Annotated in this window: 57 protein-coding genes and 2 pseudogenes (2 of these 59 cut by a window edge); 29 read left to right on the top strand and 30 right to left on the bottom strand. The window is 64.0% G+C overall.

What is annotated here, in order from left to right; genetic code table 11:
• Both PYR64_RS18740 and PYR64_RS18745 read left to right on the top strand, forming a co-directional pair.
• Positions 1-1968, top strand: the 3' portion of a protein-coding gene (locus PYR64_RS18740; protein WP_275776961.1) for a glycoside hydrolase family 3 C-terminal domain-containing protein. It extends 534 nt beyond the left edge of the window; only the last 1968 of its 2502 coding nucleotides appear in the window; the start codon falls outside the window, past its left edge; it ends in the stop codon at positions 1966-1968.
• 40 nt (positions 1969-2008) lie between these two features.
• Positions 2009-2788, top strand: a complete 780-nt coding sequence (locus PYR64_RS18745; protein ID WP_055974013.1) for an isocitrate lyase/phosphoenolpyruvate mutase family protein — start codon at positions 2009-2011, stop codon at positions 2786-2788.
• A gap of 401 nt (positions 2789-3189) precedes the next feature.
• On the opposite strand, the gene PYR64_RS18750 is transcribed toward PYR64_RS18745, so the two are convergent.
• A complete protein-coding gene (locus PYR64_RS18750; RefSeq protein WP_026267390.1) occupies positions 3190-4113 on the bottom strand; it encodes a LysR family transcriptional regulator in 924 nt (307 codons plus the stop codon).
• Positions 4114-4295: 182 nt separating this feature from the next.
• Here PYR64_RS18750 and PYR64_RS18755 point away from each other — a divergent pair, with 182 nt between their 5' ends.
• Both PYR64_RS18755 and PYR64_RS18760 read left to right on the top strand, forming a co-directional pair.
• The gene (locus PYR64_RS18755) at positions 4296-4700 is read left to right on the top strand and encodes a hypothetical protein (protein ID WP_018779366.1); all 405 of its coding nucleotides are present in this window, start codon (positions 4296-4298) and stop codon (positions 4698-4700) included.
• 106 nt (positions 4701-4806) lie between these two features.
• Positions 4807-5841: an LLM class flavin-dependent oxidoreductase gene (locus PYR64_RS18760; RefSeq protein WP_275776965.1), complete on the top strand. Its 1035-nt coding sequence runs from the start codon at positions 4807-4809 to the stop codon at positions 5839-5841.
• Between the two features lie 2 nt (positions 5842-5843).
• Here the strand turns inward: PYR64_RS18760 and PYR64_RS18765 are convergent, their stop codons facing one another.
• Entirely contained in the window at positions 5844-6044 is a 201-nt protein-coding gene (locus tag PYR64_RS18765) for a hypothetical protein (protein WP_018779368.1), read from the bottom strand.
• A 123-nt stretch (positions 6045-6167) separates the two neighbouring features.
• Here PYR64_RS18765 and PYR64_RS18770 point away from each other — a divergent pair, with 123 nt between their 5' ends.
• Genes PYR64_RS18770 through PYR64_RS18780 form a run of 3 tightly spaced genes read left to right on the top strand, consistent with a single transcriptional unit; the run spans position 6168 to position 9482 of the window.
• On the top strand, positions 6168-8615 hold the full coding sequence (locus PYR64_RS18770) for a CHAT domain-containing protein (protein ID WP_275776967.1): 2448 nt from the start codon (positions 6168-6170) through the stop codon (positions 8613-8615).
• Positions 8612-8971 carry a CU044_2847 family protein gene (locus tag PYR64_RS18775; protein WP_018779370.1) on the top strand — a complete coding sequence of 120 codons (360 nt, stop codon included), beginning with the start codon at positions 8612-8614 and terminating at the stop codon, positions 8969-8971. The genes PYR64_RS18770 and PYR64_RS18775 overlap by 4 nt, the downstream gene beginning before the upstream one ends.
• Positions 8972-8975: 4 nt before the next feature.
• Positions 8976-9482 (top strand): universal stress protein, encoded by a 507-nt coding sequence (locus PYR64_RS18780; RefSeq protein WP_064722409.1) that lies wholly within the window; start codon positions 8976-8978, stop codon positions 9480-9482.
• 286 nt (positions 9483-9768) lie between these two features.
• On the opposite strand, the gene PYR64_RS18785 is transcribed toward PYR64_RS18780, so the two are convergent.
• The 4 genes from PYR64_RS18785 to PYR64_RS18800 are packed head-to-tail and all read right to left on the bottom strand — an operon-like array spanning position 9769 to position 14793.
• The gene (locus PYR64_RS18785; protein WP_018779372.1) at positions 9769-11160 is read right to left on the bottom strand and encodes a gluconate:H+ symporter; all 1392 of its coding nucleotides are present in this window, start codon (positions 11158-11160) and stop codon (positions 9769-9771) included.
• Positions 11161-11183: 23 nt separating this feature from the next.
• Positions 11184-11819 (bottom strand): bifunctional 4-hydroxy-2-oxoglutarate aldolase/2-dehydro-3-deoxy-phosphogluconate aldolase, encoded by a 636-nt coding sequence (locus tag PYR64_RS18790; protein WP_275776970.1) that lies wholly within the window; start codon positions 11817-11819, stop codon positions 11184-11186.
• Positions 11816-13465, bottom strand: a complete 1650-nt coding sequence (locus PYR64_RS18795) for a D-aminoacylase (protein ID WP_275776972.1) — start codon at positions 13463-13465, stop codon at positions 11816-11818. The genes PYR64_RS18790 and PYR64_RS18795 overlap by 4 nt, the downstream gene beginning before the upstream one ends.
• A gap of 8 nt (positions 13466-13473) precedes the next feature.
• A complete protein-coding gene (locus PYR64_RS18800; RefSeq protein WP_275776974.1) occupies positions 13474-14793 on the bottom strand; it encodes an alanine racemase in 1320 nt (439 codons plus the stop codon).
• Positions 14794-14961: 168 nt separating this feature from the next.
• Between PYR64_RS18800 and PYR64_RS18805 the strand changes: the two genes are divergently transcribed.
• The 3 genes from PYR64_RS18805 to PYR64_RS18815 are packed head-to-tail and all read left to right on the top strand — an operon-like array spanning position 14962 to position 17136.
• Positions 14962-15969 (top strand): sugar kinase, encoded by a 1008-nt coding sequence (locus tag PYR64_RS18805; protein ID WP_275776976.1) that lies wholly within the window; start codon positions 14962-14964, stop codon positions 15967-15969.
• A gap of 4 nt (positions 15970-15973) precedes the next feature.
• Entirely contained in the window at positions 15974-16735 is a 762-nt protein-coding gene (locus tag PYR64_RS18810) for an IclR family transcriptional regulator (protein WP_026267391.1), read from the top strand.
• A complete protein-coding gene (locus PYR64_RS18815) occupies positions 16732-17136 on the top strand; it encodes a Rid family hydrolase (protein WP_017197328.1) in 405 nt (134 codons plus the stop codon). The genes PYR64_RS18810 and PYR64_RS18815 overlap by 4 nt, the downstream gene beginning before the upstream one ends.
• 139 nt (positions 17137-17275) lie before the next feature.
• Here the strand turns inward: PYR64_RS18815 and PYR64_RS18820 are convergent, their stop codons facing one another.
• From PYR64_RS18820 to PYR64_RS18835, 4 genes and pseudogenes are all read right to left on the bottom strand, one after another.
• Positions 17276-18103: a polyprenol monophosphomannose synthase gene (locus tag PYR64_RS18820; protein ID WP_275776980.1), complete on the bottom strand. Its 828-nt coding sequence runs from the start codon at positions 18101-18103 to the stop codon at positions 17276-17278.
• A gap of 127 nt (positions 18104-18230) precedes the next feature.
• Positions 18231-19544 (bottom strand): LssY C-terminal domain-containing protein, encoded by a 1314-nt coding sequence (locus PYR64_RS18825; protein ID WP_018779379.1) that lies wholly within the window; start codon positions 19542-19544, stop codon positions 18231-18233.
• 67 nt (positions 19545-19611) lie between these two features.
• The gene (locus PYR64_RS18830; protein ID WP_275776982.1) at positions 19612-20583 is read right to left on the bottom strand and encodes an NAD(P)-dependent oxidoreductase; all 972 of its coding nucleotides are present in this window, start codon (positions 20581-20583) and stop codon (positions 19612-19614) included.
• A gap of 59 nt (positions 20584-20642) precedes the next feature.
• Positions 20643-20981: pseudogene (locus PYR64_RS18835) on the bottom strand (cyclase family protein); the annotation flags it as partial.
• 2 nt (positions 20982-20983) lie between these two features.
• Between PYR64_RS18835 and PYR64_RS18840 the strand changes: the two are divergent.
• Both PYR64_RS18840 and treS read left to right on the top strand, forming a co-directional pair.
• Positions 20984-21085 (top strand): annotated as a pseudogene (locus PYR64_RS18840) (IclR family transcriptional regulator); the annotation flags it as partial.
• Between the two features lie 180 nt (positions 21086-21265).
• Positions 21266-23551 carry a maltose alpha-D-glucosyltransferase gene (treS, locus tag PYR64_RS18845; protein ID WP_275776984.1) on the top strand — a complete coding sequence of 762 codons (2286 nt, stop codon included), beginning with the start codon at positions 21266-21268 and terminating at the stop codon, positions 23549-23551.
• Between the two features lie 52 nt (positions 23552-23603).
• Here the strand turns inward: treS and PYR64_RS18850 are convergent, their stop codons facing one another.
• The 6 genes from PYR64_RS18850 to PYR64_RS18875 form a co-directional block, all read right to left on the bottom strand.
• Positions 23604-25022, bottom strand: a complete 1419-nt coding sequence (locus tag PYR64_RS18850) for an IS30 family transposase (RefSeq protein ID WP_345799338.1) — start codon at positions 25020-25022, stop codon at positions 23604-23606.
• Positions 24919-25620 (bottom strand): hypothetical protein, encoded by a 702-nt coding sequence (locus PYR64_RS18855; RefSeq protein ID WP_275776986.1) that lies wholly within the window; start codon positions 25618-25620, stop codon positions 24919-24921. Before PYR64_RS18855 ends, PYR64_RS18850 begins: the two co-directional genes overlap by 104 nt.
• A complete protein-coding gene (locus PYR64_RS18860) occupies positions 25617-26114 on the bottom strand; it encodes an RNA polymerase sigma factor (protein ID WP_275776988.1) in 498 nt (165 codons plus the stop codon). The genes PYR64_RS18855 and PYR64_RS18860 overlap by 4 nt, the downstream gene beginning before the upstream one ends.
• Before the next feature lie 146 nt (positions 26115-26260).
• Entirely contained in the window at positions 26261-27196 is a 936-nt protein-coding gene (gene ppk2 / locus PYR64_RS18865) for a polyphosphate kinase 2 (protein ID WP_275776990.1), read from the bottom strand.
• A gap of 36 nt (positions 27197-27232) precedes the next feature.
• Positions 27233-27787: a GNAT family N-acetyltransferase gene (locus tag PYR64_RS18870; RefSeq protein ID WP_275776992.1), complete on the bottom strand. Its 555-nt coding sequence runs from the start codon at positions 27785-27787 to the stop codon at positions 27233-27235.
• The gene (locus PYR64_RS18875; RefSeq protein WP_275776994.1) at positions 27787-28713 is read right to left on the bottom strand and encodes a MurR/RpiR family transcriptional regulator; all 927 of its coding nucleotides are present in this window, start codon (positions 28711-28713) and stop codon (positions 27787-27789) included. The genes PYR64_RS18870 and PYR64_RS18875 overlap by 1 nt, the downstream gene beginning before the upstream one ends.
• A gap of 184 nt (positions 28714-28897) precedes the next feature.
• Here PYR64_RS18875 and PYR64_RS18880 point away from each other — a divergent pair, with 184 nt between their 5' ends.
• The gene (locus PYR64_RS18880; RefSeq protein ID WP_275776995.1) at positions 28898-30190 is read left to right on the top strand and encodes a DUF1343 domain-containing protein; all 1293 of its coding nucleotides are present in this window, start codon (positions 28898-28900) and stop codon (positions 30188-30190) included.
• An 81-nt stretch (positions 30191-30271) separates the two neighbouring features.
• Positions 30272-32275, top strand: a complete 2004-nt coding sequence (locus PYR64_RS18885; protein WP_275776997.1) for a glycoside hydrolase family 3 protein — start codon at positions 30272-30274, stop codon at positions 32273-32275.
• Positions 32276-32281: 6 nt separating this feature from the next.
• On the opposite strand, the gene PYR64_RS18890 is transcribed toward PYR64_RS18885, so the two are convergent.
• The 3 genes from PYR64_RS18890 to PYR64_RS18900 all read right to left on the bottom strand — a co-directional run bounded on the left by PYR64_RS18890 (position 32282) and on the right by PYR64_RS18900 (position 34433).
• On the bottom strand, positions 32282-33292 hold the full coding sequence (locus PYR64_RS18890) for a YdcF family protein (protein ID WP_275776999.1): 1011 nt from the start codon (positions 33290-33292) through the stop codon (positions 32282-32284).
• Between the two features lie 75 nt (positions 33293-33367).
• Complete coding sequence (locus PYR64_RS18895) at positions 33368-34015, bottom strand: alpha/beta hydrolase (RefSeq protein WP_220034257.1); 648 nt, start codon at positions 34013-34015, stop codon at positions 33368-33370.
• 13 nt (positions 34016-34028) lie between these two features.
• Entirely contained in the window at positions 34029-34433 is a 405-nt protein-coding gene (locus PYR64_RS18900; RefSeq protein WP_064722438.1) for a rhodanese-like domain-containing protein, read from the bottom strand.
• Between the two features lie 127 nt (positions 34434-34560).
• Here PYR64_RS18900 and PYR64_RS18905 point away from each other — a divergent pair, with 127 nt between their 5' ends.
• From PYR64_RS18905 to PYR64_RS18915, 3 genes are read left to right on the top strand one after another with little or no spacing between them, the layout of a single operon-like run.
• Complete coding sequence (locus PYR64_RS18905) at positions 34561-34926, top strand: metal-sensitive transcriptional regulator (protein ID WP_018779393.1); 366 nt, start codon at positions 34561-34563, stop codon at positions 34924-34926.
• Between the two features lie 49 nt (positions 34927-34975).
• Positions 34976-35209 (top strand): heavy-metal-associated domain-containing protein, encoded by a 234-nt coding sequence (locus PYR64_RS18910; protein WP_026267396.1) that lies wholly within the window; start codon positions 34976-34978, stop codon positions 35207-35209.
• 9 nt (positions 35210-35218) lie between these two features.
• The gene (locus PYR64_RS18915) at positions 35219-37570 is read left to right on the top strand and encodes a heavy metal translocating P-type ATPase (protein ID WP_275777007.1); all 2352 of its coding nucleotides are present in this window, start codon (positions 35219-35221) and stop codon (positions 37568-37570) included.
• Positions 37571-37588: 18 nt separating this feature from the next.
• Here PYR64_RS18915 and PYR64_RS18920 read toward each other — a convergent pair whose 3' ends face one another.
• On the bottom strand, positions 37589-37861 hold the full coding sequence (locus tag PYR64_RS18920; protein ID WP_018779396.1) for a DUF2277 domain-containing protein: 273 nt from the start codon (positions 37859-37861) through the stop codon (positions 37589-37591).
• Positions 37862-38019: 158 nt separating this feature from the next.
• Between PYR64_RS18920 and PYR64_RS18925 the strand changes: the two genes are divergently transcribed.
• The gene (locus PYR64_RS18925) at positions 38020-38283 is read left to right on the top strand and encodes a WXG100 family type VII secretion target (RefSeq protein ID WP_018779397.1); all 264 of its coding nucleotides are present in this window, start codon (positions 38020-38022) and stop codon (positions 38281-38283) included.
• 127 nt (positions 38284-38410) lie between these two features.
• Here the strand turns inward: PYR64_RS18925 and PYR64_RS18930 are convergent, their stop codons facing one another.
• Positions 38411-39436, bottom strand: a complete 1026-nt coding sequence (locus PYR64_RS18930; RefSeq protein WP_079582273.1) for a DMT family transporter — start codon at positions 39434-39436, stop codon at positions 38411-38413.
• Positions 39437-39507: 71 nt separating this feature from the next.
• Between PYR64_RS18930 and PYR64_RS18935 the strand changes: the two genes are divergently transcribed.
• Both PYR64_RS18935 and PYR64_RS18940 read left to right on the top strand, forming a co-directional pair.
• Entirely contained in the window at positions 39508-40056 is a 549-nt protein-coding gene (locus PYR64_RS18935) for a CGNR zinc finger domain-containing protein (RefSeq protein ID WP_055974065.1), read from the top strand.
• A 421-nt stretch (positions 40057-40477) separates the two neighbouring features.
• Entirely contained in the window at positions 40478-40963 is a 486-nt protein-coding gene (locus PYR64_RS18940) for a hypothetical protein (protein WP_275777011.1), read from the top strand.
• Here PYR64_RS18940 and PYR64_RS18945 read toward each other — a convergent pair.
• The 3 genes from PYR64_RS18945 to PYR64_RS18955 form a co-directional block, all read right to left on the bottom strand.
• Positions 40960-41307, bottom strand: coding sequence for a hypothetical protein (locus tag PYR64_RS18945; RefSeq protein ID WP_275777013.1), 348 nt, complete (start codon positions 41305-41307; stop codon positions 40960-40962). The genes PYR64_RS18940 and PYR64_RS18945 overlap by 4 nt on opposite strands.
• 68 nt (positions 41308-41375) lie before the next feature.
• The gene (locus PYR64_RS18950; protein WP_189076598.1) at positions 41376-41954 is read right to left on the bottom strand and encodes a DUF308 domain-containing protein; all 579 of its coding nucleotides are present in this window, start codon (positions 41952-41954) and stop codon (positions 41376-41378) included.
• Positions 41955-41963: 9 nt separating this feature from the next.
• The gene (locus tag PYR64_RS18955) at positions 41964-43304 is read right to left on the bottom strand and encodes an MATE family efflux transporter (RefSeq protein ID WP_275777017.1); all 1341 of its coding nucleotides are present in this window, start codon (positions 43302-43304) and stop codon (positions 41964-41966) included.
• 41 nt (positions 43305-43345) lie between these two features.
• Between PYR64_RS18955 and PYR64_RS18960 the strand changes: the two genes are divergently transcribed.
• Positions 43346-43912, top strand: a complete 567-nt coding sequence (locus PYR64_RS18960; RefSeq protein WP_275777019.1) for an antibiotic biosynthesis monooxygenase — start codon at positions 43346-43348, stop codon at positions 43910-43912.
• A gap of 68 nt (positions 43913-43980) precedes the next feature.
• Positions 43981-44415 carry a DoxX family protein gene (locus PYR64_RS18965; protein ID WP_018779406.1) on the top strand — a complete coding sequence of 145 codons (435 nt, stop codon included), beginning with the start codon at positions 43981-43983 and terminating at the stop codon, positions 44413-44415.
• 215 nt (positions 44416-44630) lie between these two features.
• Here the strand turns inward: PYR64_RS18965 and aztD are convergent, their stop codons facing one another.
• Positions 44631-45944: a zinc metallochaperone AztD gene (gene aztD / locus PYR64_RS18970; protein WP_275777021.1), complete on the bottom strand. Its 1314-nt coding sequence runs from the start codon at positions 45942-45944 to the stop codon at positions 44631-44633.
• Between the two features lie 96 nt (positions 45945-46040).
• Between aztD and PYR64_RS18975 the strand changes: the two genes are divergently transcribed.
• The 4 genes from PYR64_RS18975 to PYR64_RS18990 are packed head-to-tail and all read left to right on the top strand — an operon-like array spanning position 46041 to position 48358.
• The gene (locus tag PYR64_RS18975; RefSeq protein WP_275777023.1) at positions 46041-46445 is read left to right on the top strand and encodes a hypothetical protein; all 405 of its coding nucleotides are present in this window, start codon (positions 46041-46043) and stop codon (positions 46443-46445) included.
• The gene (locus PYR64_RS18980; RefSeq protein WP_039243477.1) at positions 46442-46780 is read left to right on the top strand and encodes a PEP-utilizing enzyme; all 339 of its coding nucleotides are present in this window, start codon (positions 46442-46444) and stop codon (positions 46778-46780) included. Before PYR64_RS18975 ends, PYR64_RS18980 begins: the two co-directional genes overlap by 4 nt.
• Entirely contained in the window at positions 46777-47346 is a 570-nt protein-coding gene (locus PYR64_RS18985; protein ID WP_210078317.1) for a hypothetical protein, read from the top strand. Before PYR64_RS18980 ends, PYR64_RS18985 begins: the two co-directional genes overlap by 4 nt.
• A gap of 37 nt (positions 47347-47383) precedes the next feature.
• Entirely contained in the window at positions 47384-48358 is a 975-nt protein-coding gene (locus tag PYR64_RS18990) for an acyl-CoA thioesterase (RefSeq protein WP_275777027.1), read from the top strand.
• Between the two features lie 16 nt (positions 48359-48374).
• On the opposite strand, the gene PYR64_RS18995 is transcribed toward PYR64_RS18990, so the two are convergent.
• The 5 genes from PYR64_RS18995 to PYR64_RS19015 all read right to left on the bottom strand — a co-directional run bounded on the left by PYR64_RS18995 (position 48375) and on the right by PYR64_RS19015 (position 53253).
• Entirely contained in the window at positions 48375-49112 is a 738-nt protein-coding gene (locus PYR64_RS18995) for a VOC family protein (protein ID WP_275777029.1), read from the bottom strand.
• 70 nt (positions 49113-49182) lie between these two features.
• Positions 49183-49839, bottom strand: coding sequence for a GntR family transcriptional regulator (locus PYR64_RS19000; RefSeq protein WP_018779413.1), 657 nt, complete (start codon positions 49837-49839; stop codon positions 49183-49185).
• Between the two features lie 110 nt (positions 49840-49949).
• Positions 49950-50948: a transketolase C-terminal domain-containing protein gene (locus tag PYR64_RS19005; RefSeq protein ID WP_275777030.1), complete on the bottom strand. Its 999-nt coding sequence runs from the start codon at positions 50946-50948 to the stop codon at positions 49950-49952.
• Positions 50945-51853: a transketolase gene (locus PYR64_RS19010; RefSeq protein ID WP_039243483.1), complete on the bottom strand. Its 909-nt coding sequence runs from the start codon at positions 51851-51853 to the stop codon at positions 50945-50947. Before PYR64_RS19010 ends, PYR64_RS19005 begins: the two co-directional genes overlap by 4 nt.
• A 62-nt stretch (positions 51854-51915) precedes the next feature.
• Positions 51916-53253, bottom strand: a complete 1338-nt coding sequence (locus tag PYR64_RS19015; protein ID WP_018779416.1) for an MFS transporter — start codon at positions 53251-53253, stop codon at positions 51916-51918.
• A gap of 205 nt (positions 53254-53458) precedes the next feature.
• Here PYR64_RS19015 and PYR64_RS19020 point away from each other — a divergent pair, with 205 nt between their 5' ends.
• The 3 genes in view from PYR64_RS19020 to PYR64_RS19030 are tightly spaced (at most 33 nt apart) and all read left to right on the top strand, a layout consistent with a single transcriptional unit that may run on beyond the window.
• On the top strand, positions 53459-54301 hold the full coding sequence (locus PYR64_RS19020; RefSeq protein ID WP_275777032.1) for a sugar phosphate isomerase/epimerase: 843 nt from the start codon (positions 53459-53461) through the stop codon (positions 54299-54301).
• A gap of 29 nt (positions 54302-54330) precedes the next feature.
• Entirely contained in the window at positions 54331-55104 is a 774-nt protein-coding gene (locus PYR64_RS19025; RefSeq protein WP_275777034.1) for an SDR family NAD(P)-dependent oxidoreductase, read from the top strand.
• 33 nt (positions 55105-55137) lie between these two features.
• Positions 55138-55312 carry the 5' portion of a dihydroxyacetone kinase family protein gene (locus PYR64_RS19030; protein WP_018779419.1) on the top strand. 1562 nt of this gene lie beyond the right edge of the window, so the window shows 175 of its 1737 coding nt (coding positions 1-175); the start codon lies at positions 55138-55140; its stop codon lies off the right edge, out of view.

A 55312-nucleotide genomic window follows, 5' to 3' on the forward strand; every position in this document is an offset into this window, starting at 1 on the left:
TTGCGGGAGGCCTACTTGGCCCCGTTCGAAGCGATCGTCAAAGCCGGTGGCCTCGGCATCATGTCCTCCTACAATCGGGTCAACGGCACCCCGGCCGTTGAGTCGAACCTCGTGACGGAGATTTTGGAGCGCGAATGGGGATTCGACGGTTTGGTGGTTTCCGACTGGGGAGCCATCCGGACTGTGGAGTCGACAGCGCTGGGTGGTACCGACCTGGCGATGCCCGGCCCCAGGACCATGTGGGCCGCGGGCCTCGTGGATGCAGTCCGCCAAGGACGGGTCCCGGAGGCGGCCGTCGACAACAAGGTGCTCCGGCTGCTGCGGCTGGCGGCCCGGCTCGGAGCCCTCGACGGCATTGAGCCACTGGTGGACCGGGACGCCCTCCCCACGCCACCGTCCGCGGAATCGTCCGGGATACGCCGGCTTCTGCGGGACACCGGGGCCAAGGGCATGGTGCTGTTGCGCAATGAGGACCGGGCCTTGCCGTTGACGACGGCGGCACGGAAGATCGCCGTCGTCGGTCCTGCCGCTGTGGTGCCGAGAACCAACGGCGGCGGCAGCGCGGCGGTCATCGCTCCCCCGGCCGTGCCGCCCCTGGAGGCGCTGCGCGCGGCCATGCCGGACACCCTGTTCCATTACAGCGAGGGGGTCCGCCCCACCACGCTGGTGAAGACCCTTTCCGCAGCAAACGGCTCCGCGCCGGGAGGCCAGGGCGTGGTCCTCATTGAATTCCTGGACCAGGAAGGCCGCACGCTGGGCAGCGAAACACGCGACCGCTGCGACACCCTGACGTATGGGATGGGCTACCCCGACGGCGTTCCGGAGGACGAGGTCAAAGCCATCCGGGCAAGCACCCTCCTCACTGCCGACACCCCGGGCGAGTACGTGTTCTCCGCGGCGGGCGTGGGCCACGCGCAGGTGACCGTGGACGGCGTCGCCCGGTTCGATGGGGATCTCATCCCCATTAATGGCGACGCCGTGGTGGGCATGTCCCTGCCGCCGCAAGCGCTGATTGACCTCGCCATGGCGCCGGGACAGGCGGTGGGGGTGGTCTTCACCTACACGCCGGCGCAGCGGACCGTGGCCTCCCTCCGTTTGGGCTTTGATTCAGCAGCACCCGACGCCGACCTGCTGATCGCGGAGGCGGTGGAGTCGGCCCGCGATGCGGACTGCGTCATCGTCTTTGCCGGCACCGGTTCGGAAGACGAAGCTGAAGGTTTCGACCGGACCACGCTCGCTCTGCCGGGGCGCCAGGACGAACTGGTGGCAGCGGTGGCGGCCGTGAGCGCGAAGACCATCGTGGTGGTCAATTCCGGGGCGCCCGTTCTCCTGCCCTGGCGTGACCAGGTGGATGCCATCCTCCTGACGTGGTTCGGCGGCCAGGAAATGGGCTGGGCTGTGGCGGACGTTCTGACCGGAGAGGCAGAGCCCGGTGGCAGGCTGCCCGTCACCTTCCCGTCCATCGAGGAAGGTCTGCCTTCGCCGCAGCCGCAGAATGGCGACGTGGTCTATCGCGAAGGGCTCGCCATCGGCTACCGCGCCGGGGCGGAAACCGCACCTGCTTACGCCTTCGGGCACGGACTGGGCTACGGACGCTGGAGCCTGTCACAGCTGGACGCCCGGGCACAGGAGGAGGGTGTGGCTGTGACCGTCCGGCTCAGGAACCATTCCGCCCGGGCGTCCCGCGAAGTGGTTCAGCTCTACCTCTCCCGGGGGCAGAGCCGGGTGGAAAGGCCCGCCCTGTGGTTCGCGGGGGCGGCCGTTTCCGAGCTGCCTGCAGGAGCGGAAGACACGGTTTCCGTGACGATTCCCCGGCGTTTGTTCGAGCACTGGGACACCGCCGCCGGCTCCTGGTCCCTGGAGCCCGGGATCTTCCACCTCCGCGCGGGGACATCCAGTGCGGATTTACCTTTGATGACGGACATCCGGGTGGACTTGGCCGGGGCGGATGCGTTGCGTTTAGGCTGAACGTGGCACCAACTCCCTACCGAGGATGACGGAGAAAACCATGACTGAAGCAAACACGACTGCACGCGCAGAACAACTGAAGGCCCTGCATGAAGCGCCGGAAATCCTGAGTGTCGTCAATGTTTGGGATGCGGTCAGTGCCACCACGGTGGCCGCCCTCCCCCAGACAAAAGCCATCGCCACCGCCGGGCACTCCATCGCCGCGGCTTTTGGCTACAAGGACGGAACCATGCCCTTGGACGTGGCGCTCAGCGGAGTGGAGAGGATCGTCAAGGCTGTGGACGTCCCCGTCACTGCAGATCTCGACGACGGATATGAGGATCCTGCCGAAACCATCCGGCGCGCTATTGGCATCGGAGTCGTGGGCGCCAACGTTGAGGACCGCCTGCGGCCGTTCGACGAAGCGGTTGCCCGCGTCAAGGCGATCATCGATGCCGCCAACGCCGAGGGTATTCCGTTCCAGCTGAACGCCCGCACGGACGCGATCGTCCGTGGTGGTGACCGTCCGATCAAGGACAGCATCGAGGACGCGATCGCCAGGGGCCGCGCCTTCCTCGACGCCGGTGCAGCGCTGGTTTTCGTGCCGGGCGCGCTGAACCGTGACCTCATCGAACCTCTTGTTGAGGGCCTCGGCCACGGCAAGCTCTCCGTGATCGGCGCCCCCGGAGCGTTGCCTGCTGCCGAGCTCCAGGAACTCGGCGTAGCCCGGGTGTCCTACGGTCCGTTCACCCAGCGGGTGGCCCTCCGCGCTCTTCAGGATCTGGCCTCTGACCTGTACGGCTCCGGCGTCATCCCAACGGACACCCCGGCGCTGAACTAGGCCTAAGCCGTCCCGGCCCGCTCTGAGCGAGCGGGCCGGGACCGGCCTTGGCCAGCGTTCCCGGCACCTCTTTCAGTGCCTGCTGCGTGGTCCTAAAATTACTGTGCAATGCGGGCAACAGAGACCGAGCAGAAGGGGCGCGGTTGCCATGGCCAAAAGTCCATTCCACCACGGTAAACCGGATCAAAACAGTGACGGCAAGGTGCACAGGACCCGCTTCGGCGAGTGGCTGCAGCGCGAGGACTCAGGCGTGGAGGGAACCGGCAGCAGTATTTTCATACGTCGCCACGATGACCACCAGCCACCTGGACGCACGTGCATCCAAGGCCACGAGATAGCGCCGGGGGAAACGCACTGCTCCCAAGGACACCCAGTAGGTTGACGCTCCAGGCCGTAACCGGTTATGAAGTCGACCGAGTATCAAAAGCCGCCGCCGATTCCCGCAGGAGACGGGCCACCGTGTCCAAGGGAAGGCTTGTCGGCCTTCGCCTGTCGAACCGACGCAGCGCGATGTGCCTCGTCCCCAAACCCGGCACATCAAGGATGTCCACCTGGTCCTGGACCACTCCTGTCAACGCCAGGGTGGGCACGATCGCAACACCTTCCCCGGCCGCCACCAGCGCCAAGGCAGTCAGTGTGTCCTGGTATTGGTGAATCGTCTCGATGTGGGCACCCGTCGAATGGCGCAGGCGGCCAAGCACGGCAATGTTGGCTGCCGACGGCTCTACGCCCAGCCACGGCAGGGGCAGGCGGCTCAGGTCAAGATTGTCCGTGCTGAGCAGTGATCCCGCCGGCACCACCAGCTTCCACGGCTCATCCAGCAGTGGTTCTTCCACCATCCCGGCTGCCAGGGGACGTTGATCCGAGGTCGTCGAATCCTGCTCAACCACCACGGCATCCAGCTGGCGTTGTCGGAAGAGACGCATAAGCGCCGGGAAGCCGTCCTCCACCAGCTGGATCTGTAGTTGCGGGTACTGGACGCGCCACTCCGGAAGGCGCGGAATGACCACCGTGCGCATGAAGCTGGTGAACCCACCTACCCGCACAACTCCCGCGACCTCCGCTTCTCCCTGCATCCGCGAGCGCGCCACGTTCAACGCCCGCTCTATTTCCTCCCCGGCCTCCGCCATGGCCAGTCCGGCCGGTGTCAGCACTGAACCTTTGGGGGTTCGGAGGAGCAGGGCCTGGCCTGCTTCGTTCTCCAATTTGGTGAGTTGCTGGGACACCGCGGACGGTGTGATCCGCAGTTCGTCGGCAGCGGCGAGGACCCCTCCGGTACGGGCGACGGCGAGGAGGACGAGCAGGCGTCGGGGGTCCATTTCCATGTTCAGAGATTCTAAATACGGGCTTCAGAATAATGCAATTGAACTAAAGGCAGCTATCCCTCAAAATTTAGTTCAAGGCCGTTCTTCGCTCTGAAGGGCCGGTCTCTGCATTCGGCAGAAAAACCCCTGAAACCATTCGTCGCCCGGCCATTTCCGGCTGCCTGGACATGAGAGGACCCCCAATGGAACTGCTGTGGGAAATTACCGGTTGGGCCGGTGCGGCGGCGATGCTCTGTGCCTACATGACAGTGTCCATGGGATGGATCAAGCCGGGCAGTACCTTCCAGGCCGTGAACCTGTTTGGCTCCTGCGCGTTCATCATCAACGGCACCCTCCACCAAGCGTGGCCCTCGGTGGTGACCAACGTGGCATGGTTCCTCATCTCAGCGGTGGCGCTGCTGCGGATGCGCTCCCGGACGGAGGCTGCAGTTGCCGAGCCCGAACCGATGACCGCCCCGGCCCTCGCCACCATGGACCCAGCCGGCTGGGACACAGGCGGCTGGGACACAGGCGCCCGGGACAGCATCACGGACACAGCCGCGCAGATGGTCATCCCGCGGCCCAGCCAGGCAGTCAACTGCGCGTAATCCGCGTATCCCTGGGCTGCACATCACACAAGGTAACCTCCCGTCGTCGTCGTAAGCGGCAACGCTTAGGGTGGGCAATAAGCGCCGACCGACAGAGAAGGAAGCCATGCCCACCCCAGACCGTCCGCTGCGCAAGCTTGGATTCCTCACCATCGGCCTGTTCGATCCCGCGGATCCGGCTGCGGGGCACCGCTCCACCCTGGAGATCATCGAACTCGGCGAGCGTTTGGGATTCGACAGTGCCTGGTTACGCCACCGGCATCTGCAGTACGGAATTTCGTCGCCGGTTGCGGTGATGGCAGCGGCCAGCCAACGGACCTCGAAGATCGACCTGGGCACCGCGGTGACACCGCTGGGTTGGGAGAATCCGCTTCGCCTGGCCGAGGACCTGGCCACAGTGGACCTACTCAGCGGAGGCCGCATCAATCCGGGGGTCAGCGTCGGCGTACCGATGCACTACGACACCGTCAAGCACGAGCTCTACCCGGATTCCGCGGACACCGAAGATTTCAGCTACGCCCGCGTGGACCGGTTTGCCCGGCTGGTCGCCGGCGGGAAGGTGCGGGAGTTTTCCGGCAAGCAGGGCGTGGTGGAGGAGTTCTCAAACCGCGTGGAACCCCATTCCGCCGGGCTGCGTGAACGGATTTGGTATGGAGCAGCGAGCCTGAAGTCGGCAACGTGGGCCGGGGAGAACGGCTTCAACCTGCTTACCAGCAGCGTGGTGTTCCCGGGCCAGGATGAAGAGCCGGATTTTGCTGCAGTACAGCAACGGCAGATCCGCGCTTTCCGTGGCGCGGCTGAAGCAGGCGGCAGCAGCACCGCCCGCGTCTCGCAAGGACTGGTGGTGATCCCCACGGATTCCGCTTCCAGTGCCCAGCGGGAGAAGTACCAGCGCTATGTCGATGAGCGGACTCCGCGCACCAGCGCGCCCCAAGGCCCGCAGCGCATGATGTTCGCGCGGGACCTCATCGGCAGCAGCGATCAGATTGCCGAACAGTTGTACGCGCACCAGGGCTTCCAGGAAGTGGACGAGGTGGCGTTCGCGTTGCCGTTCAGCTTCGAGCACGAGGACTACGTGCAGATCCTCACCGACATCGCGGGCACGTTGGGGCCGGCGCTGGGGTGGGCGCCGACGGAATAGCCTCAGTCCACGAATTCGGACTGGGTCTCGATGAAGTCCCAGTCGGCCGTGGTCAGCACACCGCTGACTTTGTCCGGATGGGGACCGCCGGCCTCGGCGATATGTTGCAGGACCTGCAGGGGGAGTTCTTCCACGCGCAGGTTCTCGCGCAGCCATTCCTTGCTGTCCATGTGCAGATCAAGCCACCACATGTAGATTTCCACCGCGGGACCACCTTCCGTCGGTTTAACGGTAGGCCTGGTCGGTTGCCGCTTCAAGGCCTGAAACCCCTTGCGGGGTGGCCGTCGTAGGGCCAATCTGTACGTAAGAACCACAAGGGACCCGCGATGGACTGTGACATCGAGCTGGAAATCGACGCTGGCTCTGCACGCGGTGAATATACGGTGCACGTGGTCCGTGCGCCGGCGGGAGGGCATGCGTCCGGAGCCTTCACCTTGGACGTAGATGGCATCCAGGACCGGCTTCCGCAGCTAGAAGCCACCGTCCTGGCTTCCGCGGTCGCCGCCCGGCGGACGTTGCCTATCGCGGAGGTGGCGGTTCGGGAAGTGGGGCAGGAACTCTTTCAAGCACTCTTTACCCGTGAGGTGTACGGCACTTACCGGGCAAGCCTTGGGGCAACACAGCATTCGGGCCAGCAACTTCGCGTAGTGCTTCGGCTCGCGGCTCCGGAGTTGGCCATGATGCCGTGGGAGACCCTCTTCGACCCCGGGACAGAGACCTACCTTTGCCAGACAGAGCCGCTCATCCGGCACATCCCGGCCCCCGATTACAACCAGAACCCGCTGGACGTCGCACCTCCGCTGAGGATTCTGGGCATCGTCGCATCGCCGCGCGACCTGCCTGCCCTTGACGTCGAGACCGAGAAGGACCACTTGGGCCGGGCTTTGGCCGGCCCCATGAGCGAGGGCCGCGTGGAACTGGTGTGGTCCAAAACCGGGACCTGGGATGACGTCCAGTCGATGCTCCTCGCCGGCCCATGGCATGTGGTTCATTTTGTCGGGCATGGCGACTACGACCCCCGCACGGACGAGGGCCGGATCGCCTTGGTGGGCCAGGACGGACGTGCAGCCATGGTCCGCGCCGTCCGCTTGATGGCCCTGCTCAGCGTGGCCTCCCCCAGGCCACGGCTGGTGGTGCTCAATTCGTGTTCTTCCGGTGAGATGGGCCAGACCGACCTCTTCTCCGGGACGGCTGCCGCGCTGGTCAGGAGCGGAATAGGCGCTGTGGCGGCCATGCAGTTCGCCATCAGCGACGCCGCCGCAATCGCCTTCGCCCACGGCTTCTACGCCGCAATCGCCAACGGCCGCACGGTGGACGAAGCCGCCCGCGTTGGCCGCATCTCGGTCATGGCCAGCCCCGACGGCACGTTGGAATGGGTGACGCCGGCCCTCTACGTCCGGGGCGGCTCCACGCAGCTCTTCACGCTGACGGGGCCGCCGCGCGCACCGGCTTACAGTGAAAGCACGACGGCGGCCGCCGCGTCGGGTGGTAAGGCTGCGGTGCCGCCCCCTGCTGTTGCGAACACCGAACAAGCCCACACCGACCAGGCGATGAAGCGGGCCCAGCTGAGGGCGTTGTACGTTCAGGCAACCGCGGAATTGCGTGCCCGGCGATTCGAGCAGGCCGTCGAGTTGTTTGAGGACCTGCTCACTCTGGAACCCGGTTACAGGGACGCGGCAACGCAAAGGGATGCCGCCCGCAGACGGCTGGAGCTGGCACGTATCTACCGCGAGGCGCTCCAGGCGGAGGAATCCGGCGATTGGTTGGCCGCTGCGGACGGCTTCGCCTTGGTCCTGGACGACCCCGAGTATCCCGGGGCCGCAGCGCGCAAACAGGACTGCGAGCGAAAGCAACGCGTCTCCGACCTAGAGGGGGAACTGCGGTACCACTCCTCCCAGGGCTCGTGGCAGGCAGTGCTCGACGTTTCCAGTGAATTGGCTTCAGTGGACCCCTCGGCGGCGGATCCCGGCGGGCTCGCCACGGCAGCGCGTGCCGAAATCGAGAAGGCCAAGCCAAAGCAAACCCCTTCCGCGGAGGAGTCCCAAACTGATATGGCCGGCACCCGGGGTTCATACACCACCGTGTATCAGCCCCCGCCCCAACCGCGCGCTGCGCCGCTGACCGGTGTGCCGGCGTCGAATATTGCAGCTGCCCAAGCCGGGCAAAGCCCGGTGACGTCACAGCCGGGCGCGTCCGCGCCATTGAATGCGGTTCCCCTTGCCTGGGGCGGTGCCGTCCTGGCGGTGGCCGGCGGGCTTGGGGTGTGCTTTGCCGTCTACTTCCTGTGGTTCGATGACAACTATTGGTACGAGAGCGGCGGCGACGCATCCCTGAGGATCCTCTACGGTTTGGTGGCTCCCCTGGGATACCTGCTGCTGGCCGTCGCCGGCCTTCCGGATCGGACCATCATCGGACGCCTGGTGATGGCCGGAGTTGTTGTCTCAGGTGCGGTCTTTGGACTTTCGGGACTGAATTACAGCGTGGAACTGACAGCTGTGGTGTTCAGCTTCGTGCATGCAGGTTTTGGGTTGTGCGCGGGCATCCTGGCCTTGCGTTCCAGGCAATCCAGGCTTATGGGCTGGCTGCTGCTCTGGCCCACACAGTCCGTGCCGCTGGTCTGGGTCCAGGACAAGGGAGTGTTCCTTGAATCCTGGTACCGGACACACGCCTACTTTGCCTTGATACAGCTTTTTGTGGTTTGCGCGGCCGGCATGGCTTTACTGGTGGCCTCCCGCCGCCTGCGTGCGCGGTCAACGGAAAGGACTGAAAAATGACGCACCTGGTGGAGTTCGCAACGGATGACGGCGGCACCGTGATCGTGGAGGTGGCGAGCACTGCCGGCAGCCTGGTGACACGGGGTGGTGAGCACACGGCTGATCACTCGGGGGTCTTCGCGCGTGCCCAGCAGACGTTCCAACGGGCCCTCGAGCATGTCCGTCCCGCGGTCCAAGGCGTCATTGACGAGTTGCTCAGCCTCGAAAACCGCCCCGACGAGCTGAGTGTGGAGTTCGGGATAGACCTTCATGCGGAGGCGGGCGCCTTTATCGCATCGGCCAGCACGGCATCCAACTTCAAGGTGCGTCTGACGTGGAACAAGCCTGTTCAACAGCACGGCGCGGCGCAACAATAAGGGTATGGCTGAGGAAAATTTCAGCGGGCCCATTCCCCTCGTGGTGGGCGTCCTTCCCGACCAGCACGTGGAGGTGCTGCAAACGGCCCGGACCCTGGCCGAGCAGCTCGGCGTGCCGCTGGTGTGCGCCTACGTGGACGAGGCCAGCTACCTCGTTGAGTGGGATCCCTCCCGCGAAACCCACAGGATGTCGCTGCACCCGGAAAAGGACGACGCCGAGGTGGACGCGGTCCGGGGGGATCTCGGCAAGATGATCGGGGAAGCCATGGACGGCGGCAGCGCCGACTGGACCCTGCGGCTGCTGGCCGGCGATCCCGCCCGGGCCCTGGGGCGGCTGGCGGCGGACATCAACGCGTCCATGATCATTGTGGGCTCGCCGGAACCTGGTTTGGGGCACCGGATTTCCGAGGCCCTCAACGGTTCCGTGGCTGCCTGGCTCAGCCATCACCAGCGCCGGCCGGTGCTGATTGTGCCCCAGAAAAAGCGCCATGACGGGGACCGGAGAAACTAAAGCGAAAGTACTTATTCGAGGTGGTGGCATTGGGGTCCCATGGCACGTAGAGTGATGAGTGCAGGGAGCGAAAGCGCCTGCTCAAAGACCGCTCCGGAGTGCGTATCCCCCAATAACGCACTCCGGAGCTCTTTGCTTTAACGGCAGCGCGATGCGGCCACTACCTCCTTAAAGCACATCGGCCCCGGCATGCCTTTTGACAGGCATGCCGGGGCCGATCCGGTTTCACATTGGCTCGTGACGGTAGAAGCTCACGACGCCGGAACCCACCGTGGGTGCCGGCGGTTCACCTCACGAAGGTGTACAGCAGGGCCGCCATTCCGAAGCCCACAATGGACAGCACGGTTTCCAGCACGGTCCAGGTCTTCAGGGTGTCCTTGACGGACATGTTGAAGTACTTGGAGATGATCCAGAATCCGCCGTCGTTGACGTGGCTGGCGATGATGGAGCCGGAGGAAATGGCCACCACGATCAGGGCGAGCTGCGGCTGGGAGTACCCGGTGGCCAGGCTCGGTGCCAGGATGCCGCCGGTGGTCACGATTGCCACGGTGGCCGAGCCTTGGGCGATGCGCATGCCCGCACTGATGACGAACGCGGACAGGATGATCGGCAGGCCGGCCTGGGACAGCGAGTCCGCAACGGCCTTACCAACACCCGTGGCGGACAGGACCGCTCCGAAGAAGGCACCGGCACCGACCACGAGGAGAATCATGCCAACGGGCCGCAGCGAAGATCCCGTGATTTCACTGAGCTCGGCGGAGGTCATGCCGCGGCGGATGCCCAGCAGCCACATGGCCAGCAGCACGGCCACGGTCAATGCGATGGCCGGGTTGCCGAAGAACTGGAGGACGTCCCGGAAAGCCCCGGGAGGAGCGAAGATGTTGCCGAACGTGCCGCCAAGGATGAGGATCATGGGCAGGCCGATGGCCAGCAGCACCAGGCCGATGGACGGTTCGTGGCCCCGGGCTCCCTCAGCCTCGGGAACGATCCGGTCTTCCGGAACGGACACCATCACGCGCTTGCCGATGTACGTACCCCACAGGATGCCGGAAGCGAACCAGGCGGGGATGCCGCAGATGAGGCCCATGAGGATGATCCAGCCAAGGTCAACGTGGAACAGGCCTGCAGCGGCAACAGGGCCGGGGTGCGGAGGCAGGAAGGCGTGGGTTACGGAAAGGCCTGCCAGCAGCGGCAGTGCGTACAGTGCCAGGGACTTGCCGCCGCGGATGGCGGCAACATAGACCAGCGGCGCAAGGACGAAGATGCCGATATCGAAGAACACCGGAATACCCAGTACGAAGCCGGTGATGCCCATGGCAAGCGGGGTGCCCTTTTCACCGAAGATCTTCACGAGCCTGCCGAGCAGCACTTCCGCGCCGCCGGACCGTTCCAGGATGGCGCCCAGCACGGTACCGAGGCCGATGATCACGGTGATGTGGCCCAGGATGCCGGCGAAGCCCTTTTCGATGAGGGCGTCGCTGCTCTTGGTGGCCGAACCCACAAGGGCTTCCACGGAAATCCCGCCGACCAGGGCCACGATCACACCCGTCCCCACCAGGGCGATGAACGGTTCTAGCTTGACCTTGATGATCAGGAACAGCAGCAACGCGATGCCCGCGCCTGCCAGGAGGAGCAGGCCGGCGGTGTCGTGCCGCAGCCATTCAAGAAATTCATTCATGGGCGTTTCTTTCTGGGTGAGTCCTACTTGAGGGTGCTGGTGAAGGCTGCGGCACGTGCCGCGATGTCTGCCCAATCGCCGGCAGCGACTGCTGCGGGCGGGACCACGCTGGTGCCACAGCAGACTGCGGCAGCACCGGCGTCGAGATAGCTCTTGGCGTTGGAGGCGTCGATGCCTCCCGAAGGCAGCAAGCGGATGCCCGGGTATGGGCCCTGCAGGTCCTTCAGATACGCCGGACCGAGCTGGCGGGCGGGGAAAATCTTGACGGCGGCCGAACCCAGGTCCCGGGCCTGCGCCACCTCTGTGGGGGTCATGGCGCCGAGGCTGAAGGGGATTCCCGCAGCCGCAGCAACTGCGGCGACCTCGGGCCGGAGCCCGGGCGTCACCAGGAACTTCGCCCCGGCGTCGATCGCTGCGCGGGCTTGGTCACCGGTCATGACGGTGCCGATTCCGACGGCGGCACCGTGGTCCGCTGCCGTCTCGGCCGCGCGCTTGACGTGCTTGAGCGCATCGGGCGTGGTGAACGTCAGCTCGACGCTGCGGATGCCGCCGCTGGCCAAGGCACGGCAGAGGTCGGCCGCGTCCGTAATGGAGGGCGCCCGAACCACAGCGAGCGTGCGGTCCGTTTCGAGCTGCTGGAGGAATTCTTCGGGGGTCATGAGCTGCTGCTTCCTACTCGGGTGAGGCCGTCGCTGTGTCTGCGGAGGGCGCGGCCGGCGCGTGCGCCGGTGGGTTTGCCGCCGTCGATCGCTGCCATGCCGTTGACGAACACGTAGTGGATGCCGTCGGCGGCCTGGCGTGGATTCTCGAACGTGGCGGTATCGCGGATGGTTGCGGGGTCGAAGAGCACGACGTCGGCTGCGTAACCTTCGCGGACCAGTCCCCTGCCGCTGAGCTTGAGGCGGGCGGCGGGCCGGCCCGTGAGGTGGTGGACTGTTTCTTCGAGGCTGAGCAGGCCGAGGTCGCGGGAGTAATGGCCGAGGTAGCGCGGGAACGTGCCCCAGGCCCGGGGGTGTGGTTTGGCGCCGACCAGGAGTCCGTCACTGCCGCCGGTGTGCGTGCGGTGCTTCATGATGGCCTGGACGTTTTCCTCGTGACCGACGTAATGCAGGATGCCGGTGCCGAGGCGGTCTTCGGTGAGGATGCGCACGAACACGTCGAAGGGATCCTGCCGGGCTTCGGCCGCGATGTCCTTGATGGTCTTTCCCACGAGTTCTGCGAGCGCCGGGTTCTGCACTCCGCTGATTTCCAGGGTGTCCCACTCGGCAACGACGCCGTGGCACCCGTCGGAGCCGTAGATCTCCACGGCTTCGCGGATGCGCGCGCGGGTGTCCGGGTCCGCCAGCCGGGCCAGGGTGGCCTCGGTGCCGCCGGATGAGGCCCAACTCGGCAGGATCGCGGAGAGCGTGGTGGCGCCGGGGAGGTAGGGGTAGGTGTCCAGGGTGATGTCCACGCCTTGGTCCAGGGCTTGGTCGATCAAGTCCAGGAGTTCCCCGGCGCGGCCCTTGTTTTCGGCGAAGTTCATGGTGGCGTGGGAAAGGTGGAGGGCGCAGCCGGTATCGCGGCTGAGGGAGATCATCTCGGCGTAGGCTCCCAGGGCGCCCTTGCCGTAGGAGCGGTGGTGCGGTGCGTAGAAGCCGCCCAGCTCACCCACCGTGCGGAGGAGCCCGGCAAGTTCCTCGGTCTGCGCGTACATACCGGGCGTGTAGGTCAGACCGGAGCTCATGCCGACGGCGCCTTCTTCCATCGCCGCGCGGATGACGTCCTGCATGTGCTGTTGTTGCTCCGGCGTGGGGTCTCCTTCAGCGAAGCCCATCACCATGGCCCGGACGGTCCCTTGGGGTACGAGGTAGGCGGCGTTGGTGGCGATGCGGCCGCCCTCTTCTACGCTGTCGAGGCGGTCGAGGTACTCGCCCACGGTCCGCCAGTTCCAGTCGAAGCCGGCCGGGTTGTCGTTCCAGCCCGCGATTTTCTCCCGGACACCGGCCAGTGTGGCGTCGTCCACGGGCGCATAGGACAGTCCGTCCTGGCCCAACAGTTCCGTGGTGACGCCTTGGCTGAGCTTGGCGTAGTGGTCCCGGTTGACCAACAACTGGAGGTCGGAATGCGCGTGCATGTCGATGAAACCGGGACTCAGGACCAACCCGGAAGCGTCGATGAGACGCTCGGCGCCCGTGTCCGCTGTGGTGAGGCTACCGGCGTCGACGACGGCGGCAATCACCGCGCCGTCCAGCAGGACGTCCGCTTGGCGGCGGTCCGCTCCGGTTCCGTCCACCAGGGTGGCATTGCTGATGAGGGTCTTCATGGTGGGTCCTAGAAGAAGGTGTGGATGAGGTCGACGACGGTCTGGTCGCCGCCCGGCGTGGAATCCGCGAGCACCGGGATGACGGTCCATTTGTCGAAGGCGGTGCACGGATGGGACAGGCCCAGCCGGACGACGTCGCCGGGGCGGACGGTGGTGGTGTCGGGGTTGAAGGTCAGGAAGCTGTGCTGGTCGTTGACCGAGGTGATTTCGGCTCCGACCAGGGGCTCCATGGCTCCGCCGAGGGTTGAGCCGATGAACTGCGGCTCGGGCAGGCCTTCGTCGAACGGAAGGTCCCGCTTGCCGGCGTCGAGGAGTGCAAGGCCCGGTTCCGGTTGCGACACAACCCGTGCCCAGCCGTACATTCCGGGGCTGAAGGGCTGGTTGCCCGCCCGGGAGAACGGCGAGATTCCGCGGTAGAAACCGTCGTCGTGGATGATGTAGGCGCCGCTGCGGATCATGAGATCCACTTTCAAGGAATGAGACACAGTCGGGGCCGCCTCTGCTGTGGTGCTGATGCAGGGGGACAGCACAGTGACGACGTCGTCGAAGTACGCGCTGCCACCGGCCGTGATGATGACGGAGCCGGAACCGTACAACCCGGCGGCGAGCAGCTCCTCGTGAAGCAGCCGCATCTTGGCGAGGTACCCGCGGACGGCGGCCAGCCCGGCGTCGTCCGCTGTGTGCGCGAGCGAGCCTTCGTACCCGGCGACGCCCACAAGGCGAAGGTGCTCCGCGGCATCAACGGCCCGGGCAACCTCAAGCGCGGCATCCACACCGCGGGCTCCGGTCCGCCCACCGTGTGCGCCCAGCTCAACCAGGACATCCAGAACAGAGTCGGTGCCGGCCAAGGTGCGTTCGATCAGCGCGACCGTGTCCACTGAATCAACCCAGGACAGGATGGTGGAGTCCTGCTCCGCCACCCACTGGATGGCGTGGGGATCCGTGAGGCTGTTGGCGAGCTGCAGGTTGCGGACGCCGAACCCGCGGGCCACCCGCAGCTGCGCGAAGTTGGCCAGCGTGATGCCCCAGGCTCCCCGGTTGAGCTGCTCGGTCCAGAGCTGCGGGGACATGGTGGTTTTGCCGTGGGGAGCGAGCAACACGCCCTTGTCTGCACACCACTTCGCCAGGTGGTCGGCGTTGCCCTGGAGTGCCTGGGCGTCGAGGGTGAGCAGCGGGGTCTGCAGCGCGGCCAGAGTTGGCTTGGCCGCAAGGAACTCAGCGTGCGTGATCCCGTTGGCGGCGGCGGGGATGGCCTTGTGGCGCCAGTCGAGCCGGCGCTCGGCCAAGGATGCCACGGCGGTTGCCGAGATGGCTTCGGAAGTGTCCACGCGTTGATTCCCTTCGCGGTGCTGCGGCGTTGAAGCTGCGTTTTGGGTTGATTCTCTTGCGTTGCGTATTTTGCAACGCTGGTTGCAAACCCGCTGGTGATATGTCTAACATGGTGGCGGATAGAGAGTCAAGGCCGCTGCGAAGCGCGCGAACCTATGGGAGAACGAGTGCTTTCAGCTGTATGTGTCGGCGAAACCATGGCCATGCTTACCCCTGTCCAAGCCGTCCCCCTGCACCTGGCAACGGAGCTGCACTGCGGGATCGGCGGCGCCGAATCCAACGTCGCCATGGGCCTGGCAGCCATGGGACTGGACACCCACTGGGTCAGCCGGGTGGGCCACGACGGCTTCGGCACGCGTATCCTCCACGATCTCCGGAACCACGGAGTGGGCGTCTCAGGCGTCGAAGTCGACCCCCAGCGTCCCACCGGCCTTTACGTGAAGGTCCCGGCCCAAGATTCAGACCCCGACGGCGGCAGCTCAGTCCTCTACTACCGGCAAGGATCCGCGGCATCGGCCATGGGACGGGACACACTCGCCAATCCCGCGGTGTCCTCCCTGCTGGAAAACGCTGCCCTGATCCACTTGAGCGGAATCACCGCCGCCCTCTCCCCCGAGTGCTTGTCCCTCCTCGAAGCAATCCTCACCGCGCCCCGCAACGGCCGGACCATCAGCTTCGACGTCAACTGGCGCGAAGCCTTGTGGGCAGGCCAAGACCGTTCCGTCCTGCAGCGCCTGGCGAACCTGGCCGACGTCGTGCTTGTCGGAAAAGACGAAGCCGAGCACGCCTTCGGAACCACTGATGAAGCCGAACTCCGCCGCCTGATGCCCGACCCCAAGGTCCTGGTCATCAAGAACGAGGCCATCAGCGCCATCTCTTTGGACCGGAGCGGCACCCGGGAAGAGGTGCCCGCACTGTCGGTCGCCGTCGTCGAACCTGTTGGCGCCGGTGACTCGTTCGCCGCCGGGTACCTCAGCGGCATGCTGTTCGGACTCGGCCAGAAAGAGAGCCTCCGCCGCGGCCATGTCGCCGCTGCCTGCACGCTGACGGTCCACGGCGACCGGGGTCCGCTGCCGTCCGCGGAGGACCTCGCGGCCATCCTCGATTCTTCGGATGGGGCCTGGGCTGCTATCCATGTTGAAGACGGACAATTCAACACCGGAACCGGAGCGTGACACCTTGAGCCAAAGCCTCATGCGGGCCATCGACCTGCTCGGCGAACTCGCCGCGAAGCCAGCCACCCTGGATGAACTCTCATCCAAGGCATCCGTACACAAGACCACCGTGATGCGGCTCCTCCACGCCCTCGAAGAAAAACGGCTGGTAGTGCGGGACGAGGACCAACGGTTCATGCTCGGCTCCAAGCTGTTCGAACTGTCCTCGCTGGCGCTGGAACAGCGGGACATCCGCAAAGTGGCCCACCCCCATCTGGCCGAACTCAACGGCAAGACCGGGCACACCGTGCACCTTGCCGCCTTCGAAGGAAGCGAGGTGGTGTACATCGACAAGTTCGAGTCCCACCACCCCGTCCGCATGTACTCGCGCATCGGCCTGACTGCATCGCTGCACTCGGCCGCTGTGTCCAAAGTCCTCCTCGCCGACATGCCGCGCAGCCGGCAGGAAAAGATCGCGGCGGGGCTGGACTACGTGAAAGTTACCGAGAACACCCTGACCTCGCCGGAGGCCTTGTTGGCCGAACTCGAGCAGGTCAAGGAACAGGGCTGGGCACACGACAACGCCGAGCACGAAGCGTTCGTGCACTGCATCGCGGCTCCCATCCGCGACGCCAGCGGCGCCGTTGTTGCCGCAGCCTCTTGTTCGGTACCGGTAGTGATGCTCAGCTATGAAGGCTTGCTTGAGCTGCTGCCCGACCTCAAAGCCAGCACCGAGGCCATCTCCAACGACCTCGGCTGGATCAGCCACGAAAGGAACCCAGCATGAGTGAAAAGACCGTAGTACTGACCGAAAACGCCCCCGCCCCGGCGCACGTATTCTCCCAGGGCATCAAGAAGGGCGGCATGTTCCAGGTTTCGGGCCAGGGCCCCATGGACCCCGCCACCAACCAGTACATCGGCGAGGGCGACGTCCGCGTCCAGACCCGCCGCACCCTGGAGAACGTCAAGGCCATCCTGGAAGCCGGCGGATCCTCCGTCGAAGACGTCCTCATGTTCCGCGTCTACCTCACCACCCGCGACGACTTCGCCGCCATGAACGAGGTCTACGGCGAGTTCATCCGCGAGAACGTCCCCAGCGGCCAGCTGCCCAGCCGCACCACCGTGTTCGTGGACCTGCCGCACGAGGTCATGCTGGTGGAGATCGACGCCTTGGCAGTCACCGCGTAACGCTCGCGCACATCCCTCAAGCTTGAGGCCAACGCTCGCGCACATCCCTCAAGCTTGAGGCCAACGCTCCCGCACAGGGATAAAGCCCGACGGCGGCACTCACTTGGGTGCCGCCGTCGGGCTTCAAGAGGTTGGCGCCTTAGAGGGCGGTCACCCGTGCGGGTGCCTCCACCTTCTGGAAGCGGAGCTTCCACGGGGTGAGCGCGGATTCGAGTTGTTCGCGAAGGTCCATCTTGGATGCGCCTTCCACCCGCTCTTCAAAATGGATGGGAACCTCCATGATCTTCAGGCCGTGCCGGGCTGCCCGGTAGTTCATCTCCACCTGGAATGAATATCCGTCGCTTTGGATGGACGCCACATCGATCTGTTGCAGCGCAGAAGCTGTCCACGCCTTGTATCCCGCCGTCGCATCCTTGACCTTCAACCCCAGGATTGCGCCGACATAGAAGTTGGCCCACGCCGAAAGGGCCTTGCGGTGCCAGGGCCATTCGGCCGCAGTGGAGCCGCCAGTGACGTAGCGCGAACCAATCACGAGCGCCGCCCCGGAATCCTGGATCCGTTCAAGCATGGTGTGGATTGCAGCTACAGGGTGGGACAGATCTGCGTCCATTTGGATGATGATCTCCGAGTTCCCGGCCAGCGCCTCGGTCATTCCCGCCACATAGGCCCGGCCCAGTCCATCCTTTTCCTTCCGGTGCAGGACGGACACTGTTCCCCGGGATCCCGCCGACAATTGATCAGCCACCATCCCGGTCCCGTCAGGTGAGCTGTCATCAACAACCAGCACGTGCAGATTCGGAATACTGAGTGCCTGGAGCTGGGCGACAAGAACCGGCAGGTTCTCGCGCTCATTGTAGGTAGGCACAACGACGGTAATTTTCGGAAAAACAGCAGTCAAAACGAGGGTCCCCAATTCGGTGTTCGATAATTGCCGGGGCTCAATGCTGCTATGCGCGGCCCCGGGCACCGCCAGTCTATTGAGCCAAGCTGAAGAATCGTGGAAAGCTGTAGCTCCACGACCCGCTTTGAATCTGAAACGCCCCCGACACGCCGGAAACGACGGCGTGTCCCGGCACTCCCGGCTTGAAAGAGGGTCAGGAAGAGACGCGGCGCCCGACGACCGAGGCAGGCACGGCCGGAATTCGCTGCCGTTTGGCGTAGACCCTCGCCCGCTGGCTGGAAAGTGCCAGGAGAACCAGGATGTCGGTGGCCAGGCCTGAGAGTCCGGCTTCGAGGGTGATGTTGGTGCTTCCGGTGAAGTAGTCAATGGCCTGGACAACCACCGAAATGGAACTGAGGCCCATTGCGATCACCCGGGCTCCGTTGCTGCCCAGGAAAATCCGCCAGGCAAGGAAAATCTCACCCAGGCCGAACAACAGCACCGCGATGGCAACGAAGGTGACCACCGCCGTCGTGGTTTGCGGGTCAAGGGGGTCGCCGTCGGCGGTGAGGTCCGTGAAGACCTCGGACGAAGTCAGCAGCGTCAGGGCGAGGACGAAGGCCGCGATGGACCTGGCCACCACCAACGCGGCACCCATCATGGTGGGAGCCGGCCGCCTGTCACGGCTGTCAGTGGGACGGGAAGGCTGGCCGGCCGGGACAGTCACGGACCGCGCGTCGATAATGGGCAGGTCGCCGTCAGTGGAGATTGAATCACCGCCGCCGTTCCGCGAGTGGTAGCCGGTAGAGAAGTCCTTGATCACGTGAACGGACACCGCGGGCCCGGCGTCGGAAACTGTCCGCACGATGTGGTCACGCTCAACGTCCGTGTTCTGCTCGATCTTATGCGTGATCTGGAGGGTGAACAGCGAGAAACCGACGCTGCGGTCGTAGGTTCCGGCTGCAAGCCAGTCCACCTTGTGACCGCCCGGCAGGAGCCAGCCATCGGGGCAGCGCCAGAACCGGACGTGGTGGCGTTTGCCGGGGTTGTTGTCCACTTCCTGCTGGTAAGCGAAATCCTGTTGCCGGTCGAACAGGTAGAGCGGGCTGACCGGCGCCTCGGAATAGCTTTGCCTGAAAATGGTGGAGCTGACGATGCGGCGGCTGCTGCCGAAGGTGACGTCGTCCGCCTGCGTCCAGCCGGCAGCGCGCATGATGGCGTGGATTTGCGGCTCGTGGCCGAGCAACGCGACGTTCACGGGATCGCCCAGGAGTCCGTCACTGGTCCGGGCGCGCCCGATGAAGTAGCCCGGAACGTAAATAGTGGTCAGGATGCGGTGCAGGCGGGGCAGGAGCAGATAAGCAAGAAATGCCCAGAAGAAGAAGTAGAACCACACCTGGCCCCAACCCAGATGGAAGCTCTCCCCCACCAGCAGGAACGCCAGCCACACCGCAGCCGCCCCGCCCAGGATGAAGAACGCATGGTCCAGCCGGCTGTCAGTCACGTCCCTGCTCGGCGCCTTGTACACAGAGAGCCCCCTTTGCTTGCTTCAAGCTTCGGGCCTCGCGCGGGGGATGTACAGATACCGTTCAGGTTCAGTCGGGGCTGCTGACCTTGAGTTGCCCGTGGTCAACGAGCCAGCGCAGGGACTCGTGCACGGCCTGTTCGGGCTCGTAGCGCGGTGCGTAGCCCAGGAGGGATCTGGCTTTTTCGATGGTGAGGCAATGGTTGCGGGACAAGTGGGCCCAGCTCGTGTCAGCGTGTTCGGGCGTGCTGGTCCGGCGGAATTCGTCCCATCCGACCGTCTCAAGATGCGGCTCCTGGCCGAACCAGGACGCCGCAATCCTGGCGTAGCCGCGAACGCTCAGGGCCGTGGGAGCGACGATGTTGAAGTCTTCGCCGGCCGCCGCATCACGGCGGTCGATGGCCTTCTCAAAGGCCTGCGCGAGGTCGTCGGCATGGACGTGATGCATCATTTCCGCACCGCTTCCCGGCATGAGCACTGTCTGCCCGCCGGAGATCTTCTGCCACACCGTGGGGTCGAAATTCCCAAGCGGCCCCACCGGATGCCAGCCCGGCCCCACGATATGCCCGGGATGCAGCGACGTCGTGACCAGGCCGCCGGACGCCGTCTCCTCCTTCAGCATGCGGGCGATGTCGCGCTTCTGGATGCCGTACTCATCAGTCGGTTCGAGGGCGGAATCCGAGCCCTCCGCCAACGGCAACTTCAAGCTCTCGCCGTACCGCCAGATGGATCCACAGTGCAGGAGATGTCCCACCTCGCCACGGAGACGGTTCACCAGCGCGGTGGCCGAGTCGAGCGTGAAGCAGACAAGGTCAACCACGACGTCGGCACCCAGCTCCGCGACCCTGTCACCGAAGGTGCCGGCACGGTCCTCCTGCTCACGGTCCGCAGCGACCTGGCGGACCTGCTGCCATTCGGGTGAATCCGTGTAGGGCGTGCTGGTTCCGCGGCTGATGTTGACCACCTCATGCCCCGCACGGACGAGCCTGGGAACGAGGAAGGAGCCGATGTGGCCGCTGCCTCCGATGACAACTGCCTTCATGGTGTCCACTTCGCCTTTGCTCCGGGGCCGGGAGTTCCAGCGTAGTCCGGCTTCGTGGTTTACAGCAGCGCGATGGCGTTCGCCGGCGAACCCGTGCCCCCCACGATGTTGAGCGGCTTGATGCTGACAAAGGCGTCCCAGTTTCCGGTGGACCTCATGTGCCGGGCCAACGGACCCAGTCGCCAAAGCTCACCGAGGGGCATGCCGAGTTTGGCGAGGAGTTGCTGGTGCATCATGCCGTTGTCATTCGGCGCCGCCTCCAGGAACGGGCTGCCTGCCACGGCCGGGAGGCATTCGAAGGCGAAGTTGTCGGCGGCCAGCAGCGCAATTTGGTTGTCCCACGCCCAGGCGACGAACTCCTGGGATTGTTCTACGCCTGATGCCTTCCTGCTGGTTCGGCCCAGTGGAGTCCGTCACCGACAAAGCGTTGAGGGCCGGCGTACCGGAACTAAGGCGTGCAGCGGGCAGGCTTTCGGAGCTGCTGGAAGGGTCCGTCTACTAGCGCAGCAACAGTCTTCCGGCGGACATTAGCCAGCAACCTGACGACTCACTTCTCCCAAGTTCGACAAACCGCATGCGGTCGTGCCTAGCATGAATACTCCGGGTAAGCCCGGGTACGTGAACTCTTGAACGACCCCCTCGGAAGGTCGGCGTCAGCGCCGGCCACGTAAAGGAGAATGCTGTGCGGGAGCCTGTAGTCAACGAGAGCGCGGCAGAAGTCAGCGCTGATCCATCTGAATCACAGGAAGAACCGCAGGTAACTGAGGAAACCGCAACAGAGTCACCGGAAATCACGTTCGACGAGCAGTTCTACCCTGCGCGGCCCAAAGCGCTGAGGCCGATTGCCCGCCGTCGTCAGTTCTTTGCAGCCCGACCGTCCCTGGAGTTCGACGGACTGAACTCCACGTACGTCGATTGGCTGCGCAACCAGTCCATGCTCGGCGACGCCAACACCATGGCCCGGCAGCTTTCGGGGCAAGCCAGCATGTGGCAGAACTCCTACGCCAGGCCGAACCCGCGCTCGGCAGTGGAGCGCGCACCTGTCTGGTTCACGGCCTACCCACTGTCCTTCATCACCAAGGACGGCCAGTCGTTCCTTTCTGCGCTCGGTGACCCTGCACTGTGGGATGCGTTCAGCCAGATCGGCATCCGGGGGCTGCACACTGGGCCGGTCAAGCTTGCCGGCGGCATCCGCGGATGGTCGCAGACACCCAGCGTCGACGGACACTTCGACCGCATCAGCATGGCGATCGACCCTGCGTTCGGCACCGAGGAAGAATTCCGGCAGATGTGCGAGGTCGCCGTCGAGCACGGCGGCACGATCATCGACGACATTGTTCCCGGGCACACCGGCAAGGGGGCTGACTTCCGGCTTGCCGAAATGAACTTCCGGGACTACCCCGGCATTTATCACATGGTGGACATCCCCGAAGAGGACTGGCACCTGCTGCCGGACGTTCCCGAGAACGAGGACTCCGTCAACATCAGCCCCGAGACGGAGAAGGCCCTCCAGCAGGCCGGCTACATCATCGGCCGCCTGCAGCGGGTCATCTTCTACGAGCCCGGCGTGAAGGAAACCAACTGGAGCGCGACCAAGGCAATCGTCGACACCACCGGCAAGAAACGCCGCTGGGTGTACCTCCACTATTTCAAGGCCGGGCAGCCGTCCATCAACTGGCTGGACCCCACCTTTGCCGGCATGCGCCTGGTGGTGGGCGATGCCCTGCATTCCCTGCTGGACCTTGGAACGGGCGCACTGCGCCTGGACGCCAACGGCTTCCTGGGTGTTGAGAAAAGCGCCGAGGAAGAGCCGGGCTGGTCCGAAGGCCACCCGTTGTCCGAGGCAGCGAACCAGCTGATCGGCTCGATGATCCGCAAAGTAGGTGGCTTCTCCTTCCAGGAACTCAACCTCACCATTGATGACATCAAGGCCCAGTCCGAGTCGGGTCCGGACCAGTCCTACGACTTCGTCACCAGGCCCGCCTACCACTACGCCCTGGTGACCGGTGATACCGAGTTCCTGCGCCTGACCTTGAAGCTCGCCATGGAAATCGGCGTCGACCAGGCGTCCTTGGTCCACGCACTCCAGAACCACGACGAACTGACCTACGAACTGCTGCACTTCGCGGCCGGCCACAGGGACGACATTTTCGAGCTCGGCGGGGAAGAACTGACGGGCGCGGAGGTGGCCGAGAAAGTACAGGACACCCTGCGGGAGCGCCTCACAGGTGAGAACGGCCCTTACAACGCCGTCTTCACCACCAACGGCATCGCCTGCACCACCGTCAGCTTCATCATGGCCACGTTGGGGATCAAGGACCCGGACGCCATCACGGCGGAACAGGAAGCCCAAATACTGGATGCCCACGTCCTGCTGTCCATGTACAACGCTTTGCAGCCGGGCGTCTTCGCACTGTCCGGTTGGGACCTCACCGGCATCACTGCCCTGGACCGTGAAACTGTCCGCGAGTTGACGTCCCAGGGCGACACCCGCTGGATCAACCGCGGAGCCCACGACCTCATGGGGACCAGCCCGGACGCAACGACCTCCTTGGCGGGCATGGCCCGGGCACGCAGCCTCTACGGCCCGCTGCCCGAGCAGCTCAAGGATCCGGCGTCCTATGCGCGGCGGCTCCAGAAGATCCTCACGGTGCGGGAAGAGTCCGGGATCGCAACCAGTACGCTCCTGGATGTCCCGGACGTGTCCAACCGTGGACTGTTGGTGATGGTCAACCAGCTCGCTGACGGAGCGGTGCAAGTGACGGTCCTGAACTTCTCCGACCAGGACATCGCAGGCAGCATCCAGTCCTCGCATCTGGTGCCTGGCGCGACGGTCCACGATCTGTTCAGCGGCGAAGACGTGGGCCAGGTGGATGACCTGGGCAGCTTCTTCCTGGAACTGCGGCCCTTCCAGGGCACGGCACTCCTGTTGAAGGATCCGGTCGCCGAGGACGAGGCTACCGAATAGGAAGCCCCACGTTCCGCGAGTTGGCACCTAATGACTTTGCCCCCAGGCGGTTTCAGCTTGCTAGTGCAACACCATCGATTAGTTTGGTCAGTCTTTCAGTTGGGGTGTCCCATTGGAGTGTTTGACGCGGTCGGATGTTGAGCAGGTGCTGGGTGTGGGCGAGTTCTTCGTCGCTGACCTGGTTGAAGTTCGTGCCTTTGGGGTGGATATCGCGGACCAGTCCGTTGGTGTTCTCGTTCGTGCCGCGTTGCCAGGGTGAGTGCGGGTCACAGAAGAACAGCTGGCAGCCGGTCGCTACTGTGAACTTGGCGTGTTGAGCCATTTCCGTGCCTTGGTCCCAGGTGATCGTTTTAAGGATCGCCTGGGGCAGGGTGTGGATCATTTTCTGCATGACCTCGATGACCGTCGCGCTGTCCCTGGCTCCCGGCAGCCGGCCCAGCAAAGTGAACCGTGAGGAGCGCTCGACCAAGGTGACGATCCCGGAGTTACCGGGACCCACGACCAAATCACCTTCCCAATGGCCGGGCACGGCCCGGTCCTGGACTTCGGCGGGCCGGTCGCTCAGCCGGGCCCCTTCAAGCCAGGGCCTTACGTTCCTGGCAGGCAGCTTTGATTGGGGCTTACGACCGGTCCGGCCCGAACGTAGGGCCTTCTCCACGGCAAGTTCATGCCGCAAGGCACCCCGGCCCTGCACGTAAAGGGCTTGGTAAATTGACTCGTGGGACACGTGCATCTCCGGCTGCTCGGGGAACGTCTTCTTCAGGTCCGCAGCGCTCTGTTGAGGTGAGAAACGCTGGTTCAAGCGTGCCACGACCTCCTTCCACACCGCCGTTCCCGCAGAGAGCTTCACGGGCCGGTTCCGTCTACGGCGGACCAGTGCCCGGTGTTGGGCAACCCCGGCGTCGTAATAGCGCCGGGCCCAATGCTCGATACTGTGTCGGCGGATCTCCCGGGACACCGTTGATGGATGCACGCCCAACTCCTTGGCGATCTGTCGCATGGAACGCGGCTCCGGCAAGCCCAGACAGGCCTTGATATAAGCCCGGTCCTCCAAAGTCAGCCGCCGGTACCTTCGCTCCTTATCCCGCGAAAGCACCTCCGAAGCCATCGGAAGACGCACGCCACCACCAGGGCCGGAGATAAGTTCCATGCCCGCTAGTTTCGCCCATTGCGACACCGCTTGCCGGGACACCCCAGCCGCGGCAGCACTTCGTCCCGTGTCCTCACCCGCCAGCAAGTGCTCATACGCACACGCACGAACCGACCACGGCAACTTCTTGACCATGACACCCCTCCAACTACAGGGGTGTTGCACTAGCCACCTGAAGACGCCCCAAAACATGGGCATTAAATGCCAACTCGCGGGCTCACCAACTCTGGACCAGGAACGCTGCACCGGTCGGAGAGCACACGCCGGGGTCCCTGGTACCGGGCGCGTGTCCTCCTCCGAACGCAAAGTCGTCGCCCACATTGACTGCAGTTCCGTCGGGCAAAATGACTCCCGTCCCGGTGACCTGGGTTCCGAAGGGGAAGATGAGGCCCGTCGATGTTCCGTCCGGGCGGATTTCGGCGAAGCACCCTCCGCTGTTCAGGCCGAGCCTGCCTGAGTTGAGAGCCTCCATGAAGACGTTGACGCCTTGATCCGTAGAGACGGCGGCCTTGTTGCCGTTGCCTCCGACGACGATTTCGGCAGCGCCCGTCGCTGCCTTGGCGCCAATAATTTCGGGCAATGATGGAGACGCGGACGAATCCGTTTCCGGTGCGGCAGCAGACGGGGTGGCGGCTGGACCCGCCTGCTCATTGAGCGGCGCGGACAGGGACGACGCCACGAAAACACCGGCGAGGGCTGCCGCTGCCGCCAACCCGGCCCCCGCAGCCAGCCGGAAACGTCGACGCGGGCGTCGCTGATGGAAGTCGTCGATGGAGCCGCCGGGTACGAGTTGCTCCGAGTCAGTGAACCTGACAGCAAGGCTTTTCTCCCGGCTCCGGGCCAGTTCCTCTTCGGTGACGGCCATGCCCGGATCGGCGCCCGTCAATCGTTCCACAGCGGCCGTTTCCTCATGCCTCATCGCTGCACATCCTCTGTCTCTCGCTCTGCCCGAAGTAGTTGGCTGAGATGTCTTCGAGCCCGGTGCAGCCGCATCCTGACAGCGGTGGCCGAGACATCGAGCAGTTCCGCAACTTCGGCCGAGGTGAAGCCGTCCCAGTACGTCAGGAGGAGGACCTCACGGTCCTCGGGCTTGAGCCGGTCCAGCGCGTCCCGCACCTCGCCGTCGTCGCTAACCGGTTCCCTGGTCTGCTGCCGTTCCAGTTGCTGCGCGAGGTTCATCGAGCGGACGGCGGAACGGTTGTGGTTGCGGAGAACATTCCGGGCAATACCGAACACGATCAGCACGGACAATTCCTGGTCCTGACGGCACTTCTCCCAGGCGATGCGGAAGACTTCGGCGCATAGGTCCTCCGCAGTGGACGGGTCCCCGGCGCGGCGCCGGAAAAAGCGATAGACCTTGTCATGGCAGGCCGAGTGGGCTGCCAGGAAGTGTTCCTGTCTGGCCGGCTCCACGCGATCTCCTTGGTCCGTCTGCACGCTCATACCCGGTTAATGTCCGGCAGTCAGAAGAATGTAACGGAACTTTCAGGAAAAGCGCGACGTCGGCACTTACGGTAAGTGCCGATGTCGCGGTTTGCCGGGTTTTGCGCGTAGAGCGACTAGTCGCCTACGGCGTCGCGGCCGCGGCGGACGATCAGCGGATCCGCCGGGAAGACCACCGAGGTGTCCTTGTCCTCGTAGTCGAATTGGTTGAGGAAGAAGCGCATGGCGTTGATCCTGGCACGCTTCTTGTCGTTGGACTTGATGGTGATCCACGGCGCGTGGTCGGAGTCCGTGTGGAGAAAGGTCTGCTCTTTGGCCTCGGTGTATTCATCCCAGCGGCCCAGTGACGCGAGGTCCATTGGTGAGAGTTTCCAGCGCCGCACGGGGTCGATCTGGCGGATCGCGAAACGGGTGCGCTGCTCTTGCCGGGTCACGGAGAACCAGAACTTGGTGACGTGGATTCCGGCGTCCACCAGCATTTTTTCAAAGACGGGCGCCTGGCCCATGAAGGTGTCGTATTCCTCGTCGGTGCAGAACCCCATGACGCGTTCCACGTTGGCCCGGTTGTACCAGGACCTGTCGAACATGACGATTTCCCCGGCAGTGGGCAGGTGCTGGATGTAGCGCTGGAAATACCACTGGCCCTGCTCGCGGTCGGAGGGCTTGGCGAGCGCCACGGTCCGGGCCGAACGGGGATCAAGGTGCTCGGTGAAACGCTTGATGGTTCCGCCCTTGCCCGCGGCGTCCCTGCCTTCGAACACGATCACATGCTTCAGGCCCAGATCCTGGCCCCAGTATTGGAACTTCAACAGCTCGATCTGCAGGCGGTACTTCTCGATCTCGTACTCGTCGCGGGTCATCCGCTCCGGGTAGGGGTATTCGTCGCTCCATGTTTCCACGGCCGATCCGCCGGGATCGATGAGCTCAGGGTCTTCCCCTTGGCCTCCGCTGATGGTGTATCCCAGCTCCACCAGATGGTCGATGGTCTCGCGCAGGTTGTCCCTGACCCACCAGTTGTCCAGCGATGTGGCGAGTGGGTTTGCGTCCGTCATGCGGTCCTCCTGCTAAGCCGTGTGGTGCACGGCAGGCTAGCAAGGCTTGGTGACGGGAACATGAACAGCCTGGAGGTCGATCCAATAGCGGCGGAAGAGTCGCCCATCGGCGTCGATTCGCGCATCCTCAAGGAGCCCGCCCGCGCGTTCAATGGTCTTGGCGGACGCGGCATTGGAGTCATCGCAGGTCAAGAGAACCCGATCAGGCCCGCCCCGCGCAGCCAGGTGAGCGCACAGTTCCTGGAGGGCCCAGGATGCCGCCCCGCGTCCACGATCAGATGGCCTTACGCCGTAGCCGATATGCCCGCCGGAGTTCAGGAGGGCTGGAGTGAGATAGTGGCGGAACGCAATGGAACCCACATACCGCGGGCCCTCCGTTATCCACCGGAACGTGCAGGGAACAATGCCGTCCTTTTCGACGGCCCGTTCAGCATCCAGCAGCTTGCGGACCCAGCGCTCAAAGCCCTTTTGACTGGTGACGTCATCCCCCGGGAACAGGCCGGCACCGTCCTGGTGGGCACCGTCCCACTCGCTGTGGGACTCGGTAAACGACTGATAAAAGGAAGCATCCGGAGCAACGAGGGTGAACATCACACGACTATATTCGGCTGCGGCGGTGTATGCCCGCGCGGCACTTTCCTGCCTTGGACGGCCGCGTGCGTCTTGCGCAGCGCTGAGATGGAAGCGTCGTACGAATGCTGGGCGACCCCCACGAAAAGGCAATCAACCACCATCATCTGGGCGATCCGGCTCCCCATCGCGCCTGGCCTGAAGGGTGTCTCACGCGCTGCGGTGCTGAGCACAATGTCGGCGGCACGGCCCAAGGGCGAGTCAGCATGGTTGGTGATGGCGATCGTCGTGGCCCCGGTATCCTTGGCCGCCCTGAGGAAATCGATCGTATCCGCGGTGGTGCCCGAGTGTGAGATGCCCACCGCCACACCGTTCTCGTCCAAAAGCGCTGCGGAGGTCAACGCGACATGAACCTCGGGCCAGTTGAAGGAAGTCAGGCCTATCCGGTGCAGTTTCTGCTGCAGGTCGTGGCCGACCAACCCTCCGGCGCCCACACCAAAGATGTCGATTTTCCGCGAGCGGGTGATGACCTCGATGGCTGTGGCCAGTTCGTGAACGTCGAGCACCTGGGCGGTGTCAGCGATGGACATCGTTTCGTTGAAAGCGATCTTGGAAATGATGTCGGGAAGCGAATCCGACGGGTTCACGTCGTCGTAAACCGTAGCGGGCACGGGGTTGGCTGAACTCTCCCTGGCAGCTTCCCTGGCGAGGTCGAGGCGCAGCTCGGAGTACCCGCGGTATCCCACCTTTTTGTAGAAGCGGACAACCGACGTGGTGGACGTTCCGCAGTGCTCGGCGAGGTCGCCGATAGACAAAGTCGCGGCCCGCGAAGGGTCCGCCAGGACAAGCTCGGCAACAGAGCGCTCGGACGGGCGAAGGGCCGGCAGGGCAGATCTGATCCGGACCAAAACAGTACGCGATGCCTGCGTGTTCAGCTCCTGGTCCACGGCGGACTCCTTCCAACGGCTGGGTCCAAAAGTACGGGCTTGTAAATAAGTTACCTAAAAGTGGATACGAAGGTAAGTCATTGACGCAGCTCCGCGAGGGGAATACGGTCGATGTAAGGAAAATCACAAATGTTGTCAAGGAATCCCCACCTGAGCACGGCAGCACCTTTCCGAAAGGCACCCCATGAACCTCAACCGCAGAAGACTGATCCATGCCTCGGGGCTGGCCGCAGCGGCCGCCGTCGTCGCACCCTTCACGCCTGCCGCCGTCGCGCAACCGCCGGGCACGCGACCCGGAAAGCCGGGAGCCGCCGTCAACGGAGCCGACCTCGCCGCCGCCGAAAACTGGAGCATCTTCGCCGGTCGCAAGGTAGGTGTCATCACCAATCCCACCGGCGTCCTGGCCAACTTCCGCTCCATCGTGGACGACATGGCGGACAAGGGCGTCGACGTCGGGGCCGTCTTCGGTCCCGAGCACGGCTTCCGCGGAACCGCCCAGGACGGCGGCAGCGAAGGCACCTCGGTGGACCCGCGGACCGGCATCACCGTCTATGACTCCTACGGCGCCGAAGTTGCCGACTACGTGGGCTTTTACGAAGCATCCGGCGTGGACACCATCTGCTTCGACATCCAGGACGTCGGAGCCCGGTTCTATACCTACATCTGGACCATGTGGGGCGCCATGCAGGCGGCGTCCCGGACCGGCGCCAAGTTTGTGGTCCTGGACCGCCCCAATCCCATCGGCGGCCAGGCGCGCGGACCGGTCCTCCAACCCGGCTTCGAGTCCGGAGTGGGACGGTTGGGCATAGCCCTGCAACACGGCATGACCGTGGGCGAGCTCGCCACCTGCTTCAACGCCGTCTACCTCCCGGCCGCCGGTCTCACGCCCATCAAGGACCTTCACGTGGTGCAGGTTCAGGGCTGGCGCCGCGAGATGACCGGACCGGATAACAGGGCAGCCTGGATTCTCCCGAGTCCCAACATGCCCACGCCGGAAACAGCCACCTTGTATCCCGGTACAGCCTTGTTCGAGGCGACCAACATGTCCGAAGGCCGCGGAACCACCCGGCCTTTCGAAATCATCGGCGCGCCTTATGTGGACTACCGATGGGCCGAAGCGTTGAACGGCAAGGGTCTCAACGGCGTCACCTTTCGTGAGGCTTACTTCCAGCCCACGCTGTCGAAAAACCAAGGCCTCATCTGCGGGGGCGTCCAGGTCCACATCACCGACGCCACCCGCGTTGAAGCGCTTGAGGTGGGCACCCACATGCTGGTCGAAGCCAAGCGTCTGTACCCGGGCTTCGACTGGCGCGGCGACGGCGGCCGTTGGATGGGCCTGCTGAGCGGTTCGGCCCGCTTCGCCGAACAGCTCAACGCCGGCGCTGACGCCAGGACGATCATGGACAGCTGGCGGCAGGAACTGGGTCAGTTCGTTCGCGATACCCGCCCGTACCTCCTCTACAACGGGCCACGCTAAGCACGCAGAAACACCCCGCCTCAACCAACAAACAAGGACGATGGGATTGGGATCCACATGCACAGAAAAGGAACTACCCTCATGACGGCGGCCGCCACGGCGCTGCTCATGACCGGCGCGGGCACTGCAGTTGCCGCCGTGCCCACCAGCACGGTAATGACGACGGCGGCCTCCGCCTCACCGGACATCGACGCAATGATTGCGGGCATGACTCTGGACGAAAAGATCGGCCAGATGACGTGGACCCATGTTTATGGTTCGTCCGCGGATGACACGTCCATGGCGTCAAGCAACCAGGAGCGGTACGGCGTCAATACGCCAGCCGAGGTGGTGGAGAAGTACAACCTGGGCGGCGTCCTCTACTTCGCTTGGTCCGGCAACACGGCCAACCCTGGGCAGGTTGCGGGCCTTTCGAACGGCCTGCAGAAGGCGGCCGTGGGCGCAGACGGAAAAGGCATCCCGCTGGCCGTGACCATCGACCAGGAAGGTGGCCTTGTGGCCCGGATCGGGCCGCCCGCCACTGTACTCCCGGGCAACATGGCACTGGGTGCCACCGGAGATGAGGAGCTTGCACGGGCCCAGGGCGGAATCCTGGGGTCGGAGATGCGCGCCATGGGCATCAACGTGGACTTCGCCCCGGTATTGGACCTCAACTCCAACCCGGACAACCCTGTCATCGGAATCCGTTCCATGAGTGAAGACCCCGCACTGGTCAGCAAACTTGGCGTCGCCCAGATCGACGGCCTGCAGGCACATAACGTGGGGGCTGCGGCCAAGCACTTCCCCGGCCACGGCGACACTTCAGTGGACTCCCACTACGGACTGCCAACGGTCACCTACGACCGCGCGACCCTGAACAAGCACCTCCAGCCTTTCAAAGCCGCGATCGATGCCGGCGTGGACATGGTCATGACGGCACACATCATTGTGGAGGCCATCGATCCGGACATGCCGGGAACCCTGTCCCACAAGGTGCTCACCGGCCTGCTCCGTGATGAGCTCGGCTTCAAGGGGCTCGTCACCACCGACGCTTTGGACATGGCCGCGATGGCCGCCGAATGGCCCCAGGAAGAAATCGCGGTCAAGGCCATCCAGGCCGGGTCCGACATCCTCCTCAACTCCCCCGACGTGGAGGCGTCGTTCGCCGGGGTGCGTGCCGCCGTCGGGTCCGGAGAGATCACTGAAGCCCGCCTGGACGAGTCCGTCCGACGGATCCTCGAATGGAAGGTCAAGCGCGGCGTCTTCGACCAGCCCATGACCGATCCCGGCGCCGTGGACACGCTTGTTGGCACTGCCGAAAACCTCGGCACGGCCAATCTGATCTCCGACCGCGCCGTCACGTTGGTCCGCAATGAGGACCGCGTCCTGCCGCTCCCGTCCAAGAGCTCGGTGCTCATGGTTGGTTCCGGTTCAGCGTGGCCGGAACTGGCCGGTCCCATGCTCAAAGAGCAAGGATTCGCGGTCACTGAAGATTACGAGAATGGCGCATCGCCCTCCGCGGCCTACCGGGCCCGGGCGGTGGCCGCTGCCCGAGGAGTGGATGCGGTCGTCTTCGCTTCCTACAACGCCACCGGCAACGCTGCGCAACAGCAGATGGTGGCTGAGCTCGCGGCGACCGGAACGCCGGTGATCGTCATTGCCACGCGCAACCCTTACGACATCAACGTCTTCCCGGGCGCCGACGCCGTTCTCAACAGTTACGGGGTCAAGGAGGTCAACTTCCATGGCGCCGTCCGCGCCATTGCCGGCGCGGTCAACCCCAGCGGCAAACTGCCGGTGAACGTCCCGAAGGCCGACGGCGACGGCGTCCTCCTGCCGCTTGGCTTCGGCCTCAGCTATGACACCGCGACGCCGGCAGCCGTCACCTTTACGGACCGGCCGGGCAAGGGGCAGGATTCGTACACCATCCCCGCAGTTCAGGGCGTGACGTACCTCGTTGACGGCAAGGAGGTTGCAGCTGGGTCCTACCGGAAGCCGGCGGGCACCGTGACAGTCACCGCTGCACCCGACAAGGGGTACGTCTTCACGGAAGGCGCCGTCACCGAGTGGAGCCACACCTTCACCACCGGGCTCCCCAACCCATAGGAAGAGCTACACCACCGGAGAGTTCATCAGTGCGACCGTGATGAGAAGGGCAATCCCGAACATCGGCAGGCAGAGAACTGCGTTGGTCAGGCGGTTGTCCCTCATCACGGCCACGAACTCCCTAAGGAACGCGCTGGGCACAAAGTACCTGGCAGTCGGAGCACCCACCACCTCCGCGTTGATCTTCTGCCGACGGGACAGGAGGGCGGCGCGGAGTACGTGGTAGTTGTTGGTGCACACCAGCAGCGGCCCCTGGATTCCCCTGTCGGCCAGCAGTGCGACGGAGTAGGCAAGGTTCTCGCGGGTGGTGGTGGCTTTGTTCTCCTCCACCACATCGCCGGGAGCGGCACCCTTGGTCACCAGGTAGTCCTTCATCGCCGAGGACTCGGGCCGGGGTTCATCGGGGCCTTGGCCCCCGGAAGGTACCAAAACGGGCCTGACCGGGGTGACGGCGTCGTAAATTTCCAGAGCCTTGTTCAGGCGTGCGGCGAGCAGCGGCGGAACCTTGCCGTCAATGAGCCCTGAACCCAGGACGATGACCGCCGCCGGGTTCGGGCTGAAGCGCATCTTGGAGTACACCACGGCATAGCCCAGGAACACCACGAATGCGCAGCCGAGGTAGGCGCAGAAGAAGAACGCAAGGGCTGCGATGCCGGCCAGTACGGGCTGCCCGCTCAGCACGAAGAGGAAGGCCACCACCGGTGCCAGGAAAACAGCCATTCCCACTGCCATGGGCAAAAAGCTGGTGATGCTTGGGCCTTCCCTGCGGACCATGGTGACGCCGTTCGCGAGCAAGAAGCCGGCGAAGACGAAAATGCTGATCACGGGCACTACGACAATTACGAGGTTCAGCCATTCGAACCATGGATTCAGGTCAATCAGGAAATCCAGGAGGGCCTGCAGTAGAAACCAGGCCGCAACCAGAAGGAAGACGCCATTCCTTAGCCGGCGCCGGTCCGACTGGAATGAGGCAAGGAAAAGGCCCGCAAAGAGAAGTCCTAGGACCAGGGTCAGCATGATCCAAGCCTATGCGGTGCAGTTACCACTCGCGGTGTCTCGTGGAGGCTTTGGGATGAGGGAGGCTCCGTGAAGTCAGAGGCCAATCTTTCCGGCAAAGTCGACAAGAGCTCCAGCTACAGCGCCCGGGTGACTCAGCGTGGCGTAGTGACCGCCCGGGATCTCCACTGGTTCGATGCCCAGCCGGTCGCGTATCTGGCGACTCATGAACGACGCAGGGAAGAGCAAATCGTCACGGCACAAAATCCCCAGGGTTGGCACGCTCGGATGCTTTCCCGGCCAGGGGTCTGACATCCATGCACCTTGCTGGTCACGCTCCCTGTCGGTGGCCTGTTGCACCAATTCCGCGGGGACAAGATTGAAATATGGTTCGTCGGGGATGGTCTCGCGGTCATGGCCTGTCTTGGTCCACCACTCGCCGAAGGTCTCCCCCGGCATCGGAATCATTGCCGAGAGGTACACAAGGCCGTTGGAATGGAGCTTTTCGCAAACCAACGGTGCCGTGAAACCGCCCAGCGAGTGCCCCACCACGATGGTGTGCGGAGCTTTGCCAACGGCGGCCGTCGCTGCGCGGGCGTAGTCTTCAAGCCGGGCATCAACGTCTTCGATGGGCAGGTCGACGGCCACCACGTCATGCCCGGCCGCTTCAAGAAGCGGGCCAACCAAATGCCAGTCCCACGCCGTGGAACCACCGCCGTGGACCAGTACGAAAGTCGTCATCATGCCCCGTTTCACATCAGGCCGTGTGCGCTGTCACCAATACATCGGGCGCTCTCTGAACGATACCCGCGTCGGTTTCAACGGGCAGGCCGTTCCTGATCCAATATTCGATGCCTCCTATCAACTCCTTCACGGAGTAGCCCAGTTCCGCGAACGCGAGCGCAGCAAAGGTGCTGCCGTTGCAGCCCGGGCCCCAGGAGTACACCACTACCTGTGAGCCAGCGGGGACAAGGTCCGGAGCCTGGGATGGAATCAGCGCCGTAGGTATATGTACGGCTTGAGGAATATGTCCGTGGTCCCAGGAAGATCGGCGTCGGGTGTCCACGATAAACAGCGTTTCCGGGTCCGCCTCGGCCACCTCCATGACATCAATCTCGCACTGAAGCTTGGCCCGGAAATAGTCGGCGGGGTCGAGCTTCATGCCAAAACTCCCGACTTGATCATCGGACACCATTCAGTCACCTTGCCTTATTGAGGGTTCTTTCACCTCCTCACCATACCCCCTGGGGGTACTTGACGCATACCCCCTTGGGGTATAGGTTGAGGACATGAATTCACCAGACCTGAAACTGAGCCACCCGGATGCGCCAGTCATCGAGGTGGACCTGGAACCCTCCGCGCACCACGGCTACACCAGCAATAAGGACGCGTACCTCAAGAGGTTGAAACGAATCGAAGGCCAAGTCCGCGGGATCGCGCGCATGGTGGAAGACGACAAATACTGCATCGACATCCTCACGCAGGTCGCAGCTGCCACCAAAGCCCTCCACGCAGTGAGCCTGGGCCTCGTTGAGGAGCACATCGGCCACTGCGTCGTTGGCGCTGCCTCCGAGCCCGACCCCGAAGCCCGCGCCGAACAAATCGACGCGAAAGTCAAGGAGGCCACCGATGCCATCGGGCGCCTGCTGCGGTAACCCCGCTACCACCCACCACACCATCCAACTCAGCACCAAGGAGCACTCCATGAGCCAGACCATCCAGACCAACGTGAACGTTTCCGGCATGACCTGCGGCCACTGTGTTTCCAGCGTGAGCGAAGAACTCGAATCTCTTAGCGGCGTCCAGAATGTCGCAGTCGACCTCAACCCCGGCGGCCTGTCCACCGTCACCATCACATCCACCCATGAACTCTCGCCGTCAGAAATTGGCGAGGCCGTGGCAGAAGCCGGCTACCTGGTGGTAGCCAACGAAGCCTAGGGGGTTCCCTTGAGTAACCAGGAAACCTTCAACCAACCCGCACAACGGGTGATCGAGCTGGACATTGAGGGCATGACCTGCGCCTCATGCGTCAATCGGGTGGAACGGAAACTGGGCAAGCTCGAAGGCGTCGAGGCGAGCGTCAACCTGCCCCTCGAATCAGCCCATGTCACCGTCCCCGCCACCGTGACGGACCAGCAGATCGTGGACACGGTCAATGCGACGGGGTACAAGGCCACCCTGCGCCAGGCACCCGCGCCGCATACCCGCCCGGCCGCCAGTGACACGGCAAACAGTCCCGGGCATGAGCATCACAATCATCATCACGACGCTGAGCCCATGCACGACGAGCATTCCGGGCACGAAAACCATATGGATCACGGTCCGTCGGCATCGACACTCCGGCCGCGCCTGATCCTGGCTGCCGTCCTGACCGTTCCTGTGTTTGCGATCTCCATGATTCCCGCCCTTCAGTTCGCCAACTGGGGCTGGGTTGTGGGCGCCTTGGCGCTGCCGGTGGTGAGTTGGGCAGCCTGGCCCTTCCACAGGGCTGCTGCTATCAATGCGCGGCATCTTGCGTCCACCATGGACACCCTTGTTTCCATTGGTGTGATCGCGGCCTACGTGTACTCGGCCTGGCAGTTGTTCGCCGACCCGCGAATGACCGAACACCCCGGCATGGAAAGCATGTCCGGCGGGGGGCTGTACTTCGAGGTCGCGACTGTTGTCACCACGTTCCTCCTCCTGGGCCGTTACCTGGAAGCGAACGCGAAGGCCAAAGCGGGCAATGCCCTCAAGGCCCTCCTGAACCTGGGCGCGAAGGATGCAACCATCCTCGAAGGGGGCATTGAGCGGAAGATCCCTGCGGATCAGCTCCTCGTGGATGATGTGTTCGTTGTCCGCCCCGGCGAGAAGATCGCGACGGACGGCGTTGTCACGGACGGCGCTTCCGCCGTCGACGCTTCCCTGGTTACCGGCGAATCGGTGCCGGTTGAAGTGGGGCCGGGCAGCACGGTGACCGGGGCTACGATCAATACCTCCGGGCGCCTGTTGGTCCGGGCCACGCGCGTTGGCTCCGACACCACGCTCGCCCAGATGGGGCGGCTGGTCAGCCAGGCCCAAACGGGCAAAGCGCCGATTGCGCGGCTCGCGGACAGGATCAGCTCGGTCTTCGTCCCGATCGTGCTGGTCATCGCGCTGGCAACGTTTGTGCTCTGGCTGTTCATCTCCGGCGACCTGAATGCCGCATTCACCGCCGCCGTTGCTGTCCTGGTGATCGCTTGCCCCTGCGCCTTGGGTCTGGCGACGCCGGTTGGCCTGCTGACCGGAACGGGTCGTGGAGCCCAATTGGGCATCCTCATCAAGGGTCCGCAGGTTCTCGAGGACACCCGGCACGTTGACACCATCCTGTTGGACAAGACCGGCACCGTTACCAGCGGCAAGCTGGCCGTGGACCACACCGTAGCCCTGAACGGGCATTCCCCCGCCGCAGTGCTCACCCTGGCGGGTGCCGTCGAGTCAGCGTCGGAGCACCCGATCGCCCACGCGATTGCCGCCGCGGCAAAGGACGCAATGCCCGACGCCGGAGCCCTGCCTGCCGTGGACGGCTTCAGTTCCGCTCCCGGCGGCGGAGTGCGGGGCCGGGTTGTGCTGGACGGCAGCCCGAAGGCTGTGGTCGTAGGTCGCTCGGGTTGGCTTGAAGAAAACGGTATCTCCCTCGAAGCGGGCCATCGGGAAATGCTGGCAGCCGAGGAGAACGGGGGCGCCACCGCCATCTGGGTCGCCGTTGACGGAGCGCCGGCTGGAATTGTGAGCCTGAGCGACACCATCAAGCCCGGCTCGGCGGCAGCGATCCAGAAGCTCAAGTATCTGGGCATCCGTCCGATCCTTTTGACCGGAGACAACGCTGCCGTGGCCGCCCAAGTGGCTGCCGCCGTCGGAATATCCCCGGAGGACGTATTCGCCGGGGTGCTGCCGGAAGGAAAAGTGGAGGCAGTTCGGAAGCTTCAGGCCTCCGGGGCGACAGTCGCCATGGCCGGAGATGGTGTCAACGACGCCGCGGCCCTGGCGCAATCGGATCTGGGGATCGCGATGGGTTCCGGCACAGATGTCGCAATCGAAGCCTCGGATCTGACGGTCATGGGCAGCGACCTGGGTCAGCTCGTCCAGGCAATCGAGCTGTCCCGGAAGACCCTCTCCACGATCAAAACCAACTTGTTCTGGGCGTTCTTCTACAACGCGATCGGCATTCCCGTAGCCGCGTTGGGGCTGCTGAATCCGATGATCGCGGGGGCAGCGATGGCGGCCAGCTCGGTCCTGGTGGTGGCCAACTCGCTAAGGCTGCGCTCGTTCGGCAAATAGCTTCGTGGAAGGCCTGGGCTACGCGGTTCCGAAGCGGACCGCAGCCCGGGCCTTTGCCTTGGCCGCTTCCTCGTCCCGGTTCTTGGCCGGCGCGTGGCTCACCAACGAGTCCAGAAGATGTTGCGTAATGTGTGCGATTTCGTGGACAGCCTCGGCAAAGGCTTCCTCGTTGGCCTTGGAGGGCTTGGTGGATCCGCTGATCTTTCGCACGTATTGGAGGGCAGCGGCCTCCACTTCCTCGCTGGTGGCATGCGGTTCGAAGTTATGCAGAGTCCTGATATTCCGGCACATAACCCCATGCTAACCATGGGCAGTGCTGCATGGGGAGGGGTGCCCATCGACGGGTTCGCAATTCCCGGGATAGGTTTTAGCTATTGGATCTTCCGGATGAGCCGGAGGCCGCTGGGGATGCCGAAGAGCTCGGGTCCGAACAAATGAAGGAGAATCTCATGGCTATTTGGGGTGCAGATGTTGATCAGCTTCGTCAGCTCGGTAACAAGCTGAAGGCAGGTGCCGAGCACATCGAGCAGCAGCGTTCACAGCTGAAGGGTGCACTCGACGGCACCGACTGGAAGGGTCCGGACGCTGACAAGTTCCGCGGCGAGTGGGACAGCCAGCACGCTTCCAACCTGAAGAAGGTTGCCGATGCTCTTCGCGAAGCCGGCGATCGCGCTCAGAAGAACGCTGAGCAGCAGCAGCAGGCTTCCAACTAAGACAGTTGGGAAAATGCCCGGACGCACAAGCGTCCGGGCATTTTTGTGTTCACAGCAGAACCCGCAGTTATCCGCGTTTGCCTTCAATGCACGGCAAGGCGACCCGACACGGCCGCTGGGCCGTGCTTCAGTCCCGGGAAGCTCCGGCGACAGGCCCCGAAGGTACAGGTTCGACGTCGTTCGGGTGATCCAACGCGTGGACAACAGCGGCACGACGGTCCCCGCGCAGTTCGTCCACACGGACCAGGACTACGCCGCCCACAATCAGGAGACCGCCCAGCAGTTGGATTGGGCCGGGGAGTTCGCCCAACAGGAGCCAAGCCCAGATCACTGCGAACAGCACTTCCGTCAGGGACACGAACGAGGCCACTTTCGATCCCAGGCTCCGGGCCGCCATGATCCCGGAAACGTACGCCAGGACCGTTGCCAGGATGATCAAGCCGACGACGGACACCCACCAGGGCACGGTCCAGGGTCCCAGCGTTGTGTCTGCGGTACTGAACGTCATGGGAAGAAGCCCCAAAAGGCCCACCAGCCACATCACCAGTGCACCTACCAGCAGACCGCCTGAGGCGAGCACCAGTGGGGGGAGGGTGTCGTTTTCCTTTGCGGTGATGAAGAAGTAGATCACCAGGCACACGGCAGCCGCCATGCCCCACAGGACGCCAACGAAGTCCACCTTCACAGCGCCGGTCAGGTCAAGAACCAGCACCAGTCCACCCAGGGACAGCAGCGCGCCGGCAGCGGTGAGTGCGCGCGGTTTGCGTCGGCTGGAGATCCACAGCCACAGCACAATCATCACCGGGGCCAGGTATTCGAGCAGCAGTGCAACGCCCACGGACAGCCGGGCTACGGCGTTGAAGTAGAAAAGCTGGCAGCCGGCTACTCCGATGAGGCCGAACAGCAGGATGGTGAGCCAGTTTTCCTTGAGCTGATGCCAACGGTCCCGGAGAGCCATAACGGCGGGAATCGCCAGGATCAGCGCCGCTCCCGTGAGGCGCACGGTAACAGCGGCACCCGGGGACCAGCCGGTCTCCAACATCGACTTGGCGAAAGAGCCGGAGGTTCCGAAGACAGCTGAAGAGAAAAGGGCAATGCCGAGTCCCGATGCCAAGAAACTCTTTGCATCAGCCTTCGTCGTTGGAGCTGACACAGCAGCCTCCTGTCAGGAGTAAAGTGGGCTTATGGTCATGACAGTACTCCCGAAATATGTAAGGAGTCAAAGTGCTATTTGCGCCTGACACCGAAGTTGCCTTACGCAGCGTCGTCAACCTGATCAACACTGCCGCCAACGGTGAAGAACTGCTGGCCACCGTGGAGGAACTCAACTCGTTCCTGAACGCCGAGGAGTTCACGGGCTCGCGCGCCAATTCGGCCGATGAATTGACCAGCATCAAGCGCCTGCGCAGCGAACTCGCAGCACTCTGGACCTCTGACGAAGACACTGCAGCCAAGACAGTCAACAAACTGCTCGCGGACGCAAAAGCCCTCCCACAGCTGGTCAAGCATGACCACTGGGACTGGCACCTGCACGCCACCACACCGGAAGCGCCCCTGGCTGACAGGATGGGCACCGAGGCCGCGATGGCCATCGTCGACGTGATCCGCAGCAGGGAAATGGACCGGATGCGCATTTGCGCCGCAGAGGATTGTGATGCCGTGGTGCTGGACCTCAGCCGCAACCGCTCCAAGCTTTACTGCGACACAGGCAACTGCGCCAACCGGGCCCACGTGGCGGCATACCGCGCACGGAAGGCCGCCGAAGGCGAATAACGCAGGCATAATTGCGGCATGGGGGAACAGCCGAATACAGGCGCTTACGACTTTCCGGCTGGACGGACGCCGATTCCGAATACCGCCTGGGTCCGGCCCCCCGATAAACCGGACATGGCCCCGATTGCCCAATACATTCTTCTGGCGGTCGCCGGCGTGACTCTCATCATTTCCGGGTCAACACGCCCGAGCGCCACATAGGCGACATCGATGGTTACCACTTCGACGTCGTCACGAGCCATGGCGGAATGCTCATGGGCGGCTGCCTCATCATCAACTTCCTCGTCGTTAGTGCATCGTTCCCGCTCCGGTTCCGAAAACGACCACGCATTGGAAGGATGGCCAAGTGACCCACCCCTCCGCGGATCGCCCAGTCCCCACACTGCGCGATTTGCCACGTGAACGCTACGGAAGCCCAGGAATGACCAGGTTCGGCCAACTCGCCCTGGCCTTCGCCTTCCTGGCCCCATCGTGGATCATGTTGCAGGTGGCAACCATGGTGGACTACGACGGCATCGGAGTGATAATCGGCCTTGTACTGGGCGGCATTCTCGTACCGGCAGCAACCATCTCCCTCGCAGTCATGGTGGGTCTGCCCCTGCGCCTCATTCCCCCGATCAACCGTTGGTGGGCGGGCAACGGTCGAATCTACGTACTCATGGCTGCCGCTGGCCTGGCCCTTATTGCTTCCGGGTACCTGAAAGCCACGCCTGAGACCTTAAGGCCCAACGGGATCGACTACATTCCTTCGGCACCGGACGGCGGCCTGCTCATGGGCGGCTGGTGCGTTCTCGCATTTCTTCTGGTGAACGCATCACTGCCGCTTCGCTGGCCCACTAACGCCAGCCCAGCCAAACCAACCAAAAAGCGCTCCCCCAACAACAGTGGGGAAGCGCTGGAAGGTTAGTGGCCGGCGTCGGGCGTTTCAGTCCCGCCGGCGGAGTCCGCAGCCGGCGACCCGCCGTGCGGACGCTTGGAACTCAGGTTGACCCCGGAACCCTTGCCGAGGTGGTCGGCGTTCTCCTTGTAGCTCATGGACAGCATGGCCGCCACAACGAGGCTCACAATGAACGCGATGCCTGCGCCGGTGAACGCGAGGTCGAACCGCGGAACACGCGCGCTGCCGCCGGAGGCGAAGATCAGCACGGCCACGAAGGCCAGCACGGCGAAGAAGGCGGAGAACATGAGGGGTCCCTTGACCGAGGTCCGCATCTTGCGCGGTTCTCCTGGTGTCTGGTCTGCCACGGTCATTCCTCCAATGATGGCGGTACATGCCCGCCGGTCTGCAAAAGTTCTACAACGAGTAGAACGTCCAACTACTAGTTTACGGCCTCCGGCGAGGCGCCGGGCGCAGAGGCCTGCGTCCTCGTACCGGTGCGGGCATCATGGCGCAGCGACAGACCGGAAAGCATCCACAAGACGCCCGAGAGAATGGCGCCCCCACCTGCAACCCCCAGGAGCGCGTGCGCACCCAGCGAAGTAAAGAATGGCAGCAGAATGCCCGTACCCACCGAAATAATGCCCGAGATGAGCCAGTCGCGGGCTACGGAATCGCGCTTCTTCAGGCCCTGCATGGACTCAAGAAGTCCAAGAACCAGCAGAGCCAGCATGGCAGAAAGAGCCACGCCTTGATCAGACTGCGTCACCAACGCGGCGAGGCCGCCCGCGGCTACCACCACTGCTACAGCTACTGGCAAAACGCGGGACATCCACACGGCCGCTGCCGTTCCAAGCAGATACAGGCCCACGGCCCACGCCAGGACCTCCACTGACGGCGAACTCCAGAAGATGGTCACCAAACCAAACAACACTGCGACCGTTGCGCGGATCAGGATGGGTTTCCACAGTCCGGCCGGAGGGGCAGCAGGAGTGTGGGCAGGAGTCGATGGAAGAGTCACCCGTCCAGTTTAGTGCGAACCCAACACCATCCACCGATCGGTCCGCGCGCGCAGCCCCAACGTCACCGCACGGGCCAGCATGTAACCCAGCGCAAACGCCGCCCACAGCCACAGAAGACCCGCCTCGCCGCCGGGCCTCAGCTGGTGGACAGCCACCAGCAGCGGCAAATAGACCGCAAGATTTACGACGCCGGCAATCGCCAGATAGCGCGCGTCGCCGGCGCCAATGAGGACACCGTCCAAGACGAAGACGTACCCGGCCAGCGGCTGACCGAGCGCGAGCACCCAGAGCGCAACCGTCAGTGCCGATCGAACGCCGGAGTCGGCCGTGAAAATGTATCCAACCCACGGAGCCGCCACGGCCAGCAGTATGCCGGTGATCACGCCAAAGCCCGTACCCCAGCGGATCATCGTGCGGGTCAGTTCACGGGCCCTGGCTGCGTTCCGGGCTCCGAGTTCCTTGCCGATCAGGGCCTGCGCCGCGATGGCCAATGCATCCAGGGCAAAGGCAAGGAAGGAGAAAATTGTCATGGCCAACTGATGCGCCGCCAGGTTGACGGCACCCTGGGCCGTCACCACCAGGACCGTGGCGAGGATCGCCAAGCGGAGACTCAGCGTGCGGAGCATAAGCCACGAGCCCACCTTGGTCATGGCCCGGATGCCATGCCAGTCGGGCCGCAGGGACACACCATGCTGCCGCGCATTACGGCCCACCATCACGAGGTAGACGGCGGCCATGGCCCACTGCGCAATGCTGGTACCGATCGCCGAACCCGTCACGGACATGCTCAACCCGTAGACCAGGAACACATTGAGGGCTATGTTGACCGCGAATCCGGCCGTCGCCACCACCAGCGGCGTCCGGGTGTCCTGTAAACCACGAAGGACACCGGTGCCGGCGAAAATCAGGAGCATTGCCGCCAGCCCGGGCATGGACCACCGGAGGTAGTCCACGGCGAATCCCTGCACATCGCCCGATGCACCCATGAAACCGACCAAGGGCTCGGCTGCTACGAAGCCCACCACAGCGAGCACCAGCCCCAGCAGCAGGGCCAGCCAGACGCCGTCGCGCCCTGCGGCCAGAGCCTTCCCCAACTTTCCGTCGCCGATCGCGCGGGCGACCGCCGGCGTCGTCGAATACGCCAGGAAGACCATGAGTCCCACCGCAGTGTGCAGGATGGTTGACGCCAGTCCGACGCCGGCCAGCTGGTCGACCCCTAAATGCCCCACGATCGCAGAGTCGGCCAGGAGGAACAAAGGCTCTGCAATCAGCGCACCGAACGCGGGGACGGCCAGGCGAAGGATTTCGCGCGCGGTGGAGCGGGCGGGGGCGATTGTGGTTTGAGGCACTAAACAAGCCTAGTCTGCTGGGGGACGGGTACATTTGGGCCGTGTCATATGAGCATCCCGTCACCGTTTCCGTAGCCCGCACCATTCTTCCGGGCTACACCCGCCAAGCCAACGCGTGGGCACATGCCGGGCAGGAACTTGCCCGCGAGTGGCCGGGTTACCTGGGATCTGGATGGGTGCGCAACGGAGTGGATTCCACCGAGTGGCACATGCTCTATCGTTTCGCCGACGCCGAATCGATGCAGGCGTGGGAGGACTCCGAGGAGAGGCGCTGGTGGATCGACAGTGCCAGGGACATGATGGAGACCACCCGCGTGGAACGTCATACGGGGATTGAGGGTTGGTTCTCGCGGCCTGGCGATGTCTCGGTAGTCGTGCCCGAAACTGTGGTGCCACCGCGCTGGAAGCAGGCCATCAGCATCTTCCTCCCGTTCTTCCCGCTCAGCCTGCTGGCAAATTTCCTGCTGCACCCGTTGACGCAGGATTGGCCGCTGGTGTTTGCCGTTTTGCTGAACATCGTGATCCTGACGCCTCTGATGACGTACATTTTCCTGCCGATCACCACCCGGCTCCTGCAGCCCTGGCTTCAGGCGAAGCCTCGTAATTAGCTGGGAATTCGGTGATAGTGCGCCACATTTAGTTGACACTTCAATAAATTGGCTGCAAGGGTTGAAGCATGAACAAGTCCAGCTTGACCACCACAGCCCTGACCATCCTGCGCGTCATTGCAGGATTTCTCTTCGCCGCGCACGGTTGGCAGAAGTTCAACGAATTCACCATCGCCGGAACCCAGGCTTCCTTCACCCAGATGGGCGTGCCGGGCGCATCCGTCGTGGCCCCCATCGTGGCAACACTGGAGCTCGTCGGCGGCATCGCACTGATCCTCGGCCTCCTGACCCGCGTCTTCGCAGCACTCCTGGCCATCGACATGCTGGGGGCCCTCTTCCTGGTGCACGCTCCGGCCGGCATCTTTGTGGCCAACGGAGGGTATGAACTCGTACTGCTCTTCGCAGGTGCCGCGCTGGCCCTCGCACTGGCGGGCGCCGGCAGGATCTCGGCCGACGCCGCACTCTTCGGCCGCTCCGGCTCGAAGCTCCGCGCCCTGGCCTAAGCGGCCCCTCCCCTCGGACGCCCCCTCACGTAACAACACTTTCACGCGGACGCTCGCTCACTTTCTCGAGGAAATTGAGCGAGCGTCGGCGCTTAAGGCATGGGACGTGAGCGAGCGTCGGCGTTTAAGGCGTGGGACGTGAGCGAGCGTCGGCGCTTAAGGCATGGGACGTGAGCGAGCGTCCGATTTCCACGACGCGGGACCCAAGGATTGGACTAGCCCGTGACGCCGGTGAGCTCGTTCGGGGTCTGATCAAGCTTCACCGACTTCGCCACCTTGCCCGCCTTCAGGTCCACAGCGTGAAGTGACTGCGTCGCAGGTTCGGTGACGTACGCCGTCGAGCCCTGGACAAAAAGGGTGGGCCGCGGGTCCTGCCAGGTGGCCGACTCCTCCCATGCGGCAACCACAGGGATGGTTGAGGTGACGGCACCGGAGAGTGGGTCGATCACGCGCAGGCCGCCATCAGTTCCCAGAACCAGGGCTTCACCCGCCGGGCCGCGGCCCAGTGAGCGGAACGAGTAGCTGGTGCCGATGTCCACGAGCTGCATGGCTGCGGTTTCGGTGTTGACCAGCGAAATCCGGGTAGGACGTTCCGGCTTGGCGGCCTTGTCCACCTTGTAGTCGCCCAGGATCACCGGGGACTTTTCCGATCCCGCCTGATTGCCCAAGCGGCCGTAAGCATCAGGGCTCGCCACCTTGGTGATGGCCCCGTCCTTGTAGATCAACATGCCGTTTTCGCATCCGACCACTACTGCTTCTCCGGCAGCCACGGCCTCACCATGCACGCCCGGGCAGTCCTCGTTGCGGACGATTTCCTTACGGTCCTGCCCCTTGCCGGCGGAGAGTATTGCGATCCCGGACCTGCTTTCCTCATTGCCGAGGGTCACCAGCAGCTTGCCGTCCTCGAGTTCGACGGCGACTCCATGGTGCGCTTCAGGCGTTGTGTAAACGTCGGCGGCGGGCAGTTTTCCGTCCTCCACAGCAGCCCCCAGCGCAGAGCTCTTGAAGCTCTCCACCTTGCCCGACCCGTCGCTGAACAGCACGGTTTTGCCGGCGTGCAGCACCACGTGACCGGCTTTACTCGCCTCGAACGCCAGATCCGTCAGCTTGGGATCGCTGACGTAGTGATGGCTATGGTCGCCGTGCGGCTCGGTCCAGGCGCCGGCGTCGAAAAGGCGGAAGGCGTCACCGGTGGACACGAAAACATGCCTGCCGTCGCCTGCGGGATTCAGCCGGTTGAAGCCACCCAAGTCCGCACTCCCCACCTTCTCCAGGGAGGCGCCGTCCAGAACTCCCATGCCGCCGTCGTACGTGTAGACCAGGCGAGGGGTCGGGGCACCGGCCTCTTTGGGGCTGGGCTCTGCGGACGACGACGGCGACGCGTCGGCTGCGCTGCCGGCGGAGCCGCCGGGCGTCGCGCAGCCAGTAAGAAGAAGGGCGGAAAGCCCGACGACGGCGACCGCGCCCGTGGGTAAGTGGCGTTTACGGCCGCGCACGGCAGGAAGGGTGGGGTGTGAGTGATGTGACATGAGTTAAATGATATTGATTCTCATTTAGAGAGCAAATCAATCGCAGATATCAACAAAATATTGACAACATAATGTTGATGAGGGATGCTCGCTCGCATGAACGCCTCCACCACACCCCAAGACGGGAAAGACGCGCAGTTGCAGACGGACGCGACCCGGCTGCTCCTGGACCGGGGCGCCGCCGCACTGCCCCAGCGTCCCTGGCTCCACGAAAAACAGCCACCGACCGCCATGGACCTCATCCATCACGTGCTGTGGCGTTTCCGGAGCCAGGAGGGTGATCCAGCGCCGGATTCCTCCGATCTCCGCGCGGCCCTCGCACTGATACCCGCCGCCCGAGGTGAGATGGACGCCGTCGAAACTGCACTCCTGTTTCTGGCGCGGGCGGAAGGGCTGACCTGGCCGCAGATCGCGGAGAGCCTTGGGCTCCGTTCCGCGCAGGCCGCGCAGCAGCGGCTGGACCGGCTGTCCGACCGCCCAGGAACAGGTGCCGCCAAGTGACAAGGGCGGTAGTCCTGAACGGAACCGCAGCGAGCGCCGGCAGTGCCAGGGGGATGGCCAGCCTGATCCAGGGGCCCGATGATTTTGCCCGCTTCCGGACCGGAGACGTACTGGTTTGCCGCACCACTGATCCCGCATGGACGCCTCTGTTCGGGATGGCTTCGGCAGTGGTCACCGAAACAGGAGGAATGCTGTCCCATGCCGCGATCGTCGCGAGGGAATACGGCATTCCGGCCGTCCTGGGTGTGCACGCTGCGTTGGAGCTTGTGCCTGACGGCAGCGTTGTGACTGTTGATGGTTCGACCGGGACGGTCACCTTGGCGGGCATGCAATGAGCCTCCTCATCTTGCACGCCGTGCGCCTGTTGGGATTCGCTGACACAGAAGCCGTAGCGGCGCGCTTTGCCCAGGACCCAAGCCTGGTGGAGTCCGCCCTCATCGACGCCGGTGTGAACGGCTTTGTTTCGCGCAGCACCTTCGCCGGTACCAGCGGTTGGTTGCTCTCCGGGGCCGGGCGGGCGGAGAACGAACGGCTGCTCGCCGAGGAGCTGGATCTGGCAGGTGCACGATCCCGGGTCCTGGCGGTGCACGAGGACTTTACGGAGTTCAATGATGGAGTCGTCAACGCCTGCGGCACTCTTCAGCTGGGGATTTCCTCCAATCAGGAAGCCACGGATGTGCTGATTGGAGCCTTGGCGGCGTGGCGCCCCCTGGAAGCGCAGCTCATGCGAAGCCTTCCGCGGTTCGGCGGCTATTCGGACCGGCTCCTGCGGGCCCTCAAGTTCTCAACCGAGGACGCCTCCTGGCTGACGGGTACAGACCGCGACTCTTTCCACCGCGTCTGGTTCGAAATCCATGAGGACCTCATTGCCACCCTGGGCATCCAGCGGGCGCAGTCTTAGTCACGTAACAGAAACATGGCACCAGTAAACTTCGAGCATGAGCGAAGACGCCGGCAACTCTGTGACCCTCCGCTTCCTGGCAGCCCCCACGGACGTTGGGCACAGCGGATCCGTTGATGCCGGGACCGTCCTTGAATGGGTGGACAAAGCGGCTTACGCAGCGGCGGTGGGATGGGCCAAGTCCTATTGCGTCACCGCCTATGTGGGCAACATCCACTTCACCGACCCCGTGAACAGCGGCGATATGGTTGAAGTGACCTCAACGATCGTTTACACCGGCCGGTCCTCCATGCACATCCACACCATGGTCAGTTCCCGGGATCCCAAGGGCGGGCCGGAGACAATGCACAGCCAATGCATGGTGATTTTCGTAGCTGTGGGTCCGGACGGCAAGCCGATTCCCGTTCCCCAGTTCCAACCCTCAACGCCTGCCGAGATCGAGCAGCGGGACCACGCGCTGGCCCGCATCGAAGTCCGTGAGCAGATCGTCAATGCGATGAACGCCCAGGAATACACCGACGCCGGAACCGCCGAGCGCGTCACGCTGCGGTTCATGGCGTCCCCCACCGATGTGAACTGGGGCGGCAAAGTCCACGGTGGCATCGTGATGAAGTGGATCGATGAGGCTGCGTACGTTTGCGCGTCCCGTTACTGCGGCAAGGACACTGTGGCCGTTTTCTCCGGTGGTGTCCGTTTTTACCGGCCGCTTCTGATCGGCCATGTGGTGGAAGTCGAAGCCCGGCTGGTCTACACCGGCGCCAAGGGCATGCACATCGCGGTCCACGTCCGCTCGGGCGATCCCAAGACCCGGGAAATGAACCTCACCACGTACTGCCTGACGGTGATGGTGGCCCGCGACGAAACGGGGACGGCCGTGCCGATTCCCCAATGGGTCCCAGTATCCGAGGAGGACAAGAAACTGCATGCGCACGCGCGCGAACTTCTCGAAATCCGCGGCCGCGCCCCGGGAAACCGGCTGCCGGACCACCTGCTGAAAGCCGCGCAGAACTAGCCGCGCTCAGGAATGATCACCCTGGACTCAATACGCAGAAGTCGTTTCCTTCGGGGTCGGTCAGGCACTTCCAGGACACATCGCCTTGGCCGAGGTCGACATCGCGGGCACCCAGGCTGTGGAGCCTGGCAACCTCAGCGGCTTGATCGTCGCCGGGATATGGCTTGAGATCCAGATGGATACGGTTGGGCAGGGCGTCCGGTTCGGGGGTACGAAGAAGCTCAAGGTAGGGACCAACCCCCTTGGACGAGCGCAACCTCGCATGCTCATCAGTCACCTCATGCACGGTCCAGTCCGTTGCCCGGCCCCAGAAATCGGCCATGGCCCGGGGATCTTCGCAGTTGACCACCACGGTGGCTATGGGGCCGGTGTCCTGATAGATCGCACGAGGTTCGAGTACGCAGAACAAGTTGCCCTCAGGATCAGCCATCACCACCCACGGCACCTCTCCCTGGCCAATATCCGCAGGCGAAGCACCAAGCTCCTTGAGCCGCTGTACGAGTTCCCTCTGATGATCAGCGGACGTGGTGGCAAGGTCCAGATGGACACGGTACTTCACTGACTCGGGGTCCGGAACACTGACCACGTCCACGCATACAGCCGCAGGGTCCGGCCACGTAAAATCAAGGGGTTCCACGTTGGTGACCCCCGGACCTTCGCTGGAAACACCCCAGCCGAGAGCATCCGCCCAAAACTGCCCGAGGGCTGAGTCGTCCCCGGCCTTGAAATTCACTTGAACCAGTCGCAGTGCCATGGTTCACAATGCTATGCCCGGCTGGAGCCCGGCAACCTGCCCGATAGCGCAACACGGCCCGGCTATTTGCCTAACCCACCAGATTCTCCGCCGCACCATTCATGTGTTCAATGATCGTTTCCCGTGCCTTGGCGGCATTTCCGGTCTCAATGGCGGCAACAATGTCGTGGTGCCGGCCGACGCTCATGTTTCGGGTTGCGCGTTCCAGCCCGGCGAACATGATGGACATCCGGATGGAGCCTTCCAGGGATTCCCAGGAGTGCAGCAGTGTCTCGTTTCCGGACAAGCGGCAGAGGGTGCGGTGGAACTCGAGGTCGGATTCGATCCGTTCCTCCAATGAGGATTTCGCGGCCTTCTCCATATTGTCGACGGCGGCACGTAACTCTGCGAGCGCACCCTCCTTATCGGGCATGTCGCTGAGCGTCCGGGCGGCCAAGGATTCCAGCACACCCCGGACCGCGAAGATGTCACGGATTTCCTTGACGTCCAGGTGCCTGACGGACATCCGGCCGCGTGGTCCGGCGGAGATGAGACCTTCCTGTTCCAGTTGCCGCAGCGCTTCGCGGAGGGTACCGCGGCTGATCTGCAGCATTTCGGACAGTTCGGTTTCCACAAGGTGCCGTCCGGGCTCAAGCTCGCCACTGGTGATCGCGGTCCGCAGGGCTGCGAGCGCCTGTTCGCGGAGGCTCTTCTTCTCCAGTCCCAGCAGGGAGGCTGTGGCGGCCATGGTGTGTCCTCGGTTCTATGGGCAACTGCTGACAGTCAGGTGTTAACTGTCGATACTACGGGCAGAAGTGCGGGACGGGCAGTCATATCCGTCCCGCACTCCCGGGAAACTCAGCCGAGTTCGGACAGGACCTTGGCCACGATCCGGTCCACGGACAGACCGTAGCGTTCGTGCAGTGTGGGCAGCGCACCGGCGTCGAGGAATTGGTCGGGCAGCGCGATGGGAACCACGCGCTTGCCGAGCCCGGCGGTGACGACGGCGGAGGCAACGGTTTCGAACAAACCGCCAACAACCGTGTGGTTCTCCAGGGTGACGGCCAGCCGGTCCGTGTTCAGCTCAGCCAGCACGGTGGCGGAATCGAAGGGCTTGATGGTGGGCGTGTGCACTACGGCCACGTCCACGTTGTGCTTCGCCAACGCGTCCGCCGCCTGCAGGGCACGCATGGTCATCAGACCGGAAGACACGAAGACGACGTCGTTCCCGCCACGCAAAAGCTTGGCTTTACCAAGCTCAAACTTATAGCCGTACTCGTCCAGGACGGTGGGCACATTGCCGCGCAGGAGCCGCAGGTACGTGGGCCCGTCCGAGGCAGCGAGCTGCGGAACCGCCTGTTCGATGTCAACGGAGTCGCAGGGGTCCACGATGGTCAGGTTGGGCATGCCGCGGAAGATCGCCATGTCCTCGGTGGCCTGGTGGCTGGGTCCGTAGCCGGTGGTCAGGCCGGGGAGGCCGCCCACAATGTTTACGTTCAGGTTTGGTTCCGCGATGTCCAGGCACAGGAAGTCATATGCACGCCGGGCAGCGAACACCGAGTAGGTGGAGGCGAACGGGACCAGTCCCGTTTCGGCCATGCCCGCGGCTGCGCCGAAGAGGAGCTGCTCAGCCATGCCCATCTGGAAGAAGCGCTCAGGAAACGCCTTGGCGAAAATGTGCATGTCCGTGTACTTGCCCAGGTCAGCGGTGAGCCCGACAATCCGGGAGTCCGCCTCAGCGGCCTTAACCAGCGCGTGCCCGAACGGAGCTGACGTGGTCTTCTGGCCGGGATCAGCGAAGGACGCGATCATCGCCGAGGTCTTGAGCTTCGGCTTTGCTGTTGTGGTGGTGCTCATGCGGAAGCCGCCCCTTCGTATCCTGCAGTCAATTGATCGCGGCAGATCTGCCATTCGTTTTCTTCAATGCGCATGAAGTGCGCCTTCTCGCGGGTCTCCAGCAGTGGAACGCCGCGGCCAACTTTGGTGTCGCAGAGAATCACCGACGGCTGTCCGGATGCAGAGGATCCCGCAGCCGCCCTGCGGGTGGCGATGTTGTCGAACGCGGCCAGCAGCGCGCCGACGTCGTTCCCGTCCACCCGTTGGGTGTACCAGCCGAACGATTCCCACTTTTCGGTGACCGGTTCGGTGCGGAGCACCGTGTTGGTGGCACCGTCGGCCTGGAGCGCATTGATGTCCACCATGGCGATGAGGTTGCCAAGTTGGTGGTGGTGAGCGCCCATGGCGGCCTCCCAGGTGGAACCTTCGTCGAGTTCGCCGTCGGAGAGGAAGTTGATGACACGGTTGGTCGAGTTCTGCGCCCGCAGGCCCAGCGCCATGCCGACCGCGATCGTGAGTCCGTGTCCGAGCGAACCGCCGGAGATTTCCATGCCCGGCGTGTAGGTGGACATGCCGGACATAGGTAGCCGGGAATCGTCCGAGCCGTAGGTTTCAAGTTCGGACACCGGGACGATTCCGGCCTCGGCCAGGGCGGCGTAGTGGCCGATTGCGTAGTGCCCGGTGGAGAGCAGGAACCGGTCCCGGTCTGCCCAATGGGGGTCCTCGGCGCGGTAGTTGAGCTGGTCTGCGTAGACAGCGGCAAACATGTCTGCCGCACCGAGCGCCTGGCCCACATAGCCCTGGCCTTGGACCTCGCCCATGTTGAGTGCGTGGTGTCGGATACGGAATGCGGCGGCGCGGATGCGCTCTATGCGCTCCGGCGTGGGGGCGGAAACGGCGGCCGTTTCGACGGATGAGATAGTCACTGGATTCCTTCCGGAGTCGGGCGCGTACCAATGGAGAGAACGCGCCCGACGTCGATGGTTGCTTAGGCGTTTACCGTCTGGGGAGTTTTGCTGGCGGCTTCTTCGGCGAGCTGACGCTCACGCTTGCCCCAGGTTTCCTTGGTGATCAGGGCTGCCCAGAGACCGATGGCTCCATAGACGCTGAAGAGAAGCGCCGGCCCCATCCAGCCCATGCTGACGAACAGCAGGGTGGTGATGAAGGGGGTGAACCCGGAGACCATGGCCGAGATCTGGTAGGACAGCGACGCCCCGGAGGAGCGGGTCTTGGCCTGGAACAATTCGGGGAACCATGCACCCTGGGCGCCGGCGAGGGAGTTCTGGCAAACCGCGTAGGCCACCACGATAGTGGCGATGATCAGGAAGAACAGACCGGTGTTGACCAGCATGAACATGGGGATACCGAACACCACTGCGAAGGCCGTGGACCACACGTAGACGGGGCGGCGGCCAACCTTGTCTGTCAGTTTGCCCCAGAAGTACGTGGCGAAAATTCCGATTCCTGCGGCGACACAGAGCGCCACCAGGGTTTCGGTCTTGTCGGCCAGCTTGTTGGTGTGCAGGTAGGAAATCATGTAGGTCACCGACACGGCGTAGCCGGCAGTCTCAGCGATGCGGAGGCCGATGCCCCGCACGATGTTGCGCCAATCGGTCTTGATGACCTCGACAATGGGGGACTTCACGATGTCGCCCGACTTCTTGACGTCTTCGAAGACCGGGGATTCGGGAACCTTTGAACGGATGATGAGACCGACGGCAACCAGCACGATGCTGGCCAGGAACGGTACACGCCATGCCCACTCGGATCCCAGGCCCACGCTGCTCAGGAACACCAGGTTGGCGAGGAGCAGGCCGACGGGGAAGCCGGCCTGCACGATTCCCGTGAACTGGCCCTTCTTCCGCCAGGGTGCGTGCTCGTAGCTCATCAGGATGGCGCCGCCCCATTCAGCGCCGAAGGCCAGGCCTTGGATGACGCGGACGAGGACCAGGAGAGCCGGAGCCAGCAGGCCAACCTGCTGGTAGGTGGGCAGGAGGCCGATCGCGAACGTCGCCAGACCCATAAGGATGAGGGAGGCCACCAGCACCGGCTTGCGGCCGAGCTTGTCGCCGAGATGGCCGCCGATGATGCCACCCAGTGGACGGGCAGCGAAGCCGACGCCGAGGGTCGCGAAGGAGGCCAGGGTGCCGGTTACCGGGTCAGCCCCCGGGAAGAACGCCGTACCGAAGTACAGTGCTGCGGCTGTGCCGAAACCGATGAAGTCGTAGGTTTCGATGACTGCGCCAACGCCGGAACCGACGGCGACGCGCTTTGCTTCCTTGGTTCCATGAACCGGACCACGCATGGTCAGAGCTTCATTGCTCATGTGTGTCTTTCCCTTTCAAGAGTGCGGTGCGTCTTCGGCAACCCCACTGTCGACAGTCAACATAATACGTCAACTGTGACCGACACCACCAGCAATGTCAACAGTCAACTTAGGAGGTTGACTGTTGACAGTCAACCTAGCTAACGTGGTCTCCATCACTAAGGCCCCTCTCCGTCGAGGGGCTCGACACGAGGATCAAACGACGATGTTTCATCAACGACTTGGCTGTTCGTCGATCAGCTTCCGCCACCAGGACCTGGCCACAGCCCTGCACACCATGCGTGGCCTCGGCTTCGAGGAAATCGACCTCGGCGCGCTCCCCGGCGTCTGTGACCATGTGCCTTACGTACTGGACGCCGAGGCAGTGGAGGCGGTTGCCGCCGTCGTCAACAGCTCGGGACTGCGCGTCCGCTCGGTCAACGGCGACGTCGGCGACCTGAACGCAACGCTCGACGCCGGCGCCCGGGAAGCGCGCGAACGACACCTCGGGATGCTGCTCACCCTGGCGGCCAAGACCGGCGCGAAAGCACTTGTCCTGCCGTGCGGTGCGATCGACCACGATCCTTTGCGGGGCCTGGAAGAAGACATCGACGCTGTCGCAGCTCAACACATTCACGCCTCTGCCCGTGCCAAGGAGTTCGGCGTCGAGCTGTGGACCGAATCCCTGCACTACTACCGGCTGTGCTGGAACACCGAACGCGCGCAGCTGCTCGCCGACCGCCTTGCCGGTTCCGACGTCGGGATCGTCATGGACTTCAGCCACATCGTCGCGTCCGGAGGCGACCCCGCGGATTTCGTGGACCGCTTCTCCGCACGGATAAAGCACGTCCACCTGCGTGACGCGGTTCCAGCGACCGCAAACGAGCCCGGGAACATCAACCTCAGCATCGGCAACGGACAAGCAGACTTCGCTGCCGGCCTTTCCGCCTTACGGGACGTTGGCTATACCGGCCACTTCTCCCTGGAACTCGAAACCCGGGACGTCATCCACGATGAACGCCCCGCGGCTGCAGCCAAAGCGGCCAGCTACATCTCAGACCTCATCTAAACCGCGTTACCTCATATTCAAGGAGCACCATGACCACCATCCAGCGCACCGCCGTCCTCACCGGAGCTACTTCCGACCGCGGCATCGGCCTCACCACTGCCCGCCGTTATGCCAGCCAGGGCTGGGGCATTGTGATCCTGGACCTCGACGGCGAGAAGTCCGCCAAGGTTGCCGCCGAGATCGCCAATGAATTCAACGTTCCCGCCGTCGGCTACGAAATCGACGTTGCCAATGAAGCTTCAGTCACCGCGGCGCAGGCCGCCGTCGCTGCAGAAGCCACCGCCGGAAACCTCCCGCCCGTCGGAGCCCTGGCGAACATCGCCGGCATCACCTCACCCGTCCCGTTCCTGGAAACCACGCTCGAGCTGTGGCACAAGGTCATGGATGTCAACGCCACCGGCACCTACCTGGTCACCAAGGCGTTCCTGCCGGACATGATCGCCAACGGTTGGGGCCGCATCGTCAACATGTCCTCGGTCTCCGCACAGCGCGGCGGCGGCGTCTTTGGCAAGGTTCCCTACTCCGCAGCCAAGGCCGCCATTCTCGGCTTCACCAAGGCACTCGCCCGCGAAATCGGCGACACCGGAGTGACCGTCAATGCCATCACCCCCGGCGCTGTGGACACCAACATCCGGGTCGGCAGCACCGAAGAGCAGGAAGCCGCCATTAACGCCGGAATCCCCTTGGGCCGCAACGCCACCACGGAGGAAGTCGCCGCTGTGATCACGTTCCTCTCCTCCGAGGACTCCGCGTACCTCACCGGCACCACCATCGACATCAACGGCGGCAGCCACATCCACTGATTCGGGCTGCTCGAAGGAAACCCAGGACCCACCATGACCAAAATCTTCAACGACCCCGCCGACTTCGCCGATGAAGCCCTTGCCGGTTTCTGTGACGCCCACTCGGACCTCGTTCGGCAGGTGGAAGGCGGCGCCGTCCGTCGCAACCGCCCGGCCTCGCCGAAGGTCGCTGTCATCACCGGCGGCGGTTCAGGACACTACCCGGCCT

This window comes from Paenarthrobacter sp. Y-19 (assembly GCF_029223985.1).
Taxonomy (GTDB): domain Bacteria; phylum Actinomycetota; class Actinomycetes; order Actinomycetales; family Micrococcaceae; genus Arthrobacter; species Arthrobacter nicotinovorans.

Excerpts from the sequence above, each read along its gene's own strand:
- PYR64_RS19015 (WP_018779416.1), bottom strand. The coding sequence starts at position 53,253 with ATGAGCAATGAAGCTCTGACCATGCGTGGTCCGGTTCATGGAACCAAG.
- aztD (WP_275777021.1), bottom strand. The coding sequence starts at position 45,944 with ATGTCACATCACTCACACCCCACCCTTCCTGCCGTGCGCGGCCGTAAA.
- PYR64_RS18795 (WP_275776972.1), bottom strand. The coding sequence starts at position 13,465 with ATGAAGACCCTCATCAGCAATGCCACCCTGGTGGACGGAACCGGAGCG.
- PYR64_RS18815 (WP_017197328.1), top strand. The coding sequence starts at position 16,732 with ATGAGTGAAAAGACCGTAGTACTGACCGAAAACGCCCCCGCCCCGGCG.
- PYR64_RS18965 (WP_018779406.1), top strand. The coding sequence starts at position 43,981 with ATGAACAAGTCCAGCTTGACCACCACAGCCCTGACCATCCTGCGCGTC.
- PYR64_RS18790 (WP_275776970.1), bottom strand. The coding sequence starts at position 11,819 with ATGACCCCCGAAGAATTCCTCCAGCAGCTCGAAACGGACCGCACGCTC.
- PYR64_RS18870 (WP_275776992.1), bottom strand. The coding sequence starts at position 27,787 with ATGTTCACCCTCGTTGCTCCGGATGCTTCCTTTTATCAGTCGTTTACC.
- PYR64_RS18925 (WP_018779397.1), top strand. The coding sequence starts at position 38,020 with ATGGCTATTTGGGGTGCAGATGTTGATCAGCTTCGTCAGCTCGGTAAC.
- PYR64_RS18830 (WP_275776982.1), bottom strand. The coding sequence starts at position 20,583 with ATGAAGGCAGTTGTCATCGGAGGCAGCGGCCACATCGGCTCCTTCCTC.
- PYR64_RS19000 (WP_018779413.1), bottom strand. The coding sequence starts at position 49,839 with ATGGCCGCCACAGCCTCCCTGCTGGGACTGGAGAAGAAGAGCCTCCGC.
- PYR64_RS18850 (WP_345799338.1), bottom strand. The coding sequence starts at position 25,022 with ATGTGGGCGACGACTTTGCGTTCGGAGGAGGACACGCGCCCGGTACCA.
- ppk2 (WP_275776990.1), bottom strand. The coding sequence starts at position 27,196 with ATGACGGACGCAAACCCACTCGCCACATCGCTGGACAACTGGTGGGTC.
- PYR64_RS18885 (WP_275776997.1), top strand. The coding sequence starts at position 30,272 with ATGACGGCGGCCGCCACGGCGCTGCTCATGACCGGCGCGGGCACTGCA.
- PYR64_RS18990 (WP_275777027.1), top strand. The coding sequence starts at position 47,384 with ATGAGCGAAGACGCCGGCAACTCTGTGACCCTCCGCTTCCTGGCAGCC.
- PYR64_RS18780 (WP_064722409.1), top strand. The coding sequence starts at position 8,976 with ATGGCTGAGGAAAATTTCAGCGGGCCCATTCCCCTCGTGGTGGGCGTC.
- PYR64_RS18880 (WP_275776995.1), top strand. The coding sequence starts at position 28,898 with ATGAACCTCAACCGCAGAAGACTGATCCATGCCTCGGGGCTGGCCGCA.
- PYR64_RS18905 (WP_018779393.1), top strand. The coding sequence starts at position 34,561 with ATGAATTCACCAGACCTGAAACTGAGCCACCCGGATGCGCCAGTCATC.
- PYR64_RS18920 (WP_018779396.1), bottom strand. The coding sequence starts at position 37,861 with ATGTGCCGGAATATCAGGACTCTGCATAACTTCGAACCGCATGCCACC.
- PYR64_RS18855 (WP_275776986.1), bottom strand. The coding sequence starts at position 25,620 with ATGAGGCATGAGGAAACGGCCGCTGTGGAACGATTGACGGGCGCCGAT.
- PYR64_RS18755 (WP_018779366.1), top strand. The coding sequence starts at position 4,296 with ATGGAACTGCTGTGGGAAATTACCGGTTGGGCCGGTGCGGCGGCGATG.
- PYR64_RS18775 (WP_018779370.1), top strand. The coding sequence starts at position 8,612 with ATGACGCACCTGGTGGAGTTCGCAACGGATGACGGCGGCACCGTGATC.
- PYR64_RS18910 (WP_026267396.1), top strand. The coding sequence starts at position 34,976 with ATGAGCCAGACCATCCAGACCAACGTGAACGTTTCCGGCATGACCTGC.
- PYR64_RS18985 (WP_210078317.1), top strand. The coding sequence starts at position 46,777 with ATGAGCCTCCTCATCTTGCACGCCGTGCGCCTGTTGGGATTCGCTGAC.
- PYR64_RS18945 (WP_275777013.1), bottom strand. The coding sequence starts at position 41,307 with ATGACCGTGGCAGACCAGACACCAGGAGAACCGCGCAAGATGCGGACC.
- PYR64_RS18785 (WP_018779372.1), bottom strand. The coding sequence starts at position 11,160 with ATGAATGAATTTCTTGAATGGCTGCGGCACGACACCGCCGGCCTGCTC.
- PYR64_RS18750 (WP_026267390.1), bottom strand. The coding sequence starts at position 4,113 with ATGGAAATGGACCCCCGACGCCTGCTCGTCCTCCTCGCCGTCGCCCGT.
- PYR64_RS18995 (WP_275777029.1), bottom strand. The coding sequence starts at position 49,112 with ATGGCACTGCGACTGGTTCAAGTGAATTTCAAGGCCGGGGACGACTCA.
- PYR64_RS18975 (WP_275777023.1), top strand. The coding sequence starts at position 46,041 with ATGAACGCCTCCACCACACCCCAAGACGGGAAAGACGCGCAGTTGCAG.
- PYR64_RS18900 (WP_064722438.1), bottom strand. The coding sequence starts at position 34,433 with ATGAAGCTCGACCCCGCCGACTATTTCCGGGCCAAGCTTCAGTGCGAG.
- PYR64_RS19005 (WP_275777030.1), bottom strand. The coding sequence starts at position 50,948 with ATGAGCACCACCACAACAGCAAAGCCGAAGCTCAAGACCTCGGCGATG.
- PYR64_RS18940 (WP_275777011.1), top strand. The coding sequence starts at position 40,478 with ATGACCAGGTTCGGCCAACTCGCCCTGGCCTTCGCCTTCCTGGCCCCA.
- PYR64_RS18890 (WP_275776999.1), bottom strand. The coding sequence starts at position 33,292 with ATGCTGACCCTGGTCCTAGGACTTCTCTTTGCGGGCCTTTTCCTTGCC.
- PYR64_RS19025 (WP_275777034.1), top strand. The coding sequence starts at position 54,331 with ATGACCACCATCCAGCGCACCGCCGTCCTCACCGGAGCTACTTCCGAC.
- PYR64_RS18895 (WP_220034257.1), bottom strand. The coding sequence starts at position 34,015 with ATGATGACGACTTTCGTACTGGTCCACGGCGGTGGTTCCACGGCGTGG.
- PYR64_RS18745 (WP_055974013.1), top strand. The coding sequence starts at position 2,009 with ATGACTGAAGCAAACACGACTGCACGCGCAGAACAACTGAAGGCCCTG.
- PYR64_RS18760 (WP_275776965.1), top strand. The coding sequence starts at position 4,807 with ATGCCCACCCCAGACCGTCCGCTGCGCAAGCTTGGATTCCTCACCATC.
- PYR64_RS18770 (WP_275776967.1), top strand. The coding sequence starts at position 6,168 with ATGGACTGTGACATCGAGCTGGAAATCGACGCTGGCTCTGCACGCGGT.
- PYR64_RS19020 (WP_275777032.1), top strand. The coding sequence starts at position 53,459 with ATGTTTCATCAACGACTTGGCTGTTCGTCGATCAGCTTCCGCCACCAG.